This is a genomic window from Aminobacter sp. NyZ550 (genome assembly GCF_025628925.2).
GTDB classification, from domain to species: domain Bacteria; phylum Pseudomonadota; class Alphaproteobacteria; order Rhizobiales; family Rhizobiaceae; genus Aminobacter; species Aminobacter ciceronei.
Genome location: NZ_CP114190.1, coordinates 850,092 through 905,355 on the forward strand (window position 1 = coordinate 850,092; position 55,264 = coordinate 905,355).

Below are 55,264 nucleotides of genomic sequence, written 5' to 3' on the forward strand. Positions count from 1 at the left end.
CTCCCTGCCGCTGTAGCGCGCGATCAGGTGCAGTGCGAGGTCTTCCCAGGACGACGCGCCGCCTGTGGTGATCAGCTGTCCCTCAGGGTCCATGTCGCAGACGATGCGCTCGGGCCGGAATCGCACCAAGGGATAGTTGTCGCGGAAGATGTCGGCGGCGATCCAATGCGAGGCTGCGTCCTTGCCGTCGAGCAGCCCCGCCTCGGCGAGGAAGATCGAGCCTGTGCACACCGAGCAGATGGTGGCGCCGGCGGACAGCTGCGCCCGGACCCATTCCATCTCATCGCCCCATCCGAGCGCCGCGCCACCCTCGAGCGGCAGCGCCAGGTCGGTGACGATCACCACGTCGGTATTCTCTGTGTCGGCGAATGTCGCATGCGGCTGGATCGGTGTGCCGATGGCGCAGGTGAACGTCTCCTTGCTTCGTGCCACGATCTCGGCTGAGATGCGCCGTGCCCTGGTCTGCTGCCCGGTCAGCCGGTCCCAGATCGAGCCCACCGCCGACAGCACCTCGAACAGCCCGTATACCGCCGCCGGTGTCGTCTGCGGCAAGGCAAGCAGGCTGATGCGGAGGGGGTCGGCCTGGGTTTTCATGTGCCATCAGTGGCACGTATGCCTCGTTTTTGTCCAGTATCGCTCTCGCGATCCGACTTCGACGTCCCTAGTGTCCGTCCAAGCCGCCCAGCGGGCGCGAGGAGATCGAAATGCCAGATCACATCAACACGACCAGCCGGCGCCGCTTCCTGCTCTCCGCAGCAGTGCTCGCCGTTTTCGGCGCAACCCCGGGGAGTAAGGCGATGGCCAGCGAAACCACCACAAAGACCGTCCGTGCCAATGGCGTCGAGATTGTCACCGAAGCCTTCGGCGATCCTTCGGCGCCGCCCGTGCTGCTGATCATGGGCGCCATGGCCTCGATGCTGTGGTGGCCGGAGGATTTCTGCCGCCAGATCGCTGTCAGCGGCCGCTATGTCATCCGCTACGACAACCGCGATACCGGGTTGTCGACCAGGTTCGCGCCGGGCAAGCCACCCTATTCGATGGACGACATGGCCCAAGACGCCATCGCCGTGCTCGACGCCTACGGCATCGAAAAGGCTCATGTCGTCGGCATGTCGCTCGGTGGCATGATCGCCCAGATCCTGGCGCTCTCGGTGCCTGGCCGCGTCGCCTCGCTGACCCTGATATCGACCACGCCCGTCGGCCTCGATCTCGACCTGCCGCCGCCGAGCCCTGCTTACATGGAGCATGCCGCGACGGGCGAAAGCGTCGACTGGTCGGACCGCGCCCAGGCGACCGGCTTCATTGCCGGCGAGGCCCGGGTGATCGCAAGCACTACCCATCCGCATGACGCGGTGAAGACTCTTTCCTTCATCGAACGTGACTACGATCGCTCCGGTGGCTACCTCTCGGCGACCAACCACTTCATGCTCGCCGGCGGCGAAGCGGTGAAGGGCAAGCTTCCCGGCCTGAACGTGCCGCTTACCGTTATCCATGGCACTGCCGACCCGATCTTCCAGATCGTCCATGGCAAGGCGATCGCCGACGCGGTCAAGGGCTCGACATATGTCGTCGTCGAAGGCGGCGGCCATGAGCTTCATGAGGACGACTGGGGCATCGTCATCCTGGCCATCGCCAAGAACAGTGCTGCGCCGCGCTGAGGTGCAGGCACATCGCCCGGAAGCATCCGGTGAAGCGCCCGGTTCCGCCGGGCGCGCCTTGGGCCAGACCACGCCGATCGCGCGGACAGCGGCCACAACAGGCGCGAAACCCGTTCACGGCATCCGCCCGGGCGGCTATAGCAGTGCATCGCCGATGCATTGGAGCCTGACATGACCGCCACCACCGACACCGTGCTCGACCGCTTCCTCCGCTACGTCGTCATCGACACTCAGTCCGATGCGAGCTCGCCGACCCAGCCCTCGACCGAGAAGCAGAAGAACCTCGGCCGCCTGCTCGTCGAAGAGCTTCTGGCGATCGGCCTCAGCGACGCCCATCTCGATGAGCATGGTTATGTTTACGCCACGGTGCCGGCCAACACCCAAAAGCAGGTTCCGGTCATCTGCTTCTGCTCGCATATGGACACCGCGCCCGATTTCACCGGCACCAACGTCAAGCCGCAGATCCTCCGCAACTATGCCGGCGGCGACATCCGGCTCACAGGCGACCCGCAGCAGGTCATCCGCGTGACCGAGCATCCCGAGCTGAAGAACCAGATCGGCAATGACATCGTCACCACAGACGGCACCACCCTGCTCGGCGCCGACGACAAGGCCGGCATCGCCGAGATCATGACGGCAGCACAGTTCCTCATCGCCAATCCCGATATCAAGCACGGCGCGGTCAAGCTTTTGTTCACCGCCGACGAGGAGATCGGCCGCGGTGTCGACAAGGTCGACTTCGCCAAGCTCGGCGCCACATTCGCCTACACGATGGACGGCGAGACCGCCGGCCATATCGAGGACGAGACCTTCTCCGCCGACGGCGTCGAGATCGCCATTTCAGGCGTCGCCATCCATCCCGGTTTCGCCAAGGGCCGCATGGAAAACGCCATCAAGATCGTTGGCGCCATCGTCGACCGGCTGCCGAAGGAGCTTTCGCCCGAAACCACCGAGGGCCGCGAAGGCTTCCTCCACCCCACCGCTTTGTCGGGCTCGATGGAAAAGGCCGCGCTCAGCCTGATCGTGCGCGACTTCACCGAAGCGGGCCTCGCCGCCAAGGAAAAACTGCTCGAAGACATCGTCAAGGACGTGCTGAAAGCCTATCCCGGCTCTTCCTACAGCTTCACCGTCAAGGAGCAGTACCGCAACATGAAGGTGGTGCTCGACCGCCATCCCGAGATCGTCGAAAACGCGCTCGAAGCCGTCCGCCGCGCCGGCATGGAGCCGGTGCGCGGCAGCATCCGCGGCGGCACCGACGGCTCGCGCCTGTCCTTCATGGGCCTGCCCTGCCCCAACATCTTCGCCGGCGGCCACGCCTTCCACTCCCCGCTGGAATGGGTCAGCCGCCAAGACATGGAAAAGGCGGTGACGACGATCGTGGAGCTGGCGAAGGTGTGGGAGGAAAGGGCGTAAGGGGGCGCCAGGTTGGTTTTGCGCCAATATCTGCAATCGCCTGCTTATACGTCGCAGTTTGGGCAGATTGCGGATTAGCCCTCAAGACGGTGAAACGAAAAGGCCCGCCGAGCGGCGGGCCGGGCATTTGCGGTCTTGAAACCTAGAACGCCGTGTTGAAGCCAACCGTACCTTTGAAGCCGTTGCTGCCCTCGAAACTGGTCGAAGCCAGCGCTTCGCCGTACAGGGCGTACTTGCCTCCGGCCCAGCGGTAGGTGCCGCCAATGCCAAGTTCCGCGCCGAAGGAATCGGGCTCGAACGCGACCTTGGTACCCGCCACGTCGACCGCCGTTCCGTCCAGGAATTCGTAGGTAAGATTGGCGATGCCATAGACATGGCTGCGGCTCGCGCCGCCGCCTGCGTCATAGTCCAGCGCCAGGCCGATCCGGCCTTTCAGGCTGTCGCCGGCCACCAGCGACACCTTGGCGCCGAACGGATCGGCGAAATCGTCGAAATCGACGGAGGTGTAGGCAAGCTGGGCCTGCGGGGTCACCGACCAGGTGCCGCCGACCGACAGCTTGCGGCCGGCTTCGATGCTGAAGGCATAGCCAAGGCCTTGATTGCCGTCGACGAGCTTGCCGACGGTGTCGGCGGCAACGTCGCTCGACAGGCGGCTAACAGAGGCCTGTCCGTCGACATAGATGCCGTTGCTGCCATACCAGGTCAGCGTCGCGCCGCCGCCATAGGCAACTGTCGCATTGGTGCCGTTGCCGAGGCTGGAGCCGATGTCGGCGTTGACCCGGCCATATTGCGCATTGATGCCGCCGATCAGCCTGCCTGAGCCGGTTTCGGCGAACAAGCCATCAATGCCTGCCTGTACGAGATAGCGGTTGCTGTCATAGGAGGTGCCAGTGGTCGAAACGCCCTCGACATGGCCATGCGCGCCTTCGATCCGCGTCCAGAAATTGCGCGGGCCGGCCTCACCTCCGGCGCTATCCGTCGCTTCACTCGCCCCGGGCCAGTAGCGGTCGCCGACGCGCTGCTGCAGCGTCGGCAGCTCGGCCAAGCCAAGCAAGACGATCGGATAGTTCTCATAGACCGGCACCGTCGGCGCCAGCGTATCGGTCATGCGCAGGTACCAGTCGCCGTCTGTGGGATCGGCGATGCCGTTCTGGAACAGGCCGTAGAGATAGGCCCCGCCGATCGCCGGACCAGCCAGCACGAAGGCATCGGCGGCGGATGTGCCCGCCACGTCGACAATCTTGATACCGTCGCCGGTCGTTTCCGCTCCGGCGCCGCCGAGATTGGTGACGAAGATTCTGGTCGCACCGGTTCCGAGGATCGAGTTGCCTGTTATGGCGAGAAGATCGGTGGGCGAGGCATCGTTGCCGAGGACGGCCTCGATCAGCAGGGTGCCGCCATTGCTCGTGTAGTTGCCGGCGACAGTCAGCGTGCCGATGCTGTTTCCGGGCGCAATGGTGCCGCCGGCATAGTTAGCGGTGTTTCCGACCGAGCCCACGCCTGCCAGGACGCCGCCGCGCACATCCATGATGCCGCCGAGGACGCCGTTGACGACGAGCATGCCGCCATGGACACTGGTCAGCCCGTTGAAGCCGGTCTGGTTGGCGTTGAAGATGGTGCGGCCGGCGAGCTGGTTGATGGCGCCGCTGCCGTTGATCGGCAGGTCGAAAACGTAGCCGGTTTCGGTGTGGTTGAAGTTGATCTCGGCACTGGCCGCGAGGGTTATCGCCGACGCCTGGAGCGTTCCGGCACCGGTCGCCGCCTGGCCAACCGCGCCGCCGATGTTCAGCGCTGCGTGGCTGCTGGCATGCACGCTACCGACGACAAGGGCCGAGTTGCCGTTGTTCACTACCACCCTGCCGTCATCGGCAAGGGTCAGGGCACCCTTGCCCCTGGTTCCGAGAGTGACCGCGGTCCCGTTGAGCACCGACCCGTCCCCGGAAACAAGGACACTGAAATTTGGGAGGACGCCGCCTGGGCTGGTGGAGATGTTCACGGCCGTCCCGGTCATGACGCCGCCGTCCAGGATCGAGAGCGAACCCTGGTACATTGCTATCGTCGAGCCCGAGTTCCATCGGGATCCTCCGCCGGACACCTCAGCTGTGACCAGTGCGGTGTTGAAGCTGAGGTTTCCAACGCCGCCGAAGGAGGTGTTGCCGGTGATGTCGACCACGCCGCCGTCGCGAACGTAGATGTAGCTGGTGCCGTTAGTGGACGTGAAGCCGCCGGCTTCCAGCGTCGAGCCTTCGCCCATGACGTTGATGGTGGCCGTGCCTTGCGAGCCTGGCGTGTGAACCCTTATGCCCCCCGTCGTCGTGTAAACGGCGCCATTCTCGATGGTCAGGGTCGATTGGCTTCCCGCGCCGCCGCTCAAGTCATTCGGGTCGGTGCCTGTCGCGACCAGCCGGGTGCCCTGACCTGACAACGTCAGGCTCGCCACTTGGCCGTCCCCGCCGGCAATATCCAATTGCGACACGGTTCCACCGGCGGAAGAGCCGAATGTGACGTCGCTGCCGCCAGAGATGAGCGTGTGTCCATCGTTGATGCTGATTGTCGTAATGCCGGAGCCAGCGGCCTCGTTGATGATGAGTTCGCCCCCGCCGACCTTCGAAAGCAAACCCGTGTTCAGGCTGCCAGTGCCCTGGATCTGGCCTGAGAGCGTCAGGCTCGCGCCGCTCGCGACGTTGAAGACCGCAGCCGAACTGTAGGAGAGCGTATTGGCTCCGGTGGCGATCGTGATCGCCTTTCCGGCGATCGCGGGAGGCGGGCTGGTGATCTGGAAACTGGATGTCAGCATGATTGTCGATGCTGCATCAGGGCTCGCCTGGGCGTCCGCTATCGCCTGGTAGAGTTCCGTCTGGTTCGAGGCGACGAAGTTCGCTGCCCTTGCCGCGGGAAGTGTTCCCCCCATTGCCAAAGCGGCAATGCAGACGCCTGAAAGAAGTTTGTATTTGCTGGTTGATTGGGTATCCGGTGCGCCCCCGTTCGCGCAAGACTGCTTCATTCCAATTCCCTGTATGCACTGCCTGAGATTCGTTACATTGACGCCAATTGCAGTTTCTTGACAAGGAAAAGTGGTCTCGTATCTGAGAAAGACTTAATGAAATCTGACCCGCTCGGTACGCAGGCACTGCGATATTTTCAAATTAGCTCTCGATAATATTATGAATCTCCGATAAATCCGGACGTTCGTTCGCTGTCTCGTAGGTGAAGCTGCTTGAGGATCCTACCTAGATCACGTTCAGCTCGCGGAACGCTCGCCCTTCCGCGATGCGCTGGTAGCCGAAGGCCGAACAGTCGATGGTACGGTAGGTGCCATGGACAAGGAGCTCGGCGAGCGCCTTGCCGACCGCCGGCGCCTGCTGCAGGCCGTGGCCGGAGAAGCCATTGGCGAAAATGAAGTTCTGAACCTCGGGATGCGGGCCGATGACGGCGTTCTGGTCGAGCGCGTTGTAGTCGTAGTGCCCGACCCAGGCTTGCGTCGCCTTGATCGCCTCGAAGGCCGGCACGCGGGTGGCCAGCACCGGCCAGATCACCTCCTCGAACAGCCCCCAGTCGGGGTTGAAATCCGTGGGGTCGGCAGCCAACTCGCCATCCTCACTTTCGGCCCCGCCCGTGATGAAGACCGAACCTTCGGGGCGGACATAGACGCCGGAGGGGTCGACCATCAGCGGCATGTCGGCGAATTTTTCGCGCGCCTCGAAGACGAAGACGTTGCGTTTGCGCGGCTCGACCGGCAGAGCGAGACCGGCCATGGCGGCGACCTTGCCGGCGTTCGGCCCGGCGGCGTTGAACAGCGTGCCGGTTTCCAGCCGCTCGCCGGTGGCAAGCGTCACTGCCGTAACGCGGTTGCCTGAGCGCTCGATGCCCGTGACCTCCGACGTGATCATGTCGATGTTCTTGGTCTTCAGCGCCTTGCGGAACAGGCCGAGCATGGCATGCGCATCGAACCAGCCTTCGCCTGTGCGGCCATAGGCGCCGGCGGAAATACCCTCGGTCGAGATCCAGGAGAAGCGCTTCGCCAGCTGCTCGGCATCCTCGAGCACGATGTCGGCGCCCTCGGCCATCTGGGCCTCGTGGTTGGCCTTGAGAATCGGCAGGCCGTTGTCGCCGGCGAGGATGAGGTAGCCGCCCTCGCGGAAGCCGATATCGGCGTCAGGGCCGAACTCCTCCTTGAGCCGTCGGAACAGGCCAAGCGTGAACTGCGACAGGCGGATGTTCTCGGGGATCGAGAATTGCTGGCGGATCGAGGCGCAGGACAAAGTGGTCGCGGCATGGGCGAATTGCGGGTCGCGCTCGACAAGCGCGATCGAGCCGGTGAAACCCTCCTCGCGCAGATAATAGGCGATCGAGCTGCCGACGATCGCGCCGCCTGTGATGACCACGTCGTAGCGTGCCATGGAGTGTTCCCGTCTGTCTGTGATGGAGGACAAAAGCAGTTACGCCGTCGTCCGGCAAGGACTTGCAAGGGCCAGCATTGCCGGGCAAGAAGACCAGATGCAACATTCCCTGCCCCGCCCGCGCCGCTCGGTGCTGTTCGTGCCCGCCACCAACGAAAAGGCGATCGCCAAGCTTGCGCAGCTTGCCTGCGACACCGTCATCTTCGACCTGGAAGATGCCGTGCTGCCCGAGCAGAAAGCCGCGGCGCGCGACAGGCTGGCAAAATTCTTCGCCGAACGGCCGGCAGGCGCGCGTGAATATGTCGTGCGCATCAACGGGCTGAAAAGTCCGTGGGGCGCGGACGATCTTGCTGCCGCCAGCGGCTGGGCCACCGATGGCGTTGTGCTGCCCAAGATCGAGACGCCGCGCGACCTGCTCGAAGCCAATGACGTGCTCGACGAGGCCGACGCCCTCGACACGCTCAAGCTCTGGGCGATGATCGAGACGCCGCGGGCGCTGGTCAACCTCGCGGCCATCGCCGAGCTCGGCCGCGATCCTTCGGCACGGCTGTCATGCCTGATCGCCGGGCTCAACGACCTTGCCAAGGACACCGGCGTCAGGCTCACGCCGGACCGCCGCTATATCCAGCCCTGGCTGATGCAGATGGTGCTTTGCGCGCGAGCCGGCGGGATCGACATGCTCGACAGCGTGTCCAACGATTTCCGCGATCTCGACGCCTTCGCCGCCGAATGCGGCGAGGCCGCCGCCATGGGATTCTCGGGCAAGACCGTCATCCACCCGGCCCAGATCGGCCCGGCCAATGCGGCGTTCTCGCCGTCGGTCGAGGCACTTGCCGAAGCGCGCGCCGTCGTCGATGCCTTCGCGCTTCCTGAGAATACGTCCTCAGGTGTAATCTCGCTCGGCGGCAAGATGGTCGAAAGACTGCACCTTGCGGAGGCCGAGCGGCTTCTGGCGCGGGCAGCGCAGCTCGAAAGCCTCAGGCACTGAAAGGGACACCGCCATGAAACTCTATCGCTTCCTGACCGGCCCTGACGACGCCACCTTCTGCCACAAGGTCACGGCTGCGGTGAACAAGGGCTGGCACCTGTTCGGCTCGCCGACCTATTCCTTCGACGCCGAAACCAGGACGATGCGCTGCGGGCAGGCGGTGGTGAAGGATGTCGAGGGCGCCGAATACACACCTGACATCAAGCTCGGCGACTACTGATCTCAGGTTCTGCCGCTATTCGGCGGCTTCCTCCAACCGCTCCATATCCTCGTCGGACAGGCCGAAATGGTGGCCGATCTCGTGGATCAGCACATGGGTGACGATGTCGCCCAGCGTCTCTTCGTTTTCGGCCCAGTAGTCGAGAATGGCGCGGCGGTAGAGTGTGACGCGGTTGGGGCCTTCGCCGGTCTGCGGGTTCCAGCGCTCGGCGATGCCGCGGCCCTCGAACAGGCCGAGCAGGTCGAACGGCGTTTCCAGCGACAGGTCGTCCATGATCTCGTCGGTCGGGAATTCGGCCAACTGAATGACGACCTCGCCGGTCAGCTGGCGAAACTCTTCCGGCAGATGCGCATAGGCTTCGAGCGCCAGAAGCTCCATCTCCTCGATCGAGGGCGAAAGCTGGTCGTGCCAGGCGCGGGTCTTGTAAATGCGGGCCATTCTTTGTCCTTTTGGGGGCATATAGCCCTTTGCCGCCGCGCTTACGAGGCCTTTGCCGCTCGGGCGCCAAATTAGCGGCGACAGCAGAAGGAGAGGAGAGGAATAAATTCTCCTTGAATCGGCTTGACTCTCCAGGGCGCCTCTGGAATCTATAGGAACATAACAGGAACAACAGGGAAAGCAGATCGACATGGCGACCAGCGCCGTGGCGCGGGATGTCGTTTTTGCCTTGCGTCAGAAGATAGCCAAGATCGAGGGAACACTGGCTGAGAGGCTGGTCTCGCCTGCCGACGGCCAGCCGGTCGCGGGGCTGCTGGTCCGCCGCAACGGCCACGCCTCGGCGCGTGACTTCTTCCTGCCGACCGGTGTCGAGCGGCTCGACGAGGTGCTTGGCGGCGGCCTGCCGAAGGCGGCGCTGACCGAGATCCATGGCACCGAAACCCGCAATGCGGGGGCTGCCGCGGGGCTGGCGCTGGCGCTCGTCAGCGGCATGCTGAAGGAGCGGTCGCGGCCCAGCGACCTGGTGCTGTGGGTCGGTACCACAGAGATGTTCCGCGAGGCAGGGTTGCCCTACGCACCGGGCCTCGCCAGCTTCTTCGGCATACCGGCCGAAAGCCTGCTGCTTGCCGAGGCGCCGAAGGCCGCCGACGTGCTGTGGATCGCCGAAGAAGCAGCCCGCATCGAGGAGATAGCAGCCGTCGTCGTCGAATTGCGCGGCAACCCGCGCATTGTCGACCTCACGGCGACGCGGCGCCTGCACCGCCGGGCACAGGACAGTGGCCGGCCCGTCCTCCTGCTGCGCCAGTCGGCCGAGCCGGAACCAACGGCAGCCCCCGTCCGGCTGGTCGTCTCGCCGGCGCCGGCCACCTTGCGGCAAACGCTTCTCGGGCCGCTGGCCGGTTCGATCGCAGCTCCCGCCTTCGCTGTCGAGATTGGCAAGAGCCGCACGGCTCTTCCCGGCAGCTTCATTCTGGAATGGAACCTCGATGCACGCACCCTCGCAGAACGAAGCCCAGAGAATCGTATCGCTGTGGTTTCCCCATCTCGCGGCCGAACGCATCCTCCGGCGCAGGCTGGGGCGGTCCTGGCGTTCAAGCCCGCAGCCGTTGAAGCCGCTGGTAACAAGCCACCGCGAGAACAACACCCAGCGCATCGCCGGCCTCGACGCACGGGCTGAGGCGCTTCGCTTGAAGCCGGGCATGGGCATCGCCGAGGCGCGCGCCATGCACCCCGACATCGATGTCGTCGAAGCCGATCCCGAGGCCGACCGCCGGTTGCTCGAAGGACTTGCCGACTGGTGCGACCGCTACACGCCGCTTGTCGCGATCGACGGTGAAAACGGACTGTTCCTGGACATTTCAGGCTGCGCTCACCTCTTCGGCGGCGAAAAGGCGTTGCTTGCCGATCTGATGGCGCGGTTTTTCCACCAGGGTTTCGACGTGCGCGCCGGTCTTGCCTCGACGCCTGGTGCTGCATGGGCAACGGCACGTTTTGCCACGGGTCAAATCCTGGCCCCGGGCAACGAACGCAAATTTCTCGCGCGCCTGCCGCTGTCGGCGCTGAGGATCGATGCCAGGACGAAGGCGAGCCTCGAAAGCGTCGGGCTGCGCAGCGTCGGCGCGATCATGGACGGGCCGCGCGCGCCACTTGTCCGTCGCTTCGGGGCAGAGCTCATCGAGCGCCTCGACCAGGCGTTGGGTCGGCTCGAGGAGGCGATCTCACCGCGTCTTCCTGTCGCCCCGCTTTCGGTTGAGCGCCATCTCGCCGACCCGCTGTCGCTCATCGACGACATCGAGCGGCTGATCGGCCTGCTTGCCGCCACCCTCAAGGTCGATCTCGAGCGCCGGGAAGAGGGCGTACGCGCGCTCGAACTGCTGCTGTTTAGGGTCGACGGCATGGTCAGCCGCATAACTGTCGGGGCCTCACGCCCCATCCGCGAGCCGGTACTGGTGCGCCGGCTGTTTCATGAGCGGCTGGCGGCACTCGGCGAGACAATCGATGCCGGCTACGGCTTCGACCTCGTGCGTCTCTCTGCCCTGTCGACGGCCCGCTTAGAGGCGCGCCAGGCCGATCTTGCCGGCGAGGTGGTGGAGGATGGCGGCGAAGAACTGGCGATCTTTGCCGATCGCATCAGTGCACGCCTTGGCGAAGCTGCGGTGCTCGAAGCGATCCCGGTCGAGAGCCATTTGCCGGAACGTGCCGCCCCCGCCCGGCCCTATGCCCAGGAAGAGGCCCGCAAGGACGGAGCCGAGCGTCCTGCCAGAGCGGCGCAGCAAGCTACCAGGCGGTTCCGGTTGCCCGACCGCCCCATTCGCCTGTTTCGGCAGCCCGAACCAATCGATGTTCCGGCGACCGAGATTCCCGATGGTCCGCCGCTCAATTTCCGCTGGCGCCGGGCGTTGCATCGCGTGGCGCGGGCGGAAGGGCCCGAGCGCATCGCGCCCGAATGGTGGCGCCAGGCGGCCGATGCGCCGACGCGCGACTATTACCGCATCGAGGACGCCGAGGGCCGCCGCTACTGGCTCTACCGGCAGGGCCTCTACAATGCGCAGGCGGTGCCGCGCTGGTTCCTGCACGGGGTCTTCGCATGAACATGGTCGTCGCTGCCAGCTATGCCGAATTCGGCATCCAGTCGAACTTCTCCTTTCTGCGCGGGGCTTCCGCTCCGGAAGAGCTGGTGATCGCGGCGAAATTCCTGGGGCTTTCGGCCATCGGCCTTGCAGATTGCAATACGGTGGCTGGTGTCGTCCGCGCGTGGAAGATGGCGGAGACGGAAGGGCTGGCCTACCACCCGGGATGCCGCCTGGTTTTCGCCGACGGTACGCCCGACATGCTCGCCTACCCCAGGGATCGCAAAGGTTGGGGACATCTGTGCCGCATGCTTACCCAGGCCAATGCCCGGGATGAGAGCGAAAAGGGTGCGCCGCTTCTCTATCGGGAAGATCTTTTCGAGTGGGGCGACCTGCTGTCGCTTGCCATCCTGCCCGACGTCGCGGTCGCCAGGGAAGATGACGTTGCGCTTCTGCGCAGTCTCAAGGAGCGCTTCGGCACTTCCTTGTGGCTCGCGGTCGCTCCGAATTTCGGTGGGGACGACCGCTTCAGGATCGAGCAGGCCGCTACCATGGCCGCCATGGCAGGCATACCGCTGATGGCGACCAATGATGCGCTCTACCATGCACCGGACCAGCGCCCGCTGCAGGATGTGCTGACGGCAATCCGCCTCAGCGTGCCTGTTGCCGAGGTCGGTTTCGAGCTCAAGGCGAATGCCGAACGCCACCTCAAGCCGCCTGTCGATATGGCAAGGTTTTTCCGCAACCACCCGGAGGCCCTGGCCGAGACGTTGCGCTTTGCCGAAAGCCTGCATTTCTCGCTGAGCGAGCTCAAATACAATTACCCCGACGAACCGACGGAATCCGGCCTCGAACCGCAGGCGGAATTGGAACGGCTGGCCTGGGAGGGTGCCAAAAAGCGCTACCCGGACGGCGTTTCGGAAAAGGTTCAGGGCATCATCCGGCATGAGCTCGACATCGTCGAAAAGCTCAATTACGCCCGCTATTTCCTCACCGTCCACGAGATTGTGAAGTTCGCCCGTTCGAGGGGCATCCTCTGCCAGGGGCGCGGCTCCGCTGCCAATTCTGTCATCTGCTTCTGCATCGGCATCACCGATGTCGGACCCGATATCGTCGATGTGCTGTTCGAGCGCTTCATTTCGGAGGAACGTGGCGAGCCGCCGGATATCGACGTCGACTTCGAGCACGAGCGGCGCAACGAGGTGATCGAATTCATCTACGAAAGATACAGCGCCAAGCGCACCGCGCTCGCGGCTTCCGTCGTCACCTATCGCGGTCGCTCGGCGCTGCGCGAAGTCGCCAAGGCGATGGGTCTGTCGGATGACGTCAGGGGCGCCATGTCCGGCTCGATCTGGGGTTGGTATTCGTCGGAACTGGGCGAGAAGGAAGCGACGGCCGGCGGCCTCGACAAGGCCGACCCGGTGACCCGGCATGTCATCGACCGCGCCAATGAGATCATGGGCTTTCCGCGCCATCTGTCCCAGCATGTCGGCGGTTTCGTCATCACCAGAGACCGGCTCGACGAGATCGTGCCGATCGTCAAGACGGCGATGGACGAGCGCAAGATGGTGGAATGGGACAAGGACGACCTCGACGCCGTCGGCATCTTGAAGGTCGATGTTCTGGCGCTGGGCATGCTGACCTGCCTGCGCAAGGCCTTCAACCTGCTTGAGGCGCATTACGACGAGCGTGACCGACATGGCCGTCCGTTCGAGCTGGCGACGCTGCCGCCGGAGGACCCCAAGGTCTATGACATGATCTGCCGGGCCGACACGCTCGGCGTCTTCCAGATCGAGAGCCGGGCGCAGATGTCGATGCTGCCGCGGCTGAGGCCACGCAAATTCTACGATCTTGTCATCGAAGTGGCGATCGTCCGTCCCGGCCCGATCCAGGGCGACATGGTGCATCCCTATCTCAGGCGCCGACAGGGCAAGGAAGCGCACGGCTTTCCCAAACCGGAGCTTGAGGACATCCTGGGCAAGACCCTGGGCGTGCCGTTGTTCCAGGAGCAGGCAATGAAGATCGCTATCGTCGCCGGCGGCTTCACGCCCGGCGAGGCCGACCAGCTCAGGCGCGCGATGGCGACTTTCAAGCGCACCGGCACGATCGGCAATTACCGCGACCGCATGATCCAGGGAATGGTCGACAGGGGCTACCAGCGCGACTTCGCCGAGCGTTGCTTCAAGCAGATCGAGGGTTTTGGCGAGTACGGTTTTCCCGAGAGCCATGCCGCGGCCTTCGCATTGCTCGTTTACGCCTCATGCTGGTTCAAGGCCTATTATCCAGACGTGTTCTGCGCGGCGATCCTGAATGCGCAGCCGATGGGCTTCTACCGGCCGGCACAGCTGGTGCGCGATGCACAGGATCACGGCGTCGAAATTCGCCAGATCGACGTCAACCATTCCGTCTGGGACTGTACGCTCGAGCGTTCGGGCTTCGACCCAAAACGCATCCAGCAACGCCACGCCGAAATGCGGGATGTCATCAGGACCAGCCATGCCGTCCGGCTCGGCTTCCGCCAGATCAAGGGGCTGAGCAAAGCCAGGATGGAGCAGTTTGCTGCGCGGCGTGGCAAGGGCTACGTCTCGGTGCGCGATGTCTGGCTGCGCTCTGGGCTCGATGTCGGCGAGATCGAGCTTCTCGCCCAGGCGGACGCCTTCCGCTCCATCGGCGTCGACAGGCGGGCGGGGCTGTGGGCGGTGCGGGCACTCGATGGCAAGAGTGCCGCCGAGATGCTGCCGCTGTTCGACCGTCCCGAAGTGCAACTGGGCGACAACGAACCAGAAACACACTTGCCGTCAATGCCGCTCGGCGAACATGTCATTCACGACTACCGCTCGCTCGGCCTGTCGCTGAAGGCGCATCCGGTGGCCTTCCTCAGGCACCATCTCGACCGTGCCGGCATTACACCCAATGCCTGGCTCGGTGATGTACCCGACGGGCGGCGGGTCTCCGTCGCCGGGCTGGTGCTGGTTCGCCAGCGACCGGGCAAAGGCAATGCCATCTTCCTCACGCTGGAAGACGAGCATTCGATCGCCAACATCGTCGTCTGGGCACGTGTCTTCGAGCGCTTCCGGCCTGTCATCATGGGATCGAAGTTCATCCGCGTCACCGGCAAGCTGCAGAAGGAATCCGGTGTCATCCATATCGTTGCCGACAATATGGAGGACTGGACGCATTGGCTGGCGACGATGTCGGAGGAACTGCAGGCAACTGCCGACCAAAGCAACCGGCCGATTGCGGAGGGACGGGCCAGTTCCGCCGACAAGGCCGCACGTGACCCGCGCATGCTGCAGAGCTACGAAACGCTGGCCCGCAAGGCGAGCAACGTCATGCCCAAGGGCCGCAACTTTCAATAGCGGATGGAGGGGTGGAAGAGCGCAGGCAAATGGCGAACCGTGCCGGGCGGCAAGGCGTATCCGTCGATCATTCACTTGCGATGTATCGGCCGGCGGCGTGCCGACGGGAAGCACGTCCGCGCGTGGTAAAGCTGGCGGGCAAATCTCTCTCGAGGTGCCGGGCGAAGCGTTCATTGTGTGATGTGGAATCGGCCGCAGCAGGGCGCGCAATCTTGTCCCGGGTTCGAAGGGCAAGGAAGGTCGCGTATCAGGTGCTCGGGCCGGGTTCCCGGTCGCCGATCTGCCGTGCCTCGGAGGGCAGCATGACGGGAATGCCGTCGCGCACGGGGTAAGCCAGCTTTGCCAGCCTGGAGACCAGTTCACCGCGTTCGGCATCCCACTTCAGCGGCCCCTTGGTCAGCGGGCAAGCCAAAAGTTCAAGCAGCTTGACGTCGATGTCGCGTTTGTTGGTCTCGACCATTTCCGGCTCTCCGGCAGCGTTGCCTATTGCAGGATCGATCCGAAATCCTCGTTTTCGCGAGCCAGCGCCATTTCGGTGATCGCGATCAGCGTCTCGGCGCGGGTCTTGAGATCGGGAGCTTCGAGAAGTGCCTGCTTTTCGGCAGCGCCATAGGGCGCCATCATCGACAGCGCGTTGACCAGTATGGCGTTGTCGGCGCGGCTGACGCTCTCCCAGTCGGCCTCGAGTTCGTTGGCCTGGAGGTAAGTGCGGAAGGCTTTGAGCAGTGCCGGCCGGTCGACTTCCGCGCCGGCCTTGTCCTCGCCGAGATCCGCCGCAAACGAGGTGATCCTGCACTGCCGGAACGGCGTCTTGACCACCAGCTCCTGGACGATACGGAAGCGGCAGACGCCTTGCAGCGAAATCAGGTAGCGGCCATCACCCGTCTCGGCGAGCGACGTGATGCGGCCAATGCAGCCGACCGGGCAGAGCGCCGGTTCGCCGTCCGGTCGCAGATTGCCGTCGAGCGAGGGCTGGATCATGCCGATCAGCCGCGAGCCGGCCATCGCGTCGTCGATCATCTGGAGGTAGCGCGGTTCGAAGATGTTGAGCGGCATGCGCCCACCCGGCAACAGCAAGGCCGCCGTCAGCGGGAACACCGCCAGTGTTGTCGGCAGATCGCTGTCGAGCCGGTAATGCGCGTTTCCTGCCTGCATCTTGTCCTCAGCTGCTACTCATCTGGGGTTGTTGCAACCAAACGCAAGGCCGCGGCGCTGCTCGATTACGAAAACAGCAGCGACGACAGCTTGCGACGCGTCGAAAGCGTCACCTCGTCGGTGAAGCCCCAGGCTTCGAAGAGCTTGAGCAATTGTGCCCGGGCGCCGTCGTCGTTCCAGGTCCGGTCCGCCTTGACGATGGCCAGCAGGTTGTCGGCAGCCTCGGTGCGCTGGCCCTTGGCGTTCTGGATCATGGCGAGATCGAAACGCGCCTGGTGATCGCCGGGATCCAGCGCCAGCCGGCGCTCGAGCTCGGCGGAATCGCCAAGCGCTGCCGCTTCTTCGGCAAGCGCCATCTTGGTGCGGACGGAAACCAGTGCCGCAGCGGATTTCTTGTCGTCGGGCGCGCGTGCCAGCACCTCGTTCGCGCCTTCTGCATCGCCTGCCTCGAACAGGATGTCGGCAAGCGCTGCGATGGCGTCGATATTGTCGGGCACCTGTTCGAGCACGGCATCATAGATCTGTACCGCAGTCTGCAGGTCGCCAGCTTCGCGCGCTTCGGCTGCTGCCGCAAGCGCCTCGGCGATCTGCGGCTGGCCGCCATCCTTGCCGGCGATCTTGTCGATGAAATCGCGGATCTGGCTTTCGGGCACTGCACCCATGAAGCCGTCCACCGGCTGGCCGTTCTTGAAGGCGATAACCGCGGGAATCGACTGGATGCCGAGCTGGCCGGCAATCGCCGGATGGTCGTCGATGTTCATCTTGACCAGCTTGACCCGCCCGCCGGCAGCCTGGACGACGCGCTCGATGACCGGAGTCAGCTGCTTGCACGGGCCGCACCAGGGTGCCCAGAAGTCGACCAGCACCGGCTGCTTGCGCGATTCCTGGATCACGTCGGCGCTGAAGGCCGCCGTCGTCGTGTCCTTGATGAGCTCGGCCACGGGGGCGGCAGGTGCGGTGCCAAACTGGACGTTGGTGGCGTACTGGCTGCCCATGCCGCCGAAGGGATTGCTTTCGTTGCTCATCTTCACTCTTCCGGTATTCGCTATCTTCTGCCGGCGACCTGGCCTGGCCGTCAGCCCACCATGTGGCGATCAGCCCGAGACTTTCAAGATAACAGCATCATGGCCGGTTGCCTCGACGAATCGCAGCAGGTCGGCATTGGCAATCGAGGTCGTCGCTTCGTTGGTCAGCGGGTGGGCGTTGATGACGGCGTTTTCCATCAGCGCGCTGTCGAGCACCAGCTTCACCCTGGCTGAGGTGTCGTTGATCAGCCCGAAGACCGTGACAGCACCGGGCACGACGCCGAGCAGCTCCATGAGCGCCTCGGGCTTGCCGAAGGAGACGCGGCTCGAGGCACCGATCAACTGGTGGATCTGCTTGAGGTCGACGCTTGCTTCCTCATCGACAGTGACCAGAAAGAAGTTGTCCTTCTTGTCCTTGAGGAAAAGGTTCTTGGTGTGCCCGCCTGATATGGTGCCGCGCAGCGCCTGCGAATCGGCGACGGTGTAGAGCGGGGGATGGTCGTGGGTGGTCACTGAAATGCCGAGCCCAGCCAGATAGGCGAGCAGTTCGGCGCGGGTCTTGGGTGTCATCGAGGCGGTCATCGCAGCTTCCGGGAATTGCCGTTGCGCGAGGTTTATGGGCAAAGCCGGCTTGCTGCACAAGTCCGGCATAGCGCTGACGCAGAGCTTCCCGAGGGGAATCATGGGATTTTCAGCCGCCGCGAAAAAAGTTCAAGACAGAGCGGTTTTTCCCTGTTGCATTCGCCGCGAGCTTCGGCCATATAGCAGCCGTTGCGGCGACGAGCCGCGGCGAGCGGGTGTAGCTCAGGGGTAGAGCACAACCTTGCCAAGGTTGGGGTCGAGCGTTCGAATCGCTTCACCCGCTCCAAATATCCCACGAAAAGGCCGCGGTTTCACCGCGGCCTTCGTCGTTTCTGGAAGGCGGTAAGACCGCGACGCTTCAATGCAGCTTGTCCTCGAAGCACGGTCGAATGGCTTGGTCCACGGCAAATGTCCGTATCGTCACCGCGGCCGCTGGATTCGCGTCAGGCGCTCGAAGCGCGACAGAATCATTAGCGCGGTTGCCGCGCGGCCGACCCAGAACCCAGCACAGCCTCTACAGGGCCCAACGTACAAGATAGCGTGCTGGCATGAGCCCTCGACAGACGCCAAGGCCAGTGGCGCCGAACGCCTTGCGGTCTGCTTGGCGAGGTTACGATCCCAGCTAGACGGCCGATGCCTTGGCGGCGCGCAACAGCATGCCGAACAGGTCTCGCGGCTCATCGGGGTCGGCCAAAAGGTCGAGTTCCTCGAACAGGCCGGTGTCGATCAGCTTGTCCCTGACGTAACGCAAAGCGGAAAAATCTTCGATGGCAAAGCCGACACTGTCGAACAGCGTGACCTGCGCGCTGGAGTTGCGGCCCTGCGCCTTGCCTGCCATGACCTGCCACAGCTCGATGACGGGGTGATCGGCAGCCAATTGCTGGATCTCGCCCTCGATGCGGGTCTGCGGCGGGAACTCGACGAAGATGTCGGAGCGCAGCAAGATATCCTTGTGCAGCTCGGTCTTGCCGGGGCAGTCGCCGCCGACCGCGTTGATGTGAACGCCTGATCCGACCATGTTGTCGGTCAGGATGGTCGCAAGCTGCTTGTCGGCGGTGACGGTGGTGATGATCTGGGCACCTTCCACCGCGTCCTGCGCATTGTCCGCAATGACGATGTCGAAGCCCATGCCGGCGAGGTTGGCCTGGCATTTCCGCGAGGCGGAGGCGTCGATGTCGTAGAGCCTGAGCTTGTTGACGCCAAGCAGCGCCTTGAACGCCACGGCCTGGAATTCCGACTGGGCGCCATTTCCGATGATGGCCATGGTGTCGGCGCCCTTGGGCGCGAGATATTTGGCTGCCACCGCCGAGGTGGCCGCGGTGCGCAGCGCCGTCAGGATGGTCATCTCGGTCAACAGCATCGGATAGCCGTTGCCGACATCGGCGAGCACGCCGAATGCGGTTACCGTCTGGCGGCCGTCGCGGGTGTTCTTGGGGTGGCCGTTGACGTATTTGAAGCCGTAGAGGTGGCCGTCACTCGTCGGCATCAGCTCGATGACGCCGTCATGACTGTGCGAGGCGATGCGCGGGGTCTTGTCGAATTGCTCCCAGCGCAGGAAGTCCTCTTCGATGTAGGCCGACATCTCGGTCAGGAAACGCTCGACGCCGACCGCCAGCACAAGCTTCATCATGTGGTCGACGCTGACGAAGGGAACGACATTCAGTTTTTCGGTCATGGTCAGTAACTCCTGGTCGGACGGTCCATGATGCGGCGGCCCATCAGGCTCGCCGTCAGGTCGACCATCAGCGTTGCGGTGCGGCCGCGTTCGTCGAGGAAGGGGTTCAGTTCGACAAGGTCGAGGCTGGTGACCAGGCCGCTGTCATGCAGCATTTCCATCACCAGATGTGCCTCGCGGAAGGTCGCGCCACCGGGCACCGTGGTGCCGACGGCGGGCGCGATCGCCGGATCGAGGAAGTCGACGTCGAAGCTGACATGCAGCATGCCGCCTTCGGCCGCCACACGCTCCAGGAAGGCGCGCAGCAGTGGCGCGATGCCATGCTCGTCGATGGCGCGCATGTCGTGGACGGTGACGCCCGCCTCGGCAAGCGCGACACGCTCGGCCGGGTCGACGCTGCGAATGCCCAGCGCGCAGATGCGCTCGGGGCTGACATTGGCCTGAAGCTTGGGAAAATAGCCCTGGAAACCGGACAGGCCGCTGGCATAGGCAAGCGGCACGCCGTGCAAATTGCCGCTGGTGGTGGTGTCGAGCGTGTGGAAATCCGGATGGGCGTCGAGCCAGAGCACGAACAGCGGCTTGCCGAGTTCGCCCGCGCGCCGGGCAATGCCGCTGACGGTGCCTGCCGACATGCTGTGATCGCCGCCGAGGAAGATCGGCATGGCGTCGGCGCTGATCTGGTAGGCCGCCTCGGCCAGGGCCGCCGTCCAGGCCGCGATCGCGGGCAGGGCTTTCAGCGCCTTGTTCGGGTGCTCCAGCGCCGGCCCCGGCACTGGCACGACTTGCCCCATGTCGGCAACGGAATGGCCAAGTTCGACAAGCGCCTCGACAAGGCCTGCGGTCCGGAGCGAGCTTGGTCCCATGTCGCAGCCCCTACGGTCGGTGCCTTCCTGAATGGGTGCGCCAATGATCCGGCAATGCATCTCGATGTCTCCTCGCCGGGCATGGCCCGGTATTGTTTTCTGTTTTCGCGCCAGCGGCCGTTTCATCCTGCGTTTTCGAACTGGCTCTTGCCAGGCAAGGACGGCGTCGACGCTCGAGCGCGCATGCACCACGGCATAATATGCCCCGAGCGTGGCGTCCACCGACGAGTACCGATGTCTGATTGGTGTCGGCGGGCCTCGATCGCGGCCTCGTCGATGCCGAAGCCAACCTGTCGCCATCGTCCGCGAACGTGATGCTGACCGCAGCCGCGCGATGGAAATGCAGGTGCTTCGGCAACTTTCGGTGCCGTCGTCATCCCGCGACCAGGATGTCGCTCAATTCTGCTCGCGCAGGGCGGCGGAGATGGCTTCGAGCCCGCCCCTGAGTTGCGCTTCGGTCGGCCAGCCGAAACCGACGCGGAAATAGGTTTTGGGCATTTCGAACCAGTGGCCGGGGCCGACATAGGCACCGTGCTTTTCGAGCAGGCCGTCGTAGAATCGGTCGAGGTCGAAATCGGGACCGACATTGATCCGGGGGAAGCCGACGACGCCGCCTTGCGGCCGGACCCAGTCGACGAGCGGCTCACGGTCGATCCATTGCTGGACGATGTCGCGCCGCGCCTGCATCTCGGGCATCAGCGCGCCGAGGAACTCGTCGCGGCGTTCCAGCATGGCACGTGCGATCGCCTCGTCGATGACGCTGCCGCAAATGCCGATCTGCTCCTTGGCGGCGAGAAACCGTTCGTAGAGCCCGGCGTCCTGGGTAACCAGCCAGCCGATGCGGATGCCGGGGATGCCATAGGCCTTGGACAGCGACGAGACGCTGATGGCGCGCGGGCTGAGCGAGGCGGCTGCAGGCAGGCGCTGGCCGTAGCTCAGGTCGCGATAGGTTTCGTCGACCAGCAGGTAACAGACGTGGCGCTCGGCAAGGGCGATCAGCCCGTCGAGATCGGCGCGGCTCATGATGGTGCCGGTCGGGTTATGCGGGCAGGTGACGCTGATGTAGCGCGTGTTGGGCCGCAGGGCAGCCGCCACTTCGGCAAGATCGACGGCGAAGCCGTTGTCGAAGTCGAGGTCGATGTAGCTGATGGCGCAGCCGATGGCGCGAGGCGTCTCGATATTGGTGGCGTAGTTGGGCCGCACCACCACGAGGTGATCCTTGTCCGACAGCAGGCTGGTGGCGATGATGAACAGCGCGCCGGCGGCGCCGGCGGTAACCAGCACATGGTCGGGAGAAAGCCCGGCATCCTGGCCGGCGATCAACTCGCGCAAGGCCTTGTCGCCGCGATGTTCACCGTAGAACAGCGTCAGGTCGGGCAGAGACAGGCCGATCTCGGACAGCTTCTGGTCGGCAATCGAGCTCTCCGAGAGATTGTAGCGAATACGGTCGTAGCCATATTCCTCCGGCGCTTCCTTTTCGATTACCATCCTGGCGTAGTTCATCTTCGCGCTCTCCCGTGCCACGGCATGCCACTGTGTCGGTGAGCAGTGTTAGTCAGGATCGCCACGGCAAGCCATCCTCCCAGGGGAGGAGGTTGCCGGCACATAAGGGGACGCAGCAAGCGTATGCCGCAGGACGACTATCGCGATGTGGCGGAACTGGTCGGCGCCATCGGCGCTCCGCGGTTTCCGTCGGTCCTGGCCGCCTGGATCCGCAGCCACGTCGCCTTCGACATGATCGCCATCGTCGTCTATCGCGGCAGCCGCCCGCCGCTGCATATCCATGACGACTTCAAGGGCGAGCGGGCGCGCAACGGGCTGAAGCAATATCTGGCGCAGACCTATATCCTCAATCCGTTCTACCAGAGCCATCTCAAGGGAATCGCTTCGGGCGTCTACCGCGTCCGCGATCTCGCGCCCGACCACTATCTGCAGAGCGAGGTCTACCGCTCCTATGAAATCATCATCGCGGAGACGGAGGAGATCGGCTACGTCACCCGCGACTGGCCGCGCGGGCTCGAGGAGATCGACATCGCAGTGACCCTCGACGATGGCGAGACGACGGAGATCGGCATCTACAGCGCCCGGCCCGGGAGCTTCGACGACGCGGCTGTCGAGAGGCTCAACGGCCTGTTGCCGCTGATCGAGACGAGCTTTCGCCAGCACTGGCAACGCATCAAGGCGCGGCATGCGGCCAAGCGGCATTCCATCGGTGCCGGTTGGGCGGAGGCGGCCTATAAAAGCTTCGGCGCCGAGCTGTTGACCAACCGCGAGCGCGAGGTGGTGGTGCTCGTGCTGCGCGGGCATTCTTCGGATTCGATCGCGGCTCACCTCGACATCTCGCGCGCCACGGTCAAGACCCATCGCAAGCATGCTTATGAGAGGCTTGCCATCTCCACCCAGGCCGAACTTCTGTCGTTGTTCCTCCGGCATGTACGCGACCGCATGCCGGCAGGCTGAAGACTACAGTTCCTCAAGCGCGTCGCCGATGGTCTCGATGCCCCTGAGGCGGGTCCGGCCCGCAGCGCCCGACCGTTCGATGGCGCGGGTGGCGAGCAGGTGGCAGATCGCCATCGCCGAGACGTGGTTGAACAGCGGGCCCGGGGCGAGTGTCTGGCAGCGGAAATGCCAGGCCGCACCCGGGCGGTGGGGCAACCCCTCGTCGGTGATGTAGAGCAGTTTCGCGCCGCTTTTCTCGATCGCCGACAGCACCATTTCCATGCGCGCGATGCGGCGGCGCAACCCGAATACCACTGCAACGTCGTCCTTGCCGACGCTGACGAGATGTTCGCCCAGCGTCTGCCCGCCACCCGGTATGGCGACGATGTTTTCCACCACCTGCGTTATCTGCCACTGGAAGTAGTCGGCGAAAGGGTGGCTGCTGCGGAAGCCGAGCACCCAGATCTTGCGGCTGGCCAGCATCGCTTCGACGGCGGCGTCGATCTGGCTGTCGGTGATGGTGGCGAAGGTGCCTTCGATGTTGGCGATGCCTTGAGCGATATGGGCGCCCAGCGATTGCACCCCGGCAGTATCCGTCGAGGTCGTCAGGAACAGGCGCGAGCCGGTCTGCTTTTCCTCGCGCGCATGGCGCCGGGCTTCTTCGTAGTTGTCATAACCCAGCCGTTTGACGAAGCGCGAGTGCCTTCTGCATCCAGATGGGCCCCGAAACCTATGGCATGTCGATGGAAGACCTGACCCAGCCGGCCGAGGTCGAGACACCCGAAGTGTCGACCCGGCAGGCGCAAGCAAGAGCGTAACGATGAGCATGACGTCACATATCCTGTTGATCAATCCCAACAGCTCGCAGGCAACCAGCGACATGATGCATGCGCGCAAGACTGCAGCAGGACGGGTAGCCGTGGCGATTGCCACGGCTACCCGCAACCCGCCGATGATTGTCAACGGCCCGCAGCTTGAAGCTGCGGCCGACCAGGTCATCGAGATCGGGTCCAGCCATGGCCAGGACTGCCGGGGCATCATCGTCAGCGCCTTTGGCGATCCTGGACTGGCGGCACTGAGGGAACGGGTCGACGTGCCAGTCGTCGGCATCTGCGAGGCCTCGATGATCGAGGCCGCGCGCGACGGGCGGCGGTTCGGCGTCGCGACGACGACGCCGGATCTTGTCGAGGCGATTGCGGGTCGTGCCCGTGACCTTGGCCTCGACCATCTCTATGCCGGCATCCGCTGCACGGCGGGTGATCCGATCGCGCTTGCCGGCGACGAAAAGCTTCTCGGGCAGTCGCTGGCCGAGGCTGTACGCGAATGCATCGAGCTGGATGGAGCGGAGGCCGTCATCATCGGCGGCGGCCCGCTCGGCCAGGCGGCCGAACAACTGCAGCCGATGTTCGACACGCCGATCATCGCGCCGATCCCTTGCGCCATGGAACGCGTGCTTGGACTGTTGCCGACAGGTTCCGGGGTCTTGTCTCCGGTGCCCGCTTGAGATTGGCCGCCACCCTTTCGCGGGACGGCGTCCTTACGGTCTTGGATTCCGCCGCGCAGCTTTTGCGCGACGCTTGCGCCTCAGCCTGGCTTCGAGCATCGACAGCTCGATGCCGACCATGCGCGGTGCATAGGCAGCGGGGCTCAGGCCGGCGGCGCGGAGAATAGCCTTCAATGCGCTTCTCGACATCAGCTGCCGCAGCTTGCGCAAGGTGTCCCACTTGCCGAAGGTCGCGAACAGCGCAGGCAGGTTCTCAACGATGATGGCCTGGGCTTCGGGCGCTTCGAAGACCTGAACCGAAGTGACGCCGTCGCTGTCGAGAACCTGGGCAATCGCGGACCAGAAGCGCCATGCCCCCATGCTCGCCGAAAGCGACGCCGCGTCTTCGACGAGAACACGCATCGCTTCGCGGCGGCGCGCGGGGAAAAATCTCCTGGCGGGGCCGGAGACGTTCACGGCCCCGTCCAGGGTCGGATTGCCGGCAAAGAAGTTGTTACCGTGCAGCCGATAGGCCGACAGCGGCATGGCGATCGTGGCCGATCCGGCAAATACATGGGCGAGCCGGCAGAAATGGCCGTCGACCGAAAGCCCGAACATGACGTCTGATTTGGCGCGCGGGCGGATGGTTTCGAGCAGGAAACGGCGGAACATGTTTGATGTGCCCGGCGACCACAGCCAGCCGTTTTCGGTGGGTGGATGGGCAACGACGCTGTCGTCGAGCTGGTCGAACTGCGGACCGGAAACCTCAGACAAACGGACGACCAGGAAGGAGCGCCGCAGACTGCCCTTACGCGTGTCGGGCTGCGATCCCCTCAGACCGGTTCCCAATGCTGCGCCAGTCGCATCGATCTCGATCACCGCGCTCGATGTGAAGGCGACGCTCCGTGGCAGCGCCAGATGCGTCTGGACATGCATGGCGGTAAAGTCGGCAAGCAGATAATCGTCGGAATCGACGAAGGTGACGAAATCGCCGCGTGCGACATCCAGGCCTTTCAATGCCCCTGCGAGTGCGCCGAGGTTTTCGTCGAGCCAGATCGTGCGAAACCGCGGGTCGTCCCCGATCGCCGCTTCTATCTCGCGTCGACTGTCATCGGTCGAGCCATTGTCGACGACGATGGCTTCGAAATTGGGATAGGTCTGATGGCGAACCGAGCGGATCGCCGATCCGACGAAGCGGGCGTAGTTCCAGTTTCGGATGATGAAGGAGACGAGCGGGTAGGTCACCGGCTCGGGTGCAAGCTCGCTGAGCGAAAGCCCGCGCAGCGTCAAATCAGACGCTGACGTCTCGACCGACAGCCCGTCCACCTTCTTGTGCACTGACAACTCCCCCGGGCATTTGGCTGAGCGGGGCAGGCGCTCTTGGCATTGCACATTGCACGGCATGAGTGCCTTGGCAACAAATTGCCTGCCGGCGTGTCCGGGCCTTCCGTCGCTCTCCCCGAGAGCAAGGGTTATGGCTCCCGCATCGAATTATCTGTTATCGGTTGAACCTACTGTCTGGAGGGCCACCCCAAACATGAGCGCTTCCGCCTATCTAGGTTGGGCCCTGGTCAACCTGACCATCTGCCTGCAGATCATCTATCTCGTGCGGGCGCTGCTGCGCCCGCATCGCGAGCCGGCCTCGCGGCTGGCCTGGATCGTGGTCATCGTCGTTGCGCCGGTGGTCGGCGTTGTCGCGTACATCCTGTTCGGTGATACCAATGTCGGCAGCCGCCGTATCGCCCGGCTGCGCGACGCGCTCCAGAGCTTGCCCTCGCTTGCCACGATCAACACGACCGATCTCGACGGGCGCGAGCAGCCAAGCGTCCCGGAGCCCTACGCGCCGCTGTTTCGTGTCGGCGAATCGATCAGCAATTATGCGCCGGTCGGTGCAAACCGGGCTCACCTCATGCCTGGTTCCGATGCTGCCATCGATGCGATCATCGCCGACATCGATGCGGCCACCGATCATGTGCACCTGCTATTCTACATCTGGTTGCCCGATAGCAACGGCGTGAAGATGGTCGAGGCGGTCAAGCGCGCGGCGATGCGCGGCGTGACGTGCCGGGTGATGGTCGACGACATCGGCTCGCGCCGGTTGATCCGGTCGCCGCACTGGCGCGAGATGGCTTCAGCCAAGGTCAGGCTGGCGCGCGCCCTGCCGGTAGGGATCGCGCTGCTGCGCCCGCTCAAGGGGCGGGTCGACATGCGCAACCACCGCAAGATCGTCGTTATCGACAACAAGACCACCTATTGCGGCAGCCAGAACTGCGCCGATCCGGCCTTTGCCATCAAGGCGAAGTACGCGCCCTGGGTTGACGTGATGATGCGTTTCGAGGGCCCGGTCGTGCTTCAGAACCAGCATCTGTTTGCCAGCGACTGGATGGCGCAGGTCAAGGAGGACCTGAGCCCGCTGATGCGCCAGCCGCTGCCGTCGGCGCAACCCGGCTTTACGGCGCAGGTCATCGGCACGGGTGCTGCCGTGCGCTATTCGGCGATGCCCGAAATGTTCATCGCGCTGATGAACGCCGCACGGCGCGAGCTCGTCATTTCGACACCCTATTACGTGCCGGACGAGCCGCTGCAGGCGGCGCTGTGCGCTTGCGGCCACCGCGGCGTCGAAACGACCATCGTCCTTCCCCGGCGCAACGATTCCTGGATCGTCGCGGCGGCAAGCCGCAGCTACTATCGCGAACTGCTCGATGCCGGCGTGAACATCCACGAATATGAAGGCGGCCTACTGCACGCGAAAACGCTGACGGTCGATGGCGAGGTGACGCTGATCGGTTCGGCCAATCTCGACCGGCGCAGCTTCGAGCTGAATTTCGAGAACAATATCCTGCTGCACGACGCACGCGTTACCGGCGAGGTGCGGAAGCGGCAGCAGAGCTATATCGAGTCGTCCATCCCCATCAGCGACCGCATGGTCGCCAAGTGGAGCCGGCCGCGCCAGATCTGGAACAACGCCATCGCCATGCTCGGGCCGGTGCTTTAGCCGCGTTCAGTCCAGTGCGCGGTCGAGATGGGTATAGCCGCCGTCGACGAACAGCCACTGGCCGGTGGTGTGGCTGGCCTTGTCGGAGAGCAGGAAGATGATGGTGTCGGCGATCTCTTCCGACGTCGTCATGCGCTGCCCGAGCGGGATGCGTCGGGTGATTTCTTCCAGCCGTGCTTCCGGATCGTCGAATGTCTTCAGCCACTTTTCGTAGAGCGGCGTCATCACCTCGGCCGGGATGACCGCGTTGACGCGGATGCCATCGCCGCGCAGGGCGGCGGCCCATTCACGGGTGAGTGACAGCTGGGCGCCCTTGGCGGCGGTGTAGCCGCTGGTGCTGCCCTGGCCGGTGAGTGCGGTCTTGGACGAGACGTTGACGATCGCGCCGCGCGATTTTCTCAGCCACGGCAGGCAGTGATGGGCGGTGGTGTAGTAGTGGATCAGGTTGCGTTCGAGCGACTCGCGGAAAGCATCCGAACCGGCCTCGAGATCGATGCCGTCATTGATGCCGGCATTGTTGACCAGCCCGTCGATGCGGCCGAAGGTTCTTGCCACCTGCTCGACAGCTGCGCCGATCTCGGGATCGTGCATCAGCTCGACCTGGACGAACAGCGAGCGCGGCGAAACGGCCTTGAGCTTCGCGGCGAAATCCTCGGCCAGTGGGCTGCGGCCGAAGATGACCGGAATGGCGCCTTCGGCAGCGAGACCGAGTGTGACCGCGCCGCCGATGCCGGCACCGCCGCCGGTGACGATGACGATCTTGTCCTTCAGCCCGAGGTCCATTGTCGTTTCCCTCAACCGCGGAACTGGAAGTCTTCGAGCGTCGCGGGCTTCATCTCGATGGAGAAGCCGGGCGCGGACGGGGGCATGTAAGCGGCGTGCTGCACCACGCAGGGTTCCTTGAAGTGCTCATGCAGGTGGTCGACATATTCGACGACACGGCCCTCGCGGGTTCCGGCGATTGAGACGTAGTCGATCATCGACAGGTGCTGGACATATTCGCACAGGCCGACACCGCCGGCGTGTGGGCAGACGAGCAGATTGTATTTCGCCGCCATCAACAGCACGGCGAGGATTTCGTTGACGCCGCCGAGGCGGCAGGAGTCGATCTGCACCACGTCGATGGCGCCGCGCATGATGAACTGCTTGAACATGATGCGGTTCTGGCACATCTCGCCGGTGGCGACCTGGACCGGGGCGACGCCCTCGCGGATCTTGCGATGGCCCTCGACGTCGTCGGGATTGGTCGGCTCTTCGATGAACCACGGCTTGGCAAAGGCGAGGTCGTGTACCCAGTCGATGGCCTGGCCGACTTCCCAGACCTGGTTGGCGTCGATCATCAGCTGGCGGTCTGGGCCGAGCACCTCACGCGCGATGCGCAGGCGCCTGATATCGTCGGCCTTGTCGCGGCCGACCTTGAGCTTGACGTGGTTGAAGCCGGCGTCGACCGCTTCCTGGCACAGCCGGCGCAGCTTCTCGTCGCCATAACCGAGCCAGCCGGCCGAGGTGGTGTAGCAGGGATATCCCTCGCGCTCGAGGGTCGCGATCCGCTCGGCCTTGCCCGGCTCTTTTTCGCGCAGCATGGCGAGCGCTTCCTCGGGCGTGATGCAGTCGGTGATGTAGCGGAAGTCGATGCAGCGCACGAGTTCTTCCGGCGACATGTCGGCGACCAGCTTCCACACCGGCTTGCCAACCATCTTCGCCCAGATATCCCAGACGGCGTTGACGACGGCGCCGGTGGCCAGGTGGATCGCGCCCTTGTCCGGGCCGATCCAGCGCAACTGGCTGTCCGACGTCACGTGCCGCCAGAAGGCGCCCATGTCAGCGGCCACCTTGTCCATCTCCAGGCCGACGACCAGATGGCGCATCGCCTCGATCGCCGCGCAGCAGATCTCGTTGCCGCGGCCGATGGTGAAGGTCAGACCATGACCCTCGATCCCTGCCGTGTCGGTCTTCAGGATGACATAGGCCGCCGAATAGTCGGGGTCCGGGTTCATCGCGTCGGAACCGTCGAGATGCTGCGACGTCGGGAAACGCAGGTCGAGCACCCGCATGTCGATGATTCTGGTCATGGTGTGGGTCCTCTGGGCACGATCCCGAAAGGCTGGGAGCCTCGAGGGCAAGTTCGTGCGGCTGAAACGAGAGCGGAAGGATTGCCTGGGAGACGCCTCCCGCTCCAAAGGGGTCAGGCAGCGATAACGCGCTGCCTCTGGCTGCCCAGGCCTTCGATGCCAAGAGTCATCGTCTGGCCTGCTTTGAGATAGACAGGAGGTTTCTGGCCAAGGCCGACGCCGGGCGGGGTGCCGGTCGAGATGACGTCGCCGGACTGCAGGCTCATGAAGCGGCTGAGGTAGGATACGACCTGCTGCACCGAGAAGATCATCGTTTTGGTCGAGCCGTCCTGGAAGCGCTTGTCATCGACATCGAGCCACATCTTGAGGTTCTGCGGGTCGGCGATCTCGTCAGCGGTCACCATCCAGGGGCCGGTCGGGCCGAAGGTGTCGCAACCCTTGCCCTTGTCCCAGGTGCCGCCGCGCTCGGTCTGGAATTCGCGTTCGGAAACGTCGTTGATGACGCAATAGCCGGCAACGTGGGACATGGCGTCGGCCTCGTCGATGTAGCGGCCGGGCTTGCCGATGACGACGCCAAGCTCGACCTCCCAATCGGTCTTGACCGAATTGCGCGGGATTTCGACGTCGTCGTCGGGACCGACGATAGCCGAGGTCCACTTGTTGAAGACGATCGGTTCGGGGGGGATGGCTGCACCGGTTTCGGCGGCATGGTCGGCATAGTTGAGGCCGATGCAGATGAACTTGCCGATGCGGCCGACGCAGGCGCCGAGGCGCAGATCCTGCTGAGGCGTGCCGGCTACCAGCGGCAGCGTCTCGATATCGAGGGTGCGCAGGCGGGCGAGGCCTTCGGGCGTCAGAACGTCGCCGGCGATGTCGTCGACGTGGCGCGAGAGATCGCGGACGCGGCCTGATCTGTCGAGGATGCCGGGCTTCTCGTTGCCCTTGGGGCCGTAGCGGAGCAGTTTCATCTGATGTCACCTTGATTGGAAAAAGCCGGAGGCGGCGGACCGCCTCCGGTAGAGTTGCCCAGGATCAGTCGTACAGCACCGCTGCGATTTCGGGCTGATCGATGTTCGACTTGTCGTAGTAGTAGAAGCCGGTGTCGATGTTCTTTTCGACGGCTTCGCCCTTTGCCGCCTTCACGGCTGCCTCGACAGTCTTGTAGCCGATGCCGACCGGGTTCTGGGTGATGGCGCCGGCCATCTGGCCGTCGCGGATCGCCGCCTTCTGCTGGGCGCCCGAGTCGTAGCCGATGATCACCAGCTGGCGGCCGAGCTCCTTGGCGCCGTTGACGACGCCGATGGCCGAGCCTTCATTGGCACCGAACATGCCCTTGAGGTCGGGGTTGGCCTGCAGGATCGCCTTGGTGATTTCGGTCGACTTGAGATGATCGCCCTCGCCATATTCGATGGCGACGATCTCGACCTTCGGGTGGGCTTCCTTCATGCGGTTGACGAAGCCGTCGCGGCGGTCGACGCCGGTGCGGCTGGTCTGGTCATGGACGACAAGTGCCACCTTGCCTTCGTCGCCGATCAGCTCGGCCATCTTGTCGGCGGCGAGGGCCGCCGCCGCAATATTGTTGGTCGAGGCTGTGGCCACCGGGATGTCGCTGTCGACGCCGGAGTCGAAGGCGACGACCGGGATCTTGGCGTCCTTGGCCTGCTGCAGCAGCGGGATAGCCGCCTGGCTGTCGAGGGCGGCGAAGCCGATCGCCGCCGGTTTTTTGGCAAGCGCTGCGGCCAGCATGTCGATCTGACGGTCGACCTGGGTTTCCGAGTCAGGGCCTTCGAAGGTGACTTCGACGCCGAGATCGGCGGCAGCCTTGTCGGCGCCGGCTTTCACCGCTTGCCAGAACTGGTGCTGAAAGCCCTTGGAGATCAGCGGGATGTACATCTTGTCCTGGGCCATTGCCATGGTCGAGCCGTAGCCGAGGATCGTCATGGCGCTGAGAGCGCCAATCACTGTGCGTCTGGTGAACATGTTTCCTCCGATTGAACCTTGGTTGTTGAACTCTGCTGGTGGGGCGCTTTCGCTCTCTTCTTGATGTTGGCGCAGCACCCCGGCGCTGCGCGAAGCAAGCTTGCTCAAAGCCTGCGCCGCCGCAGAATGTCGGTGTAGACGGCGAGAATGATGATCGAGCCGGTGACCACGGTCTGCCATTCCTGGGCGACCGAGAGGATGCGCAGGCCGTTGGCGAGCACGGAGATGATGAGGGCGCCGATCAGCGTGCCGATGATGGTGCCGCGGCCGCCCGACAGCGAGGTGCCGCCGATGACAACCGCCGCAATCGCATCGAGCTCGTAGCCCTGGCCGAGCGCGGGCTGGGCCGAGTTGAGCCGCGAGGCGATCAGCAGGCCGGCGATGCCACAGATCGAGCCGGCCAGCGCATAGACCGCGATCTTCCAGCGGTCGGTGTTGACGCCGGAAAGCCTGACCGCCTCTTCGTTGGAGCCGAGCGCAAAGGTGAAGCGGCCCAAAATGGTGCGCTCGAGGATGAAGCTGGTGGCGATGGCGACCAGGAACAGGATCAGCACGCCGTTGGGGATCGGAAGGCTCGGGATGACCGAGCCGATCAATGAGCCTTGCGAGATCTGGGTGAAGCCAGGCGTGCCGTTGAAGTAGATCGGGCGCGTGCCCGAGATCACCAGCGACAGGCCCTTGAGGATCAGCATCATGCCAAGCGTGGCGATGAAGGGCGGGATCTTGAGCTTGGCGACGAACGTTCCGGACAGCGTGCCACTGGCAGCCCCCGCCAGGATCGCGGCCAGCACGCCGAGGCCGAGCGGCATGCCCCAGAAGGTCAGCACCACGCCGGCAATCACCGCACAGAAGGTCATCAGCGTGCCGACCGACAGGTCGATGCCGCCTGTGATGATGACCAGCGTTGCTGCGATCGCCAACACGCCGTTGACCGATGTCGCCTGCAGGATGGCGATGATGTTGGACGTCTGCATGAAATTGGGCGAGGCAAAGCTGAACACCGCGACAAGGATGATCAGGCTGGCGAAGGCGAGCAGCCGGTGTTGCGCGCCGGAAAATCGCGAAACGGCAGAGGTGCTCGCCGTGGATGCTGCAGCACTCATTTGGCCTCTCCCTTTGCCGTCTTTTGCTTGTTCTGGTTGGCGGCATCGCCGCGAAGCGTCGCCAAATGCATGATCTCCTCCTGGCTGGCGCCGCCGGGCAAGATGCCGGTCAGCCGCCCCTCGCACATCACCGCGATGCGATGGCTGAGCCGGAGCACCTCCGGCAGTTCGGAGGAGATGACGATGATGGCGCGGCCCTGCTGGGCCAGCGCATTCAAGAGCTTGTAGATTTCGTTCTTGGCGCCGACGTCGATGCCACGCGTCGGCTCGTCGAAGATCAGCACCTCGCAGTCGCGCAGCAGCCATTTGGCGATGACGATCTTCTGCTGGTTGCCGCCCGACAGCAGGCGCACTTCCTGCCGGTCCGACGGGGTCTTGATCGCCAACTGGTCGATGTAGCGGGTGGCGACATCGTGCATGGCGCCTTCCCTGAGCAACCCGGCCGGGCCGGCGAAGCGCGCAAGGCTGGCCAGCACAACGTTGTTGCGCACGTCCATGCCGGTGGCGAGGCCGAAATGCTTGCGGTCCTCGGAGAGGTAGCCGATGCCGGCACGCACGGCGTCTTGCGGGATGCGGATGTCGACCTTTTTGCCATGCATGAAGATGTCGCCGCTGTCACGGCGATCGGCGCCGAAGATGGCGCGCGCCACTTCGGTGCGGCCGGCGCCCATCAAGCCGGCGAAACCGAGGATTTCGCCCTTGCGGACAGAAAGGCTGACGTCGCGGATGACCGTACCGCGATTGAGGTTCCTGACCTCGAGCACTATTTCGGAGCCCGAGTGGTCGGGAATGTCTGGCCGTTCGTCGGTCAGCGCGCGGCCGACCATCATCGAGATGATCTTCTCGACTGGCGTCTCGGCAGCCGGCACCGTGCCGATATATTCGCTGTCGCGCATGACGGTGACGCGGTCGGCGATGCGCTTCAGCTCGTCCATCTTGTGCGAGATGTAGACGATGCCGACACCCTCGGCCTTCAGCCTGGCGATGATGGCGAAGAGCTCCGCGATCTCGGCGTCGTTGAGGGCCGCCGTCGGCTCGTCCATAATCAGCACGCGCGAGCGATAGGACAGCGCCTTGGCGATCTCGACCATCTGCTGGCGTGCGATGGTCAGCCCGCCGACCGGGGTGCGCGGGTCGAGCTTCAGATGCATCGCGGCAAAGATCTCGGCGGTATCAGCGTTGAGTTTCGCCTCGTCGAGCAGCAGGCCGCCGGCCTTGCGTGGCTCGCGGCCGATGAAGATGTTCTGCGCCGCTGTCAGATGCGGCATCAGATTGAGCTCCTGATGGATGATGCCGATGCCGAGATTCTGGGCCTGGCGCGGCGAGTTGATCTCGACCGGCTTGCCGTCGAGCAGGATCTCACCCGCATCGCGGCGGTAGATGCCGGCGAGGATCTTCATCAGCGTCGACTTGCCGGCGCCGTTCTCCCCCATCAGGGCATGCACTTCGCCTGACAGCAGCTCGAGTTGGGCATTGTGCAGGGCGCGCACGCCGGGGAACGACTTGCCGATGTCCTTCATGACGACGAGAGCGGTCATGCGCGACCTCCCGCGATGCCGTAGAAGCGGGCGGCGGTGCCGCCCAGGATCGCCATGCGCTCGCGTTGGCCAAGGCCGTCAAGCAGGCGGCCCGTGACCTCGTCCCAGAAGGCGAAGGGGTTGGCCAGTGTCAGCACCGGCCAGTCCGACCCCCAGATCAGGCGATCCGGCCCAAACCAGTCGAGCAGGCTGCAGATCGCCGGGTGCAGCGCTTCAGCCGCGGCCTTGGACGTCGCGCGGCGCTCCGCGGGCAATTCGGTGAGCAGGCCAGACAGCTTGCAATAGACCTGCGTGCGCCCCGACAGTTCGGCCATGCCGAACCGCCACATGCCATGGCGCGGATCGTCGGCAGAAGCGGCGAAGGCGGGCTTGGCAGCATGGTCGATGACGACGGGGAGCTCGGGATGTGCCTCGACGAAACGCCCGAGCGCCTGAAGATGCTGCGGCATCACGAGCGCGTCGAAACGCAGGCCGAGCCGCTTGAGCGCTGCGATAGCGTCCAGGTGCGGGCGGGTGGCGATCCAGTCGGGATCGTCGAGATCCTGCAACATCGGCCGGACGCCCTTGAACAGGGGATCGGCAGCGAAGCGATCGAGCGTGGCAACGCTGTCGGTGGAGGACAGGTCGACCCAGCCGACGACGCCGGCAACAGCCTTGTCGTCGCGGCCCTGGTCGAGCAGGAACTGCGTCTCGGCTTCCGTCGGGGCTGCCTGGACCAGGATGCGTTTGGCGATGCCGGCGGCTTCCGCCAGCGGGCGCATCTCGGCCGCGCCGAAGTCGCGGTAGATCGGCTGGAGATCGGCGGCGTCTGATGTCAGCCAGCCATAGTCGCCGCGCTGGAGCATCCAGTAGTGGCAGTGGCCGTCGATCCTTTCGATCATGGCCGCCGCTCCGCCTATATGGTGACGCCGCCGTCGACCAGGAACGCCTGGCCGGTGACGAAGCGCGACTCGTCGGACAAGAGATAGACGACCAGTGGTGCTATGTCGTCGACCGTGGCGAGCCGGCCGATCGGCTGGCGGGCGATGAAGTCCTTTTCGGCCTGCACCGGGTCGGCGGCAGCAGCGATGCGGCCGCGCAGCGACGGCGTGTCGACTGTGCCCGGGCAGAGCGCGTTGCAGCGCACGCCGCGGCGCACATAGTCGGCGGCCATGCCCTTGGTGAAGCCGATGACCGCCGCCTTGGTGGCGCCGTAGAGCAGCCGGTTGGGGAAGCCTTTGATCGACGAAGCCATGGAGGCCATGTTGAGGATCGACACGGCGCCGGTCTTTTCGGCGCGTTCGAGCATGCCGGGCAGGAACGCCTTGGTCGTGCGGTACATGCTCTTGACGTTCAGGTCGAAGCTGAAGTCCCAGTCTTCGTCGCTGCAGTCCATGATGGTGCCGTTGTGGACGAAGCCGGCGCAGTTGAAGAGCCCGTCGAGCGGCGCCTGGCCGGCGGCGAAGCTTGCCACGGCCTTGCCGTCGCGGACGTCGAGACGATGGGTCTCGATGTTCTTATGCTCGGTCGAAAGCGCTTTGAGCGCGTCGTCATTGATGTCGGTGGCGATGACATGGGCGCCCTCATTGGCGCAGGCCAGCGCGCTGGCGCGGCCGATGCCCTGAGCGGCGGCGGAAATGAAAATGCGTTTCCCGCTTAGTCGCATAACCGTCGCTCCTCCCAGCAAACTGCTTGCGCTTCTGTCTATATACGAACATACTATTCATAAATGAACCGACCTTGCAATGGGGAATCGTGGGGCCGGTCGACAGGGAGGATCTCGCGTCATGCCAAAAGGGCCGGCAAAGACCGCCAATAGCGTCGACAAGGACGAACGCTACCGCGCACCGGCACTGGACAAGGGCCTGGACATTCTCGAGCTGCTTTCGGAGCAACCGGGTGGCCTGACCCGGGCCGAGATCGGTGAGGCGATGGGACGTGGGCCGAGCGAGGTCTACCGCATGCTCGAACGTCTGGTGGCGCGCGACTTTGTCAGCCGCTCACCAGAGGGCGACCGCTACGCGCTGACCATGAAGCTTTTCATCCTCGCCCATCGGCATCCGCCGATAAGGCGGTTGGTGGCGCGGGCTCAGCCTTTGATGGATGCATTTTCGGTGGCTGCCGGCCAGTCATGTCATCTGGTAGCGCCCGACCGCGACGCGGCGATCGTGGTGGCGCATGCCAGCCCGCCCGGCAACTGGGAATTCGGCATCCGCATCGGCGCCCATATCGATCTCCTGACCACCAGCTCGGGTCATATCCTGCTCGCCTTCCAGGACCCGCATTCGCAATCCGAGGCAGCTGCGCGCTGGGAAGGCACCAGGCAGGCAAGTGCACGTGAAAAGCTGGAGTCGATCCTGACCAGCTATCGCGATCTCGGCCACCGCGTCGGCCCGAGCCAGCAAATGCGCGCCATCGACGACATCTCGGTGCCGATCCTGTCGCCGGACGGGTATGCCATCGCCGTGCTGACCTGTCCCTACATCCTGCGGATCGACGACAGGCAGGCCGACATCGACCAGACGCTGGCATTGCTCAAGGACGTCGCGGCCAAGCTGTCGCTGTCGTAGGCGCGGGTTGGACGTTGCTTTGGCGCTGCGTAGCGCAGAGCTCGATGCTACGTACCGGCAGGCGGTTGAGGGGGCGGCTGCGCCCCTTTCAGGGAAAGTTCTGGCTCTCCTAGACCTGCGCCGAAGACGCGGTTCATCCCCCCGGCGGTACCACGCCCTTGCGCACGGCGAAGTCGGCATAGAAGCGGCGTTCCTGGGTCTGGATGACGGCATAGGCCTTCTTGGCACGCTCGTAGAAGGCGAAGCGTTCGATGCCGACCATCTTGGTGGCCGTGCCCTCGATCAGCTTGCCGACCTCACGCTGCACCTCGGGGATCTCGTCCGGCTTGCCGACCACTTCCATGCGGCCGAAGGCGTCGTCGACGAAAGTGTCGACCGGCATCACCGACAGCACCGCCTTCATGACGCTGACGATGTCGCCGTCGATGCGCAGTGGCCGGCCGAAGACGGTCTGCCTCGCCATCGCATCGGCCGGGAAATTGGCATCGGCGATAACAAGGTCGTCGCCATGGCCCATGGCGCGGAGCACGTAGAGCACGTCGGGGCCAAGCAGCGGATCGATGCCAAGGAGCATTTTTGTCACCTGAGATGCGGGTTGCGGATGCGGGGCGGCCGCACCTGAACGCCATAGTTTCCAGTCCAGAATTGCAGGCAAGTGCTTGCGCGCGCAAGCTGTCCATCTGACATTTTCGCCTTTCGCGGAAATGCGGAAAACGGACTTCCGCATTTCCGTAACACCCTAGGCGTCGCGGACGAAACCTTCGCTCGCAACGAGAAGGTTGCGCGTGTAGTCCTGCGCCACGTTTCGCGTGGCGAGGTCGCCGGCCTGCAGCCGTTCGACCTCCTGTCCGCCCTGCATCACCATCAGCCGCTCGCACATGTGGGTGATGACGCCGAGGTCGTGGCTGACCATGACGAAGGTCAGCTTGCGGTCGCGGCGCACTTGTTCGAGCAGGTTGAGCACTTCGGCCTGCACCGAAGCATCGAGGGCCGATGTCGGCTCGTCGAGCAGCAGGATCGACGGTTCGAGGACCAGCGCACGGGCGATCGCCACGCGCTGGCGCTGGCCGCCCGAGAGCTGGTGCGAGTAGCGGAAGCGGAAGCCGGAGCCGAGGCCGACCTCGTCGAGCGCGCGCTGGATGCGTTTCTCGGTGTCGCCGAAACCGTGAATGTCGAGCGGTTCGAGCAGCAACCTGTCGACGGTCTGGCGCGGGTGCAGCGAACCGTACGGGTCCTGGAACACCATCTGCACCTGACGATAGAATTCCTTGTCCCTGAGCTTGCCCAACCGCTTGCCGCTGACGTCGATGGTGCCGCTGGAAACGGGCGCGATACCGGCGACGGCGCGCAGCAGCGTCGATTTGCCCGAGCCGGATTCGCCGACGAGGCCGAAGGATTCGCCTTGCGCCACGGTCACGCTGACGTCCTTCAGCGCGACGAAATCGTCGTAGACCACACGCAGTTTGTCGATCGAGAGAGCAGGGGTCACAGCAGCCACTCCGGCTTTCGGTCGAGCACGGGCAGCGGGTGCCGGTCGGCGCCGATCTTGGGCATGCAGTTGAGCAGGCCTTGCGTGTAGGGATGCTTCGCCTGCGACAGTTCCGAGGCCTTGAGTTCCTCGACGATCTTGCCGGCATACATGACGATGACGCGGTCGCAGAAGGTCGAGACTAGGCGCAGGTCGTGGGAAATGAAGATCAGGCCCATGCCGCGGTCGATCACCAGCCGGTCTAGAATGCGCAAGATGTCGAGCTGGACAGTGACGTCGAGCGCCGAGGTCGGTTCGTCGGCGATCAGAAGTTCCGGCCCGGCAATCAGCATCATGGCGATCATGGCGCGCTGGCCCATGCCGCCCGAGACCTCGTGCGGGTAGAGGTCGTAGACCCGCTTCGGGTCGCGAATCTGGACGGCGGCGAGCATGTCGAGAGCGCGCTCGCGGGCCGCCGACTTGCTGACCTTTTCATGCGTCCGCAGCGTCTCCACGATCTGGCGGCCGATGGTCATGACCGGATCGAGCGAATATTTCGGATCCTGCAGGATCATGGCGATGCGGTTGCCACGCAGCGCCCGGCGCTCGGCGACGGAGGCCTTGAGCAGGTCGATGCCGCTGAATTCAAGCCTTCCGGCCCTGATCTCTGCCTGCTGTGGCGTCAACCCCATGATCGCGCGGCCGGTCTGCGACTTGCCCGAACCGCTTTCGCCGACGATGCCGAGCCGTTCCTGGCCGAGCGCGAAGGATACGCCGCGCACCGCTTCGACCACGCCGGTGCGGGTGGGGAAGGAGACACGGAGATTTTCGACATGCAGCAACGTGCTCATTGGCCACCGCTGCGTGTGTCGAGTGCGTCGCGCAGGCCGTCACCGAGCAGGTTGAAGCCAAGGCTGACGATGAGGATCGCAGCACCCGGTGCTGCCGCCACCCACCATTGGTCGAGGATGAAGCGGCGCCCCGAGGCGATCATCGCGCCCCATTCAGGTAGCGGCGGCTGGGCGCCGAGGCCGAGGAAGCCGAGGCCGGCGGCGGTCAGGATGATGCCGGCCATGTCGAGCGTGACGCGGACGATCAGTGAAGAGATGCATAGCGGCATGATGTGGCGGAGCACGATGCGCATCGGCGAGGCACCCATCAATTTCACCGCTGCGATGTAGTCGGAATTGCGCACGGTCAGCGTTTCGGCGCGGGCGATGCGGGCATAGGGCGGCCACGAGGTCAGCGCGATGGCGATGATGGCGTTTTCGATGCCGGGCCCGAGAGCGGCGACGAAGGCCAGTGCCAGGACCAGCTTGGGGAAGGCGAGGAAGATGTCGGTGATGCGCATCAGCACCGCATCGACCCATCCGCCGGCATAGCCGGCGGCCGTGCCGACCAGGAGGCCGATCGGAGCGGCGATGATCGCCACCAGCACGATGACCTGCAAGGTCAGGCGCGAGCCGTAGATCAGGCGCGAGAGGATGTCGCGGCCCTGGTCGTCTGTGCCGAGCCAGTAGGTGGAGCTCGCCGGCAGCAGGCGGGCGTTCTTGAGGTCGCCGATATAGGGCGAATGCGGCGCCAGGAGCGGGGCGAAGGCGGCGATAAACAGCAGCAGAAGGATAATGCCGAGGCCGATGACGGCCAGTCTGTTTGCGGTGAAGCGGCGCCAGGTCAGGTAGGTGCGGCCGAGCCGCGCCTGCAGGCGCGATTGCGGCCGATCGGTGAGCAGCCATTCGCGGCGGGTCATGGCGGTCTCGCTCATCGGATGCGCGTCCTTGGGTCGAGCAGGCGATAGAGCAGGTCCGAGAGCAGGTTGAGCGCGATGAACACCGAACCGATGACGATCGTACCGCCCAGCACCGCGTTCATGTCGGCGTTCTGCAGCGAGTTGGTGATGTAGAGGCCGAGGCCCGGCCAGGCGAAGACGGTTTCGGTCAGCACCGAGCCTTCGAGCAGACCGGCATAAGAAAGGGCAATGACGGTGACCAGCGGCACGGCGGCGTTGCGCAGTGCGTGGCCCCAGATGATGCGGGTTTCCGACAGGCCCTTGGCGCGGGCGGCGACGATGTATTCCTGGCTCAGCTCGTTCAGCATGAAGGAGCGCGTCATGCGGCTGATATAGGCGAGCGAGAAATAGCCGAGCAACGACGCCGGCAGGATGATGTGGGCGAAGATGTCCTTGAAGGCTGCCCAGTCGCGGTTGAGCACCGCGTCGAGCAGGTAGAAGCCGGTGATCGGCGTGAAGGTGTATTCGAACACGACGTCGATGCGGCCGGGGCCGGCAGTCCAGCCCAGGCGGGCGTAGAACACCAGAAGGGCCAGGAGCCCGAGCCAGAAGATCGGCACCGAATAGCCGATCAGGCCGATGATGCGGACGATCTGGTCGGCGAGGCTGCCACGCTTGACGGCAGCGAGTACGCCGAGTGGGATGCCTAGCGCGGCACCGATGACGGTACCGACTGTGGCCAATTCCATGGTCGCGGGGAAGACGCGGCGAATGTCGGCCATGACAGGGTTGGTGGTCAGCACCGAGGTGCCGAAGTCACCTGACAGCACGCCTTTCACGTAGAGATAGAACTGCTGGTAATAGGGCAGGTTGAAGCCCATCTGCTCGCGCGTCCGCTCGACGACGTGAGCCGGCGCCCGGTCGCCGACGATGGCGAGCACGGGGTCGATCGGCACGACCCGGCCGATGAAGAAGGTGACGGCCAGAAGGCCGAGATAGGTGGTCCCCACGATCACCGCGAAACTGGCGACCGCCTTGAGAATGGTGGAGGCGCGCCTGTTGGCGCGCCTCGCGGGCATTTGTGTATCAGCAGTGCTCAATGGTCCGATCCTTTTGCGCACGGCCCCTTGCGGATGTCATGCGCAGACTCGAATGGCTACAGCGTCGCTTTGCGTGTTCCGGAGAACGCGCGGCGCCGTACAGGATCATTCCTTGGTCACGGGGGCGACGAAATTCGAATCGAAGTTCGGTCCAAGCTTGTAGTTCTTGACGTTGCCGCGCAGGCCGGCGACCTCGGTCTGCTGGAAGATCAGCACGAACGGGCTGGTGTCGAGGGCTGCCTGCTGCAGTTCCTTGTACATCGTCGCACGCTTGTCGTTGTCGCGTTCCAGCAAGGCCGCCTTGGTCTTTTCGGTCAGCTCCGGCACATCCCATGCATTGCGCCAGGCCAGCGTCTTCACCGTGCCGTCGTCGGCATTGTTCGGGTTGGAGGTGAAGGTCTCGGCGTTGGAGTTCGGATCCCAGTAATCCATGCCCCACTGGCCGATATACATGTCGTGGTTGCGGGCACGGTACTTGGTCAGGGTCTGTTTGCCGTCGCCGGGGATGATCTCGACCTTCACGCCGGCCTGGCCGACCGTCTGCTGGAAGGATTCGGCAATGCCCGTCACCGGCTGGGTGTTGCGCACGTCCATGGTGACCGAGAAGCCGTCCTTCAGGCCTGCCTTTTCCAGCAGTTCCTTGGCCTTGGCGACGTCGAAGGTGAACGGGTTGGAATCGAGTGCGCCGAGCACGCCCTTGGCCTGGTAAGTCTGGCGGATTTCGCCGATGCCCTTGATCAGCGTCGAGCCGATGGCATCATAGTCGACCAGATATTTGAGCGCCTGGCGCACTTCAGGCTTGGCCAGGTTCGGGTTTTTCTGGTTGAGGCTGATGTAGTAGACGGTGCCCTTCGGCGCGCTCGTGGTGGCCAGCTCGGCATTCTTCGAAATGGCTTCCAGATCGCCCGGCTCGAGGTTGCGGGCAACATCGATGTCACCGGCTTCGAGCATCAGGCGCTGGGTCGCGCTTTCCTTGACGTGGCGGTAGATGACGCGGGCAAGCGCCGGCTTGTCGCCATAATAGTTGTCGTTGCGTTCGAGCACGAGGATCTCGTTGGCGCGCCAGTCGCGGATCTTGAACGGACCCGAGCCGGCGTAGCCGGTCTTCAGCCAGCCATTGCCGAAGTCGTTGTCGAACTTGTACTCGTCGGTCGGTGTAACAGGAGCGACATGCTCGAGCACCAGCTTGCTGTCCATCACGGCACCGACCGTGGCGGTCAGGCAGTTGAGCACGAAGGACGGCGCATAGGACTTGTCGACGGTGAAGACGAAGGTACTGTCATCGGCGGCCTTGGCCTTCTCGGTGACGTTGTCCTTGGTCAAGCCGAACTGGGTGAGGATGAAGGCCGGGCTCTTGTCGAGCTTGACCACGCGCTCGAACGACCAGGCGACGTCCTTGGCGGTGATCGGATTGCCCGATGCGAACTTCAGGCCCGACTTGAGCTTGAAGGTGTAGGTCAGGCCGTCGTCGGAGACGGTCCAGCTTTCGGCGACGCCGGGACGCACCTTCGTGGTGTCGTTGATGTCGAGACGTACCAGCATGTCATAGGCGTTGCCGAGGAATTCGGCCGGGCTGAGCTCGAAGGACTCTGCCGGGTCAAGCGTGATGGTGTCGTCGATGGCCCATGCCTGGACCAGCGTGTCGGCCGGCGTCGCCGCAAGTGCCGGCGCCGCGAAGACCATCGCCGACAGAGCGGCGCCGGCAAGCATCAGACGGAAGTGTCCGTTCATTTTACCAAGCATCATTTTTCAGTTCCCCAAGTTGACGATTATTTGTTGTTAGGCTGCCGTTTCGTGCCAGGCCGAGCGCAAGACCCTCAGCCAGTTGTCGCGGCAGATTTTCGCCAGATCGTCGTCACCGTAGCCCGCGCCGCTGAGGGCGGCAACGAGGTTCTGCAGGCCGGCGGCATCGCCGATCTCGGCCGGCACGGTGGCGCCGTCGAAGTCCGAACCCAGCGCCACGCCATCGATGCCGACATGTTCGACGAGATAGTCGATATGGCGAATCATGTCCGAGAGCGGCGTGTCGACGCTCTTCAGCCCGTCCTCGCGCAGCATGGTGACGGCGAAGTTCAGGCCGACAAGGCCGTTGCTCTCACGCACCGCTGCAAGCTGCTTGTCGGTCAGGTTGCGGCTGATCGGCGTAATCGCATGAACGTTGGAGTGGCTGACGACCAGCGGCTGGTCGCTGAGCTTGGCCACGTCCCAGAAGCCTTTCTCGGTGATGTGGGCAAGGTCGATGGCGATGCCGATGCGATTGCATTCCTTGACCAGCCTCTTGCCGGCTTCGGTCAGGCCGGGGCCGGTGTCGGGGCTCGACGGGAAGGCGAAGGGCACGCCATGGCCGAAGACGGTGTTGCGGCTCCAGACAGGGCCGAGCGAGCGCAGGCCGGCGGCATAGAACACGTCGAGTGCGGCGAGATCGGCGTCGATCGCCTCGCAGCCTTCCATGTGCAGCACGGCTGCAAACTTGCCTTCGGCACGCGCAGCGTCGATGTCGGCGCCTGTGCGGCAGATCTTCCAGCCGCCGGCGCGCTCGATCCTGAAGGCGATCGAAGCCATGTCGAGGGCGATGTCGAGCGACGGCGCGCGTTCGAGCGGCTTGCACAGCGGAATGGCGTAGTGGCCGTTCTCGTCGCGCTGCTCGTCGGGCATGCTGGCCGATGTGATGTAGATGGCGCAGAGGCCGCCGACGAGGCCGCCCTTTGCGGCGCGCGGCATGTCGATGTGGCCCTGGCGGGTGCCCTCGATGAACTCGGCCACCGGATCGGCGCCCTTGGCGGCGTTCTGCCACAACCGGAAAAGGACGTCGTTGTGACCGTCGAATACTGCCTGCATTACCCACTCCTGTAAGTGGAAGGCAGTTGAAGGATGCCGGGCGGGGGGAGTCAACATGTGCCAACGGGCGCCCGACGGGTCGAAGCCGCGGTTCCGCTGGGGAAGCCCTATCCAGGACCAACACTAAGCCATGCCTGGACCACTCGCGCCTGAAACGGCCGCCACGGTCCTCAACCCGGCTCGATATGAGGGGTTGACCGCCCTTGGCTGCCCCCGGGGCTGACGCAGCGGCAGTGATTGGCTCTGGCTGGACGTTGTGCGCTGGCGCTTTTTTGTGCAGGCGGGTCGGGTGCGGTCGATGAGCCGTGCATCACATCGCCAATCCAATCACAGGACATACTCATTATGACAGAAGGCAGTCTTCTTGATCACGCACTCGTGCGCCTCGACGAGGCGGCAAAACACCTGAACGTCGACGCCGACGTGATCGAGAAACTGAAGTTCGCCCGCGAGACGACCAAGGCACGGCTGATGATCCGCATGGACGACGGCTCGCGAAAATCGTTCCTCTCGTGGCGCTGCCGTTATGACGACACCCGCGGCCCGACCAAGGGCGGCATCCGTTTCCATCCGGAATCGACCGCCGACGAGGTCGAGATGCTGGCGTTCTGGATGACCTTCAAATGCGCCGTGATGAACCTGCCCTATGGCGGCGGCAAGGGTGCTGTGCAGGTCGACCCGCGCAAGCTGTCCAAAGCCGAGTTGGAGCGCCTGTCGCGTGCCTACATGCAGGCCTTCGCCCGCATCATCGGGCCCGACCGCGACATCCCGGCACCAGACGTCTACACCAACTCGATGATCATGGGCTGGATGGCCGACGAGTACGCCCAGATCGTCGGTCAGGCTTCGCCCGCCGTCATCACCGGCAAGCCGCTGGCGCTGGGCGGCTCGCTCGGCCGCGGCGACGCCACCGCGCGAGGCGGCTTCTATCTCGTGCGGCACCTCGCCGACGAACTCGGGCTCAAGGGCAGCCTGCGCATTGCCGTGCAAGGCTTTGGCAATGCCGGCCAGCATATCGCCCGCCTGCTTGCCTCGGACGGCCACAAGATCATTGCCGTGTCGGATTCGGAAGGTGCCGTGCATGCATCCGACGGCCTCGACCTCGACCGCCTGTTTGCGGCCAAGAACAGCGCCCGTTCGGTGACCTCGACCGCCGGTCAACACGGTCATGAGCTGCTTGCCGGCGACGCGCTCGTCGGCATCGACTGCGATATCCTGGTGCCGTCGGCGCTGGAAAACATGATCCGCGTCGACAACGCCGACAGCGTCAAGGCGCGCATCGTGCTCGAGCTCGCCAACGGTCCGGTGACCTCGGAAGCCGACGCCATCCTGGAAAAGAAGGGCATCGTCGTGCTGCCCGACATCCTGGCGAACGCCGGCGGCGTCACCGTCTCCTATTTCGAATGGGTGCAGAACCGCCAGGGCTTCTACTGGCAGATCGAGGAGATTCACGACCGGCTGCGCGCCATCATGGAACGCGAGGGCCGCGCCATCTGGGACGTCGCCAGCAAGAAGGAGATCTCGGTGCGGACAGCCGCCTATGTGCATGCGCTTGGCCGTCTCGCTGAGGCGATCGAGGCGCACGGCACGCAGAGCTACTTCGACAGCTGAGCCACGCCGGAGGTGTAGCGCCGGGCCATTCGGCCCGGCGGTCCGTCTTTCATCTTCATTTGTCAGGCCGGTGCCCTGCTCTGGCCTGCTATTTTCCGGTTGAAGCGCCGAATTGGTGCGATTAGGGCTATTGCCGGAAAATCCCCACAACCCTTGCCTTCCAGGCAGATCCGGCGGCCCGATTATGTCCTTCATTCCCGATTGGTCGACCATCATCCAGTTCGCGATCGCAACCTTCATCATCGCGATCACGCCCGGACCCGACATGACCCTGTTCGTCGGCCGCGCGTTGTCGGAAGGCCGCAAGGCCGGCTTTGCCTGCATGGCAGGCGCGATGACCGGCATCGTCATCCACACCACGCTGGTGGCGCTTGGCCTCTCGGCCCTGATCGTCGCTTCGCCGCAAGCCTTCATGGCGCTCAAGGTCGTCGGTGCCGGCTACCTGGTCTGGCTCGCCTTCCAGGCGATCACCAAGGGTTCGGCGTTTTCGCCCGACACCACCAAGCGTGCGCCGCGCTCTGTGTTCCAGAACTGGGCCACCGGCCTCGGCATCAATCTGCTCAACCCGAAGATCATCCTGTTCTTCATGACGTTCCTGCCGCAGTTCGTTTCGGCCCACGACACCAACGCGCCGGGCAAGCTGTTCTTCCTCGGTGCGATGTTCATCGTCCTGTCGCTGCCGGTGACGGCGCCGATGGTGATTGCCGCCGACAAATTCGCCGGGCTGCTCAAGAAGAGTCCGCGCGTGACGCGCATCGTCGACTATCTGTTTGCAGGGGTGTTCTCGGCCTTCGCGCTGAAGATTCTCACGGCGCAGGCGAAGTAGGGGTATTCCTGAGCGCGCCGGCGAAGCGGCCGGTGACGAACCAGTAGGCGATGCCGCCGACCAAACCGCTGCCGATGATCGACACCGGCCAGAGCGGATCGCGATAGGCGAAGCCGCCGTCGCCGCTCTGGTAGGCGACGCCTATGAAGACCAGCGCCACGAAGCCGCCGGCAAGGGCGTAGAACAGCCAGTCGCGCTTGCCGAGCAATTCGGCGAGCAGCATGACGACGACTGCCGGCACGAAGCCGAAATAGGCGACGAACAGCGCGATGAACGGAATGGTGAAGACCATCGAGCCGCTGGCTACCTCGGGCGGTATGTCGGTGGCTATCAGGCCCGCAACGCCAAGGAACACAACGTTGAGGAAGGCGCTGGCGGCAATGGACGCCGCGGCATAGCCCAGCACCATGTGGGCGAATTTGCCGAGATAGACGAGGACGCGGCTCACGCCTCGCCGTGTCCCGCGATCATCATCGCCTCGAGCGCCAGGCGCTCGCTCTTCTTCATGCGCTCGGATTCCGACTTGAGCTGGCCGCAGGCGGCGAGGATGTCACGGCCGCGCGGGGTGCGGATCGGCGAGGCATAGCCGGCATTGTTGATGTAGTCGGCGAACTTCTCGATCGTTTCCCAGTCCGAGCACTGATAGTTGGTGCCGGGCCATGGATTGAACGGGATCAGATTGATCTTGGCCGGCACGCCCTTGAGCAGCTTGACCAGCGCCTTGGCATCTTCGAGGCTGTCGTTGACGTCCTTCAGCATCACATATTCGAAGGTGATGCGGCGGGCGTTCGACAGGCCGGGATAGTTGCGGCAGGCGTCGACCAGATCCTTGAGCGGGTACTTCTTGTTGATCGGCACCAGCAGGTCGCGCAGGTCGTCATTGGTGGCGTGCAGCGAGATCGCCAGCATGACGCCGATTTCCTCGCCGGTGCGGAAGATTTCCGGCACGACACCCGAGGTCGACAGCGTGATGCGGCGCTTGGACAGCGCCAGCCCGTCGCCATCGGAGGCAATCAGCAGCGCCTTCTTGACCGCCTCGAAATTGTACAGCGGCTCGCCCATGCCCATCATGACGATGTTGGAGACCTTGCGGCCCTCGGCCGGAACAATGGCGCCGGCGGGCGTGTCGCGGTCGGGGAAATCGCCGAGCCGATCGCGTGCCGTCATCAGCTGCGCCAGGATCTCTTCCGCCGTCAGGTTGCGCACCAGCTTCTGGGTTCCGGTGTGGCAGAACGAGCAGGTCAGCGTGCAGCCGACCTGCGACGAGATGCACAGCGTGCCGCGGCCTTCCTCGGGGATGTAGACGGTCTCGATTTCAACCGGGCGACCGGCGCCTCGCGGCGGGAAACGGAACAGCCACTTGCGCGTGCCGTCCGAGGAAATCTGCTCCTCGACGATCTCCGGCCGCGCGATTGTGAAGTGCTTGGCGAGCTCGGCGCGCAGGTCCTTGGAGATGTTGAACATGTCGGCGAAGTCGGAGACGCCGCGGACATAAAGCCAGTGCCAGAGCTGCTGGACACGCATCTTGGCCTGGCGTTCGGGGACGACGCCTGACGTAACGAGCGCTTCGGCAAGCTCCTCGCGGGTGAGGCCGATCAGCTCGCCCTTGACGGGCGCGGCCGCACGGGCGCGCAACGCGTCACGGGTAGCATCGGTGGTAAGGTCGAGCGAAAGGGTCATTCGGGCTCAGCTAGCTGTAGATATCGGCAAATGTAGGATTTTGGCGCGACATATCACAGGTCTGGCGCTGCGTCACGTTTTGGCGGCCATGCATTTGTGCCGCAGCTTTGCAGTCTGTTAGGCAATGGCTGGGATGCTGGCCCGATGAGCAACATCTTTAACGTTGTCCTGGTGGCGCTCGTCGTCAATCTTGCGGCGTTCGCTGCCTTCTGGCGCGACAAGTATCTGGCCCGCGCCGGCGGCCGGCGCATCCCCGAGAAAACCCTGCTCTGGCTCGCCTTCGCCGGTGGCAGCCTGGGTGCCTTGTCGGCCCAGCACCTGTTCCGACACAAGACCCGCAAGGAGCCGTTCCGATCGCGGCTCTACACAATTGTCATCGCGCATGCGGTCGCCATTGCCGTACTGGCGATCTGGCTGATCGCGCCGCAATGGGCCTCGGGGTTGCTTGATGCGCTGAGCCGGCCGGCCGTGTCTTAGGCCGAAGATGTTTCAGGCGGTTGGGCGGAGCACCAGGCGGTAGCGCTGCTCTGGCCGGCCGCTGCGTTGGTGTGGCACCGGTTCGCCCAGGCGCCGCCAGCCGAGACGTTCGTAAAGCCGGACGGCGCGCTCATTGTCCGAATAGACCGCGAGTTCGGCCGCATCGAAGCCGCGCTCGCGCAGCAGCGCTGCGATGCCGGCCAGCAATTCGACTGCCGCGCCCTTGCCCCAATGGTCCGGGTCGACGCCGAAATAGTGCAGTTCCGCCACGTTGCCATCTCCCGGCATCGGCGCAATGGCACCGAAGGCAACAGCGGTCCCATTGGTGGCCTCGGCGATGGCGAGCAGAGCCCGCTCCGAGCTGGCGAGCACCCGCGAAATGATCGGCCGCGCCTCGTCGAGCGTCGCCACATCAGGATCGTTGTCGCGCACCGCCGTCGCCCGCGCCCAGATGATCGCGGCCCGGTCGAGCTGGCTACTGGTCCCGTCAATGATCCTGTGCATCTGCAGACCCCGGCTCCTGTCGCAAAAAAGCCGGGCGATCGGGCCGCCCGGCTTTCGAAAACCTGTCTTGCGTCTGCGCTTACTTGCAGGTGGTGATCGACGTCAGCGCCGCCGAAATGCCCTTGAGCGAGAAGACGTAATTGGTCGGGTTGCCACGGCCTGATTTGGCCGAGACCTTCATGTCCGAGCCGCCCTTCATGGCGCTGATCAGGGCAGGTTCCTCGGCTGCGTTCTCGACCCAGGCCGACTTTCCCTTGGTGAACATCGAGAACGACTTGTCGCCGATGGTGACGGTGACCTTGGAGTTTTCCTGGAAATTGTAGCCGGCGATGAACTGCGGCTCGAAGGAAACCTTCTGGCCGGGGCGCTGGCTGACGAAGAAGAACATGTCGCCATGGTCGAGCGTCGACGGCTGCTTGTCGGTCGGCACCGTCAGCACGTAGCAGACCTTGCCGTTCTGCGCCTGGTAGCTGTAGGTGCCCCAGGCGTTGTGCTGGCCGATCTTGGTCGCCGACTGGGCGAGCGCCGGCATTGCCGACACTGCAAGCACCAGACCCGAAATTGTAGCTATCAAACCGCGCATCGTTTTTCCTGTAGTTCAAATGGAGCGGGGCAGGCCGACTGCGCGCCCGCCCGTTCGCTTCATTTTGATTTAATCTGGGTTACCAAAGGGTGAATGCTTTTCAGAAAGGACATTCATCGCATGGAACCCCGCCGAACTGCCCATCGTGGACGGGCACCTTGTCCCTGACGTGGTTGAAAACCACGAAAACGGCAAGAGTTTGACTTTTCGTTTCAGGATGAAACAAGCGGGCAGCGCTGTCATTGGTCCTGTGACAGCGCTTCCTTCGCGGCAAGGCGGTGGGCCGGTGTCATGTGCGCCCGGACCGCCGTGATCGCAGCGGTCAGCACGGCGATGTCGTCGGTGAAGCCGAGGCCCAGTATGACATCGGGAATGGTGTCGACCGGCAGGATGAAATAGCCGAGCGCCGCCAACAGGATACCTTTGGCTCGCAGCGGCGTGTCCTTGTCCAGCGCGCAATAATAGGCCGCCACCACCTCTTCCATGAAAGGCACGTGGCGGGCAGCGCGCTTGGCGGTGCGCCAGAACTTCTCGCGCACCTCGGCTTCGCTTGCCGGAGCGCCGTTCACGCCGCCGCGAAAGCTGTCAAAGCCGGGAAACTTCACCATCCAGACAATCTCCTTTGCCCGAACTCTATCTTCTCACGCTTGCCGGAAACCGGTTCCGGTTTCGGTGCCAATGCGCGATCAAAGATGTGGGAAGGTTCGGTCCCCTCTGCAAGATGCCGGCCTCAGGAACCGAAATAGCCGTTCATGCGCTTGGCCAGCTTGAAATCCAGCTCGGTCAGCCCGCCGGCGTCGTGGGTGTTCAGCGTGACGTCGACCGTCTTGTAGACATTCGACCAATCGGGGTGGTGGTCGAGCTGTTCTGCCGCCATGGCGACGCGGGTCATGAAGGCGAAGGCCTCACTGAAGTTCTTGAACACGAAGCTGCGCGACATCGACAACCCGTCGGCGGCGAGTGTCCAGCCGCCGAGCGCGTCGAGCGCTGCCTTCAGCTCCTGCTGTCCAAGTTTCTCTCTGGCCATTTCATGCTCCCGTGATATGCGAAGTGTTCACCAGCATAGCGCGGGATCGATGAGCGAGAAGCCGGTAAAATCAATTCTGTTCGTTTGCCTCGGCAACATTTGCCGTTCGCCCCTTGCCGAAGGTGTGTTTCGGGCCGTGCTCACCGAGCGCGGGCTGGATGGCGAATACACAATCGACTCGGCTGGCACGGGCGGCTGGCACGCGGGTTCGGCCCCGGATCCGCGGTCGATCGCGGTTGCGGCCGAGCATGGCATCGACATCACCGCCCAGCAGGCCCGCAAGGTTGTGGCGCGCGATTTCGAGCGCTTCGACCTGATCCTCGGCATGGATCGCTCCAATGTCGACGATCTCCGGGCGCTTGCGCCGGCGAGCTTGGCCGAGCGTGTCGAGCTTTTCATCGGCCAGGCCGTGGGTGGACCACGCGACGTGCCCGATCCCTATTACGGCGGGGAAGACGGCTTCGCTGCGGTCTACCGCATGATCCGCGACGCTTCGGAGGCGCTTGCCGACCGGCTGGCAGCGCGGGCGTCGACGCCATTCAGCGGCCAGGCTTCCTCGACGATGTAGGGGCCGCCGCCGACCGAGTCGCGCGACGACATCAAGACGAAGCGGCCGACACGGAAGGGCACGGTGGCGAAGTTGCCGCGCGCTGACAGATAGTGTGCGACATCGAGCGGGCTGGTGTTCCTGAGCCGCGCCAGCGTGACATGCGGGGTGAACTTGCGCGGATCCGACGGCAGGCCGAGGCGCTTGCTGATGCGCTCGATTTCGGCCTGCAGCGCGTTCATCTCCGGCGAGGGTGTGACGCCGGCCCAGACCGCGTGCGGCTTTTTCTGCCCGAAGGCGCCGACACCCGAAAGCGTGAGCTGGAAGCTCGGACGGTCGACACGGTCGAGTGCTTCGACGATCTCGTCGGCGACGTGGCCTTCGATGTCGCCGAAGAAACGCAAGGTGAGGTGGTAGTTTTCGACATCGATCCAGCGGGCGCCTGACAGGCCGCCCCTGAGCAGCGACAGCGATAAGGCGGCATCACGCGGAATTTCGAGGGCGGTGAAAAGTCGCGGCATGGCCAGGCTCCCTTCCTCGAATCGCAGTTCGTAGGGCTCAGCGAATCATCGATCGCTGCGCCGGGCAAGCGCTTTGTTCAGCGCCTGCTGTTTCGACCACGCAACGAAATCGGATGTGTTGCAACGATGCATGACGACGTTCATTTGCCGGCAATTGTCTTTTCGACAGTCGGCAGCGCCTTTGCGACCATGCGGTCGATACCTTCTGCTGTCGGGTGCATGCCGTCCTCCAAAAGCAGTTTCGGATCACCGGCGACGCCATCGAGAAAGAACGGATAAAGCGTCACGCCGTACTTCTCGGCCAGCCTCGGATAGATCGTGCCGAATTGTTCGCCATAAGCGTGACCGAGATTTGGCGCCGCAACCATGCCGGCCAGCAGCACCTCGATCTTTCGCTCCCGGAGCCGGGCAAGCATCTTGTCGAGGTTCTGCTCGACGAGCGCCGGGTCGATGCCGCGCAGCATGTCGTTGGCGCCGAGCTCCAGTATGACCAGCTGCGTTCCGTCGGGGACGGACCAGTCGAGCCGCGACAGGCCGCCGCTTGTGGTGTCGCCAGAGACGCCGGCATTGGTAATCACGACATCGTGACCATTGTTGCGTAGCGCCTTTTCGAGCTTTTCGGGAAAGCTCTCGCCGGGATTGAGGCCATATCCGGCCATCAGGCTGTCGCCAAAGCCGACGATCTTGAATGGTTCGGCCCAAACCGGGGCAATGGTCGTGAAAAAGGCAAGAGAGACGGCAAGGAATGCGAAGGTCAGATGTTTCAATGCCATGTTTCAAAACCCATATGACGGAAAAATTCACGCCTCTTCGATTTTCATATAGGACAGATTTGCCGTGACAGAAGCAGTCATCGAACTGAGAGACGTGTCGTTGACGCTTGGGACGGGGGCTTCTTCAGTGCATGTGCTGAAGGGCGTGAGCCTCGATGTCGCCGCCGGCGAGGCCACCGGCATCGTCGGCCCTTCCGGTTCCGGCAAATCGACGCTGCTGATGGTTCTGGCCGGACTCGAACGTGTCGATGGCGGCACGGTCAAGATCGCCGGCGAGCTGCTCAACGGCCGCAGCGAGGACCAGATCGCGGCGTTTCGCGGCCGCAACATCGGCATCGTCTTCCAGTCGTTCCATCTGATCCCCAACATGACCGCGCTGGAAAACGTCGCCGTGCCGCTCGAACTGGCCGGCAAGCGCGACGCCTTTGCCATCGCTGAACGCGAGCTCGCGGCCGTCGGCCTCGCCGACCGCGTCACGCACTATCCGGGCGAGCTTTCGGGCGGCGAACAGCAGCGCGTGGCGATTGCGCGTGCGCTGGCGCCGGAGCCTGCCATCCTCATCGCCGACGAGCCGACAGGCAATCTCGACCAGGCGACAGGGCGGCAGATCGCCGACCTCCTGTTCGCCAAGGCCGCCGAACGCGCCATGACGCTGGTGTTGGTGACGCACGATCCAGCACTCGCCGCGCGCTGCGACCGGCAGGTGGCGATGCGCTCCGGGCGGATCGAGACGGCGACAATTGCGCCTCTGGCCGAGAAAGTCCGGGCATGATTTTCGCTTCTGAGCACCCCCCTCTGGCCTGCCGGCCATCTCCCCCGCAAGGGGGGAGATCAGCCTTCGCCGTCGTCTCAGCCAATATTCGAGGCCGCAAGAACGGCGGCAAGGACGCCGCCTCCAATCTCCCCCCCTGTGGGGGAGATGCCCGGCAGGGCAGAGGGGGGCAACGTAGAGCGCCAGCGTTGCGGAATGAGGCATTCGGATCGCAGGTGCTCCCATGCTGAAGGACCTGCCTCTCGCCTTCCGCTTTGCCGCGCGTGAAATGCGTGGCGGCCTGCGCGGCTTCCTGATCTTCCTGACCTGCATCGCGCTCGGCGTGGCGGCAATCGGCGGCGTCAATTCGGTGGCGCGGGCGATTACCGCCGGCGTTGCCAGCGAGGGTCAGGCGCTGCTCGGCGGCGACATCCGTTTCCAGCTGATCCAGCGCGAGGCGACCGACAAGGAAAAGACCTTCCTCGAAAGCCTCGGCACCGTCTCGCACAATGCCGGCATGCGCTCGATGGCACGGCTGGAAGACGGTTCCGACCAGTCGCTTGTCGAAGCCAAGGCGGTCGACGACGCCTATCCGCTTTACGGCCAACTGGTGACGGAGCCGGCGCTGCCCCGCGCCGAACTCTTTGCCGAGCGCTCGGGCATCTTCGGCGCGGTGGCCCCCGATCTGTTGTTCGAACGGCTCAACCTCAAGCTTGGCGACCGCATCAAGCTCGGCAGCGCGACCTTCGAACTCCGGGCAAAGCTTGTCACCGAGCCTGACGCGGTCTCCGACGGCTTCGGCTTTGCGCCACGCCTGCTGGTGTCGATGGAAGGGTTGAGCACTTCCGGACTGATCCAGCCCGGCAGTCTCGTCGAACACGCCTACAAGCTGCGCATGCCTGTCGGTACCAGCGAAGCCGAAGTGGCTGATGTGCGCGAGCGGGCGAATGCCGAATTCCCCGAGGCTGGCTGGAGCGTGCGGACAAGGACCAATGCCGCGCCGGCATTGTCGGCCAACATCGAACGCTTCACCCAGTTCCTGACGCTGGTCGGCTTGACCTCACTGGTCGTTGGCGGTGTTGGCGTAGCGAATGCCGTGCGCGCCTATCTCGACGGCAAGCGTGGCGTCATTGCCACCTTCAAGAGCCTGGGCGCCTCGGGCGGCTTCGTACTGACAGTTTATCTCATCCAGATCCTGCTTATTGCAGGTCTCGGCATCGCCATCGGCCTGGCGCTCGGCGCGCTGATGCCGTTTGCGGCGAGCGCAGCACTCCAGTCGGTCATCCCGGTGCCGGCCGAAGCCGGCGTCTACCCGGCGGCACTTGCCATGGCCGCTCTGTTCGGCGTCCTGGTGACGCTTGCTTTCGCCATCCTGCCGCTCGGCCGTGCCCGCGACGTGCCGGCCACCGCGCTGTTCCGCGAGATGGGTTTTGAAGGTCGGGGCCTGCCGCGGCTGGTCTACATCGCAACCGCTTTGGGCATCGCCGCCATACTCGCGGCGCTCGCGATCTGGTTCGCCGGCGACCGCCGCATCGCCACCATTTTTGTCGGCGCGACGATCTTTTCGTTTCTGGTGCTGCGCGCCGTAGCCGTTGCGGTGCAGTGGCTGGCGCGGAAAAGCCCGCGTGTGCGCTCGACCGCGCTCAGGCTCGCCGTCGGCAACATCCACCGCCCCGGCGCTTTGACGCCGTCCGTGGTGCTGTCGCTCGGCCTCGGGCTGACGCTTCTCGTCACGCTGGCGCTGATCGACGGCAATCTGCGCCGCCAGATATCAGGCAGCCTGCCGGAGCGGGCGCCGAACTTCTTCTTCGTCGACATCCAGCCTGACCAGGTCGACGACTTTGCCAGGCTGGTTGCGACAGAGGCGCCCGGCGGCAAGCTGGTGCGGGTGCCGATGCTGCGCGGCCGTGTCATGGCGCTCAACGGCACCGACGTGCAGAAACTCAACGTACCGCCGGAAGGCGCCTGGGTGCTGCGCGGCGACCGTGGCCTGACCTATGCCAAGAACCTGCCGGAGAATTCGACGCTGTCGCAAGGCACGTGGTGGCCGGCCGACTATTCGGGCGAGCCGCTGGTGTCATTCTCGGCACAAGAGGCGGGCGAACTCGGCCTCAAGATTGGCGACATGGTCACCGTCAACGTGCTGGGCCGCAACGTCACGGCCAAGATCGCCAATTTCCGCGAAGTGCAGTGGGAATCGATGGGCATCAACTTCGTCATGGTGTTTTCACCCAACACCTTCGCCGGTGCGCCGCACAGCTGGCTGGCGACGCTGACCGAAGACAAGGCTGTCCCTGCCGACGAGGTCAAGATCCTGAACGCGG

Annotated in this window: 52 protein-coding genes, 1 tRNA gene and 1 pseudogene (2 of these 54 only partly in view); 18 read left to right on the top strand and 36 right to left on the bottom strand. The window is 64.3% G+C overall.

All coding sequences use genetic code 11. The features are described from left to right. On the bottom strand, positions 1-594 hold the 5' portion of the coding sequence (locus tag N7E70_RS04155; protein WP_263005614.1) for a GlxA family transcriptional regulator. 423 nt of this gene lie to the left of the window's left edge; only the first 594 of its 1,017 coding nucleotides appear in the window; the start codon lies at positions 592-594; its stop codon lies off the left edge, out of view. A gap of 203 nt (positions 595-797) precedes the next feature. Between N7E70_RS04155 and N7E70_RS04160 the strand changes: the two genes are divergently transcribed. Together N7E70_RS04160 and pepT are read left to right on the top strand one after the other, a co-directional pair. Continuing rightward, on the top strand, positions 798-1,658 hold the full coding sequence (locus tag N7E70_RS04160; RefSeq protein WP_067965910.1) for an alpha/beta fold hydrolase: 861 nt from the start codon (positions 798-800) through the stop codon (positions 1,656-1,658). Between the two features lie 171 nt (positions 1,659-1,829). Continuing rightward, on the top strand, positions 1,830-3,071 hold the full coding sequence (gene pepT, locus N7E70_RS04165; protein WP_263005615.1) for a peptidase T: 1,242 nt from the start codon (positions 1,830-1,832) through the stop codon (positions 3,069-3,071). Positions 3,072-3,213: 142 nt separating this feature from the next. Here pepT and N7E70_RS04170 read toward each other — a convergent pair whose 3' ends face one another. After that, on the bottom strand, positions 3,214-5,982 hold the full coding sequence (locus N7E70_RS04170; RefSeq protein ID WP_263005616.1) for an autotransporter family protein: 2,769 nt from the start codon (positions 5,980-5,982) through the stop codon (positions 3,214-3,216). Positions 5,983-6,301: 319 nt separating this feature from the next. Next, positions 6,302-7,471, bottom strand: coding sequence for an NAD(P)/FAD-dependent oxidoreductase (locus tag N7E70_RS04175; protein ID WP_263005617.1), 1,170 nt, complete (start codon positions 7,469-7,471; stop codon positions 6,302-6,304). 97 nt (positions 7,472-7,568) lie between these two features. On the opposite strand from N7E70_RS04175, the gene N7E70_RS04180 reads away from it, so the two are divergent. Next, a complete protein-coding gene (locus tag N7E70_RS04180; protein ID WP_263005618.1) occupies positions 7,569-8,459 on the top strand; it encodes an HpcH/HpaI aldolase/citrate lyase family protein in 891 nt (296 codons plus the stop codon). Positions 8,460-8,472: 13 nt separating this feature from the next. Beyond that, positions 8,473-8,679, top strand: coding sequence for a DUF1737 domain-containing protein (locus N7E70_RS04185; protein WP_067955933.1), 207 nt, complete (start codon positions 8,473-8,475; stop codon positions 8,677-8,679). Positions 8,680-8,694: 15 nt separating this feature from the next. Here N7E70_RS04185 and N7E70_RS04190 read toward each other — a convergent pair whose 3' ends face one another. Next, positions 8,695-9,117: a metallopeptidase family protein gene (locus tag N7E70_RS04190; RefSeq protein WP_067955935.1), complete on the bottom strand. Its 423-nt coding sequence runs from the start codon at positions 9,115-9,117 to the stop codon at positions 8,695-8,697. 190 nt (positions 9,118-9,307) lie between these two features. On the opposite strand from N7E70_RS04190, the gene N7E70_RS04195 reads away from it, so the two are divergent. From N7E70_RS04195 to N7E70_RS04205, 3 genes are read left to right on the top strand one after another with little or no spacing between them, the layout of a single operon-like run. Next, positions 9,308-10,294: an ImuA family protein gene (locus tag N7E70_RS04195; protein ID WP_263005619.1), complete on the top strand. Its 987-nt coding sequence runs from the start codon at positions 9,308-9,310 to the stop codon at positions 10,292-10,294. After that, entirely contained in the window at positions 10,224-11,708 is a 1,485-nt protein-coding gene (locus N7E70_RS04200) for a Y-family DNA polymerase (RefSeq protein WP_263005620.1), read from the top strand. The genes N7E70_RS04195 and N7E70_RS04200 overlap by 71 nt, the downstream gene beginning before the upstream one ends. Then, the gene (locus tag N7E70_RS04205) at positions 11,705-15,046 is read left to right on the top strand and encodes an error-prone DNA polymerase (RefSeq protein WP_263005621.1); all 3,342 of its coding nucleotides are present in this window, start codon (positions 11,705-11,707) and stop codon (positions 15,044-15,046) included. The genes N7E70_RS04200 and N7E70_RS04205 overlap by 4 nt, the downstream gene beginning before the upstream one ends. A gap of 247 nt (positions 15,047-15,293) precedes the next feature. On the opposite strand, the gene N7E70_RS04210 is transcribed toward N7E70_RS04205, so the two are convergent. The 4 genes from N7E70_RS04210 to N7E70_RS04225 all read right to left on the bottom strand — a co-directional run bounded on the left by N7E70_RS04210 (position 15,294) and on the right by N7E70_RS04225 (position 17,808). Beyond that, positions 15,294-15,506 (bottom strand): Trm112 family protein, encoded by a 213-nt coding sequence (locus N7E70_RS04210; protein WP_067955941.1) that lies wholly within the window; start codon positions 15,504-15,506, stop codon positions 15,294-15,296. Between the two features lie 23 nt (positions 15,507-15,529). Continuing rightward, entirely contained in the window at positions 15,530-16,201 is a 672-nt protein-coding gene (locus tag N7E70_RS04215; RefSeq protein ID WP_263005622.1) for an LON peptidase substrate-binding domain-containing protein, read from the bottom strand. 65 nt (positions 16,202-16,266) lie between these two features. Next, entirely contained in the window at positions 16,267-17,226 is a 960-nt protein-coding gene (gene trxA, locus N7E70_RS04220) for a thioredoxin (protein ID WP_263005623.1), read from the bottom strand. A gap of 69 nt (positions 17,227-17,295) precedes the next feature. Then, a complete protein-coding gene (locus tag N7E70_RS04225) occupies positions 17,296-17,808 on the bottom strand; it encodes a prolyl-tRNA synthetase associated domain-containing protein (protein ID WP_169808296.1) in 513 nt (170 codons plus the stop codon). A 211-nt stretch (positions 17,809-18,019) separates the two neighbouring features. Between N7E70_RS04225 and N7E70_RS04230 the strand changes: the two genes are divergently transcribed. Next, a tRNA-Gly gene (locus N7E70_RS04230) sits at positions 18,020-18,094 on the top strand. 336 nt (positions 18,095-18,430) lie between these two features. Here the strand turns inward: N7E70_RS04230 and N7E70_RS04235 are convergent. From N7E70_RS04235 to N7E70_RS04245, 3 genes are all read right to left on the bottom strand, one after another. Beyond that, a complete protein-coding gene (locus tag N7E70_RS04235) occupies positions 18,431-19,483 on the bottom strand; it encodes an ornithine cyclodeaminase (RefSeq protein WP_442866493.1) in 1,053 nt (350 codons plus the stop codon). Positions 19,484-19,485: 2 nt separating this feature from the next. After that, positions 19,486-20,406: an arginase gene (rocF, locus tag N7E70_RS04240; RefSeq protein WP_182574040.1), complete on the bottom strand. Its 921-nt coding sequence runs from the start codon at positions 20,404-20,406 to the stop codon at positions 19,486-19,488. 336 nt (positions 20,407-20,742) lie between these two features. After that, positions 20,743-21,849 carry an aminotransferase class I/II-fold pyridoxal phosphate-dependent enzyme gene (locus tag N7E70_RS04245; protein WP_263005624.1) on the bottom strand — a complete coding sequence of 369 codons (1,107 nt, stop codon included), beginning with the start codon at positions 21,847-21,849 and terminating at the stop codon, positions 20,743-20,745. Positions 21,850-21,972: 123 nt separating this feature from the next. Between N7E70_RS04245 and N7E70_RS04250 the strand changes: the two genes are divergently transcribed. Continuing rightward, positions 21,973-22,806, top strand: a complete 834-nt coding sequence (locus tag N7E70_RS04250) for a helix-turn-helix transcriptional regulator (RefSeq protein ID WP_263005625.1) — start codon at positions 21,973-21,975, stop codon at positions 22,804-22,806. A gap of 3 nt (positions 22,807-22,809) precedes the next feature. On the opposite strand, the pseudogene N7E70_RS04255 reads toward N7E70_RS04250, so the two are convergent. Then, positions 22,810-23,484: pseudogene (locus N7E70_RS04255) on the bottom strand (MurR/RpiR family transcriptional regulator); the annotation flags it as partial. A gap of 127 nt (positions 23,485-23,611) precedes the next feature. On the opposite strand from N7E70_RS04255, the gene N7E70_RS04260 reads away from it, so the two are divergent. Continuing rightward, complete coding sequence (locus N7E70_RS04260) at positions 23,612-24,289, top strand: aspartate/glutamate racemase family protein (RefSeq protein ID WP_067965917.1); 678 nt, start codon at positions 23,612-23,614, stop codon at positions 24,287-24,289. Positions 24,290-24,322: 33 nt separating this feature from the next. Here N7E70_RS04260 and N7E70_RS04265 read toward each other — a convergent pair whose 3' ends face one another. Beyond that, positions 24,323-25,606: a glycosyltransferase family 2 protein gene (locus tag N7E70_RS04265; RefSeq protein ID WP_067955957.1), complete on the bottom strand. Its 1,284-nt coding sequence runs from the start codon at positions 25,604-25,606 to the stop codon at positions 24,323-24,325. 199 nt (positions 25,607-25,805) lie between these two features. Between N7E70_RS04265 and cls the strand changes: the two genes are divergently transcribed. Next, positions 25,806-27,263, top strand: a complete 1,458-nt coding sequence (cls, locus tag N7E70_RS04270) for a cardiolipin synthase (protein ID WP_067955959.1) — start codon at positions 25,806-25,808, stop codon at positions 27,261-27,263. A gap of 6 nt (positions 27,264-27,269) precedes the next feature. Here the strand turns inward: cls and N7E70_RS04275 are convergent, their stop codons facing one another. From N7E70_RS04275 to N7E70_RS04310, 8 genes are all read right to left on the bottom strand, one after another. Further along, complete coding sequence (locus N7E70_RS04275; RefSeq protein WP_067955962.1) at positions 27,270-28,046, bottom strand: SDR family oxidoreductase; 777 nt, start codon at positions 28,044-28,046, stop codon at positions 27,270-27,272. A gap of 11 nt (positions 28,047-28,057) precedes the next feature. Continuing rightward, positions 28,058-29,335, bottom strand: a complete 1,278-nt coding sequence (locus N7E70_RS04280; RefSeq protein ID WP_067955963.1) for an L-fuconate dehydratase — start codon at positions 29,333-29,335, stop codon at positions 28,058-28,060. Between the two features lie 113 nt (positions 29,336-29,448). After that, complete coding sequence (locus N7E70_RS04285; protein WP_067955966.1) at positions 29,449-30,303, bottom strand: fumarylacetoacetate hydrolase family protein; 855 nt, start codon at positions 30,301-30,303, stop codon at positions 29,449-29,451. Positions 30,304-30,367: 64 nt separating this feature from the next. Continuing rightward, positions 30,368-31,315, bottom strand: coding sequence for an ABC transporter substrate-binding protein (locus tag N7E70_RS04290; protein ID WP_182574034.1), 948 nt, complete (start codon positions 31,313-31,315; stop codon positions 30,368-30,370). A gap of 104 nt (positions 31,316-31,419) precedes the next feature. Next, the gene (locus tag N7E70_RS04295; RefSeq protein ID WP_067955967.1) at positions 31,420-32,418 is read right to left on the bottom strand and encodes an ABC transporter permease; all 999 of its coding nucleotides are present in this window, start codon (positions 32,416-32,418) and stop codon (positions 31,420-31,422) included. Beyond that, positions 32,415-33,956, bottom strand: coding sequence for a sugar ABC transporter ATP-binding protein (locus N7E70_RS04300; RefSeq protein ID WP_263005626.1), 1,542 nt, complete (start codon positions 33,954-33,956; stop codon positions 32,415-32,417). The genes N7E70_RS04295 and N7E70_RS04300 overlap by 4 nt, the downstream gene beginning before the upstream one ends. Beyond that, entirely contained in the window at positions 33,953-34,837 is an 885-nt protein-coding gene (locus N7E70_RS04305) for an amidohydrolase family protein (RefSeq protein ID WP_263005627.1), read from the bottom strand. The genes N7E70_RS04300 and N7E70_RS04305 overlap by 4 nt, the downstream gene beginning before the upstream one ends. 14 nt (positions 34,838-34,851) lie before the next feature. Continuing rightward, entirely contained in the window at positions 34,852-35,601 is a 750-nt protein-coding gene (locus N7E70_RS04310; protein ID WP_263005628.1) for an SDR family oxidoreductase, read from the bottom strand. 121 nt (positions 35,602-35,722) lie between these two features. On the opposite strand from N7E70_RS04310, the gene N7E70_RS04315 reads away from it, so the two are divergent. After that, the gene (locus N7E70_RS04315) at positions 35,723-36,505 is read left to right on the top strand and encodes an IclR family transcriptional regulator (RefSeq protein ID WP_263005629.1); all 783 of its coding nucleotides are present in this window, start codon (positions 35,723-35,725) and stop codon (positions 36,503-36,505) included. Positions 36,506-36,638: 133 nt separating this feature from the next. On the opposite strand, the gene N7E70_RS04320 is transcribed toward N7E70_RS04315, so the two are convergent. The 7 genes from N7E70_RS04320 to N7E70_RS04350 all read right to left on the bottom strand — a co-directional run bounded on the left by N7E70_RS04320 (position 36,639) and on the right by N7E70_RS04350 (position 43,640). Then, positions 36,639-37,079 (bottom strand): RbsD/FucU family protein, encoded by a 441-nt coding sequence (locus tag N7E70_RS04320; RefSeq protein WP_067955975.1) that lies wholly within the window; start codon positions 37,077-37,079, stop codon positions 36,639-36,641. Between the two features lie 165 nt (positions 37,080-37,244). Beyond that, positions 37,245-37,994 carry an ABC transporter ATP-binding protein gene (locus N7E70_RS04325; protein ID WP_263005630.1) on the bottom strand — a complete coding sequence of 250 codons (750 nt, stop codon included), beginning with the start codon at positions 37,992-37,994 and terminating at the stop codon, positions 37,245-37,247. Next, entirely contained in the window at positions 37,991-38,824 is an 834-nt protein-coding gene (locus tag N7E70_RS04330) for an ABC transporter ATP-binding protein (RefSeq protein WP_263005631.1), read from the bottom strand. Before N7E70_RS04330 ends, N7E70_RS04325 begins: the two co-directional genes overlap by 4 nt. Then, positions 38,821-39,738, bottom strand: a complete 918-nt coding sequence (gene nikC / locus N7E70_RS04335) for a nickel transporter permease (RefSeq protein WP_263005632.1) — start codon at positions 39,736-39,738, stop codon at positions 38,821-38,823. The genes N7E70_RS04330 and nikC overlap by 4 nt, the downstream gene beginning before the upstream one ends. Next, complete coding sequence (locus N7E70_RS04340) at positions 39,735-40,781, bottom strand: ABC transporter permease (protein WP_263005633.1); 1,047 nt, start codon at positions 40,779-40,781, stop codon at positions 39,735-39,737. The genes nikC and N7E70_RS04340 overlap by 4 nt, the downstream gene beginning before the upstream one ends. Positions 40,782-40,907: 126 nt before the next feature. Continuing rightward, positions 40,908-42,545 (bottom strand): ABC transporter substrate-binding protein, encoded by a 1,638-nt coding sequence (locus tag N7E70_RS04345; protein WP_263005730.1) that lies wholly within the window; start codon positions 42,543-42,545, stop codon positions 40,908-40,910. A gap of 36 nt (positions 42,546-42,581) precedes the next feature. After that, positions 42,582-43,640: a dipeptidase gene (locus N7E70_RS04350; RefSeq protein ID WP_263005634.1), complete on the bottom strand. Its 1,059-nt coding sequence runs from the start codon at positions 43,638-43,640 to the stop codon at positions 42,582-42,584. Between the two features lie 345 nt (positions 43,641-43,985). Here N7E70_RS04350 and N7E70_RS04355 point away from each other — a divergent pair, with 345 nt between their 5' ends. Together N7E70_RS04355 and N7E70_RS04360 are read left to right on the top strand one after the other, a co-directional pair. Next, a complete protein-coding gene (locus tag N7E70_RS04355; protein WP_263005635.1) occupies positions 43,986-45,251 on the top strand; it encodes a Glu/Leu/Phe/Val family dehydrogenase in 1,266 nt (421 codons plus the stop codon). Between the two features lie 184 nt (positions 45,252-45,435). Next, on the top strand, positions 45,436-46,077 hold the full coding sequence (locus N7E70_RS04360; RefSeq protein WP_067955991.1) for a LysE family translocator: 642 nt from the start codon (positions 45,436-45,438) through the stop codon (positions 46,075-46,077). Here the strand turns inward: N7E70_RS04360 and N7E70_RS04365 are convergent. Beyond that, positions 46,058-46,525, bottom strand: a complete 468-nt coding sequence (locus tag N7E70_RS04365) for a hypothetical protein (RefSeq protein ID WP_182574028.1) — start codon at positions 46,523-46,525, stop codon at positions 46,058-46,060. The genes N7E70_RS04360 and N7E70_RS04365 overlap by 20 nt on opposite strands. Continuing rightward, positions 46,522-47,757, bottom strand: coding sequence for a 23S rRNA (adenine(2503)-C(2))-methyltransferase RlmN (gene rlmN / locus N7E70_RS04370; protein ID WP_182574027.1), 1,236 nt, complete (start codon positions 47,755-47,757; stop codon positions 46,522-46,524). The genes N7E70_RS04365 and rlmN overlap by 4 nt, the downstream gene beginning before the upstream one ends. 144 nt (positions 47,758-47,901) lie before the next feature. Here rlmN and N7E70_RS04375 point away from each other — a divergent pair, with 144 nt between their 5' ends. After that, complete coding sequence (locus tag N7E70_RS04375) at positions 47,902-48,234, top strand: DUF1294 domain-containing protein (protein WP_182574026.1); 333 nt, start codon at positions 47,902-47,904, stop codon at positions 48,232-48,234. Positions 48,235-48,246: 12 nt separating this feature from the next. Here N7E70_RS04375 and N7E70_RS04380 read toward each other — a convergent pair whose 3' ends face one another. From N7E70_RS04380 to N7E70_RS04395, 4 genes are all read right to left on the bottom strand, one after another. Then, positions 48,247-48,738: a GNAT family N-acetyltransferase gene (locus N7E70_RS04380; RefSeq protein ID WP_154386298.1), complete on the bottom strand. Its 492-nt coding sequence runs from the start codon at positions 48,736-48,738 to the stop codon at positions 48,247-48,249. A gap of 79 nt (positions 48,739-48,817) precedes the next feature. Further along, positions 48,818-49,321, bottom strand: a complete 504-nt coding sequence (locus N7E70_RS04385; RefSeq protein WP_067956001.1) for an invasion associated locus B family protein — start codon at positions 49,319-49,321, stop codon at positions 48,818-48,820. 239 nt (positions 49,322-49,560) lie between these two features. Beyond that, positions 49,561-49,929: a YkvA family protein gene (locus N7E70_RS04390; protein ID WP_154386299.1), complete on the bottom strand. Its 369-nt coding sequence runs from the start codon at positions 49,927-49,929 to the stop codon at positions 49,561-49,563. A gap of 122 nt (positions 49,930-50,051) precedes the next feature. Beyond that, positions 50,052-50,348 (bottom strand): 4a-hydroxytetrahydrobiopterin dehydratase, encoded by a 297-nt coding sequence (locus tag N7E70_RS04395; RefSeq protein WP_067956005.1) that lies wholly within the window; start codon positions 50,346-50,348, stop codon positions 50,052-50,054. A 49-nt stretch (positions 50,349-50,397) separates the two neighbouring features. On the opposite strand from N7E70_RS04395, the gene N7E70_RS04400 reads away from it, so the two are divergent. After that, the gene (locus N7E70_RS04400; protein ID WP_067956006.1) at positions 50,398-50,916 is read left to right on the top strand and encodes a low molecular weight protein-tyrosine-phosphatase; all 519 of its coding nucleotides are present in this window, start codon (positions 50,398-50,400) and stop codon (positions 50,914-50,916) included. Here N7E70_RS04400 and thpR read toward each other — a convergent pair. Further along, the gene (thpR, locus tag N7E70_RS04405; RefSeq protein WP_067956007.1) at positions 50,820-51,416 is read right to left on the bottom strand and encodes an RNA 2',3'-cyclic phosphodiesterase; all 597 of its coding nucleotides are present in this window, start codon (positions 51,414-51,416) and stop codon (positions 50,820-50,822) included. The genes N7E70_RS04400 and thpR overlap by 97 nt on opposite strands. Before the next feature lie 140 nt (positions 51,417-51,556). Continuing rightward, entirely contained in the window at positions 51,557-52,189 is a 633-nt protein-coding gene (locus N7E70_RS04410; RefSeq protein ID WP_263005636.1) for an arylesterase, read from the bottom strand. A 64-nt stretch (positions 52,190-52,253) separates the two neighbouring features. Here N7E70_RS04410 and N7E70_RS04415 point away from each other — a divergent pair, with 64 nt between their 5' ends. Beyond that, entirely contained in the window at positions 52,254-52,961 is a 708-nt protein-coding gene (locus N7E70_RS04415; protein ID WP_182574022.1) for an ABC transporter ATP-binding protein, read from the top strand. 223 nt (positions 52,962-53,184) lie between these two features. Beyond that, positions 53,185-55,264: the 5' portion of an ABC transporter permease gene (locus N7E70_RS04420; RefSeq protein ID WP_263005637.1), read on the top strand. The gene runs 464 nt beyond the window's last position; only the first 2,080 of its 2,544 coding nucleotides appear in the window; its start codon is at positions 53,185-53,187; the stop codon falls past the right edge of the window.

Bases quoted from the DNA above. Each gene is read 5' to 3' on its own strand.
- N7E70_RS04195 (WP_263005619.1), top strand. From the start codon at position 9,308: ATGGCGACCAGCGCCGTGGCGCGGGATGTCGTTTTTGCCTTGCGTCAG.
- N7E70_RS04380 (WP_154386298.1), bottom strand. From the start codon at position 48,738: ATGCACAGGATCATTGACGGGACCAGTAGCCAGCTCGACCGGGCCGCG.
- N7E70_RS04360 (WP_067955991.1), top strand. From the start codon at position 45,436: ATGTCCTTCATTCCCGATTGGTCGACCATCATCCAGTTCGCGATCGCA.
- pepT (WP_263005615.1), top strand. From the start codon at position 1,830: ATGACCGCCACCACCGACACCGTGCTCGACCGCTTCCTCCGCTACGTC.
- N7E70_RS04410 (WP_263005636.1), bottom strand. From the start codon at position 52,189: ATGGCATTGAAACATCTGACCTTCGCATTCCTTGCCGTCTCTCTTGCC.
- N7E70_RS04225 (WP_169808296.1), bottom strand. From the start codon at position 17,808: ATGACCGCCTCGATGACACCCAAGACCCGCGCCGAACTGCTCGCCTAT.
- N7E70_RS04280 (WP_067955963.1), bottom strand. From the start codon at position 29,335: ATGACCAGAATCATCGACATGCGGGTGCTCGACCTGCGTTTCCCGACG.
- rocF (WP_182574040.1), bottom strand. From the start codon at position 20,406: ATGCATTGCCGGATCATTGGCGCACCCATTCAGGAAGGCACCGACCGT.
- N7E70_RS04315 (WP_263005629.1), top strand. From the start codon at position 35,723: ATGCCAAAAGGGCCGGCAAAGACCGCCAATAGCGTCGACAAGGACGAA.
- N7E70_RS04215 (WP_263005622.1), bottom strand. From the start codon at position 16,201: ATGCAGGCAGGAAACGCGCATTACCGGCTCGACAGCGATCTGCCGACA.
- thpR (WP_067956007.1), bottom strand. From the start codon at position 51,416: ATGCCGCGACTTTTCACCGCCCTCGAAATTCCGCGTGATGCCGCCTTA.
- N7E70_RS04290 (WP_182574034.1), bottom strand. From the start codon at position 31,315: ATGTTCACCAGACGCACAGTGATTGGCGCTCTCAGCGCCATGACGATC.
- N7E70_RS04210 (WP_067955941.1), bottom strand. From the start codon at position 15,506: ATGGTCGAGACCAACAAACGCGACATCGACGTCAAGCTGCTTGAACTT.
- trxA (WP_263005623.1), bottom strand. From the start codon at position 17,226: ATGAGCAACGAAAGCAATCCCTTCGGCGGCATGGGCAGCCAGTACGCC.
- N7E70_RS04275 (WP_067955962.1), bottom strand. From the start codon at position 28,046: ATGGACCTCGGGCTGAAGGACAAGATCGTCATCGTCACCGGCGGCGGT.
- nikC (WP_263005632.1), bottom strand. From the start codon at position 39,738: ATGAGCGAGACCGCCATGACCCGCCGCGAATGGCTGCTCACCGATCGG.
- N7E70_RS04340 (WP_263005633.1), bottom strand. From the start codon at position 40,781: ATGCCCGCGAGGCGCGCCAACAGGCGCGCCTCCACCATTCTCAAGGCG.
- N7E70_RS04250 (WP_263005625.1), top strand. From the start codon at position 21,973: ATGCCGCAGGACGACTATCGCGATGTGGCGGAACTGGTCGGCGCCATC.
- N7E70_RS04160 (WP_067965910.1), top strand. From the start codon at position 798: ATGGCCAGCGAAACCACCACAAAGACCGTCCGTGCCAATGGCGTCGAG.
- N7E70_RS04345 (WP_263005730.1), bottom strand. From the start codon at position 42,545: ATGCTTGGTAAAATGAACGGACACTTCCGTCTGATGCTTGCCGGCGCC.
- N7E70_RS04170 (WP_263005616.1), bottom strand. From the start codon at position 5,982: ATGGGGGGAACACTTCCCGCGGCAAGGGCAGCGAACTTCGTCGCCTCG.
- N7E70_RS04375 (WP_182574026.1), top strand. From the start codon at position 47,902: ATGAGCAACATCTTTAACGTTGTCCTGGTGGCGCTCGTCGTCAATCTT.
- N7E70_RS04185 (WP_067955933.1), top strand. From the start codon at position 8,473: ATGAAACTCTATCGCTTCCTGACCGGCCCTGACGACGCCACCTTCTGC.
- N7E70_RS04175 (WP_263005617.1), bottom strand. From the start codon at position 7,471: ATGGCACGCTACGACGTGGTCATCACAGGCGGCGCGATCGTCGGCAGC.
- N7E70_RS04245 (WP_263005624.1), bottom strand. From the start codon at position 21,849: ATGAACTACGCCAGGATGGTAATCGAAAAGGAAGCGCCGGAGGAATAT.
- N7E70_RS04310 (WP_263005628.1), bottom strand. From the start codon at position 35,601: ATGCGACTAAGCGGGAAACGCATTTTCATTTCCGCCGCCGCTCAGGGC.
- N7E70_RS04330 (WP_263005631.1), bottom strand. From the start codon at position 38,824: ATGAGCACGTTGCTGCATGTCGAAAATCTCCGTGTCTCCTTCCCCACC.
- N7E70_RS04190 (WP_067955935.1), bottom strand. From the start codon at position 9,117: ATGGCCCGCATTTACAAGACCCGCGCCTGGCACGACCAGCTTTCGCCC.
- N7E70_RS04350 (WP_263005634.1), bottom strand. From the start codon at position 43,640: ATGCAGGCAGTATTCGACGGTCACAACGACGTCCTTTTCCGGTTGTGG.
- N7E70_RS04320 (WP_067955975.1), bottom strand. From the start codon at position 37,079: ATGCTCCTTGGCATCGATCCGCTGCTTGGCCCCGACGTGCTCTACGTG.
- N7E70_RS04305 (WP_263005627.1), bottom strand. From the start codon at position 34,837: ATGATCGAAAGGATCGACGGCCACTGCCACTACTGGATGCTCCAGCGC.
- N7E70_RS04300 (WP_263005626.1), bottom strand. From the start codon at position 33,956: ATGACCGCTCTCGTCGTCATGAAGGACATCGGCAAGTCGTTCCCCGGC.
- N7E70_RS04395 (WP_067956005.1), bottom strand. From the start codon at position 50,348: ATGGCCAGAGAGAAACTTGGACAGCAGGAGCTGAAGGCAGCGCTCGAC.
- N7E70_RS04295 (WP_067955967.1), bottom strand. From the start codon at position 32,418: ATGAGTGCTGCAGCATCCACGGCGAGCACCTCTGCCGTTTCGCGATTT.
- N7E70_RS04180 (WP_263005618.1), top strand. From the start codon at position 7,569: ATGCAACATTCCCTGCCCCGCCCGCGCCGCTCGGTGCTGTTCGTGCCC.
- N7E70_RS04235 (WP_442866493.1), bottom strand. From the start codon at position 19,483: ATGACCGAAAAACTGAATGTCGTTCCCTTCGTCAGCGTCGACCACATG.
- cls (WP_067955959.1), top strand. From the start codon at position 25,806: ATGAGCGCTTCCGCCTATCTAGGTTGGGCCCTGGTCAACCTGACCATC.
- rlmN (WP_182574027.1), bottom strand. From the start codon at position 47,757: ATGACCCTTTCGCTCGACCTTACCACCGATGCTACCCGTGACGCGTTG.
- N7E70_RS04355 (WP_263005635.1), top strand. From the start codon at position 43,986: ATGACAGAAGGCAGTCTTCTTGATCACGCACTCGTGCGCCTCGACGAG.
- N7E70_RS04385 (WP_067956001.1), bottom strand. From the start codon at position 49,321: ATGCGCGGTTTGATAGCTACAATTTCGGGTCTGGTGCTTGCAGTGTCG.
- N7E70_RS04400 (WP_067956006.1), top strand. From the start codon at position 50,398: ATGAGCGAGAAGCCGGTAAAATCAATTCTGTTCGTTTGCCTCGGCAAC.
- N7E70_RS04390 (WP_154386299.1), bottom strand. From the start codon at position 49,929: ATGGTGAAGTTTCCCGGCTTTGACAGCTTTCGCGGCGGCGTGAACGGC.
- N7E70_RS04205 (WP_263005621.1), top strand. From the start codon at position 11,705: ATGAACATGGTCGTCGCTGCCAGCTATGCCGAATTCGGCATCCAGTCG.
- N7E70_RS04285 (WP_067955966.1), bottom strand. From the start codon at position 30,303: ATGAAACTGCTCCGCTACGGCCCCAAGGGCAACGAGAAGCCCGGCATC.
- N7E70_RS04260 (WP_067965917.1), top strand. From the start codon at position 23,612: ATGACGTCACATATCCTGTTGATCAATCCCAACAGCTCGCAGGCAACC.